General features: G+C 46.5%; 64 protein-coding genes and 1 pseudogene (1 of these 65 running past the window's edge). 55 read left to right on the top strand and 10 right to left on the bottom strand.

Annotation, left to right across the window (positions count from 1 at the left end; all coding sequences use genetic code 11):
* Positions 1–1,069, bottom strand: partial view of a Xaa-Pro peptidase family protein gene (locus tag DW720_RS04825; RefSeq protein ID WP_106999922.1) — the 5' portion only. It extends 11 nt beyond the left edge of the window; 1,069 of the gene's 1,080 nt are visible here — the first part of the coding sequence; its start codon is at positions 1,067–1,069; its stop codon lies beyond the left edge, outside the window.
* Positions 1,070–1,286: 217 nt separating this feature from the next.
* Between DW720_RS04825 and DW720_RS04820 the strand changes: the two genes are divergently transcribed.
* The 13 genes from DW720_RS04820 (at position 1,287) to pgeF (ending at position 10,816) form a co-directional block, all read left to right on the top strand.
* The gene (locus DW720_RS04820; protein WP_118742703.1) at positions 1,287–2,651 is read left to right on the top strand and encodes an MATE family efflux transporter; all 1,365 of its coding nucleotides are present in this window, start codon (positions 1,287–1,289) and stop codon (positions 2,649–2,651) included.
* Between the two features lie 160 nt (positions 2,652–2,811).
* Positions 2,812–3,153 carry a YlxM family DNA-binding protein gene (gene ylxM / locus DW720_RS04815; RefSeq protein WP_106999921.1) on the top strand — a complete coding sequence of 114 codons (342 nt, stop codon included), beginning with the start codon at positions 2,812–2,814 and terminating at the stop codon, positions 3,151–3,153.
* A gap of 15 nt (positions 3,154–3,168) precedes the next feature.
* Positions 3,169–4,536 carry a signal recognition particle protein gene (ffh, locus tag DW720_RS04810; RefSeq protein ID WP_106999920.1) on the top strand — a complete coding sequence of 456 codons (1,368 nt, stop codon included), beginning with the start codon at positions 3,169–3,171 and terminating at the stop codon, positions 4,534–4,536.
* Between the two features lie 81 nt (positions 4,537–4,617).
* On the top strand, positions 4,618–4,857 hold the full coding sequence (gene rpsP, locus DW720_RS04805) for a 30S ribosomal protein S16 (RefSeq protein ID WP_106999919.1): 240 nt from the start codon (positions 4,618–4,620) through the stop codon (positions 4,855–4,857).
* A 32-nt stretch (positions 4,858–4,889) separates the two neighbouring features.
* Positions 4,890–5,117 (top strand): KH domain-containing protein, encoded by a 228-nt coding sequence (locus DW720_RS04800; RefSeq protein ID WP_022360235.1) that lies wholly within the window; start codon positions 4,890–4,892, stop codon positions 5,115–5,117.
* 141 nt (positions 5,118–5,258) lie between these two features.
* The gene (gene rimM / locus DW720_RS04795) at positions 5,259–5,771 is read left to right on the top strand and encodes a ribosome maturation factor RimM (protein WP_106999918.1); all 513 of its coding nucleotides are present in this window, start codon (positions 5,259–5,261) and stop codon (positions 5,769–5,771) included.
* A 62-nt stretch (positions 5,772–5,833) separates the two neighbouring features.
* Positions 5,834–6,592 carry a tRNA (guanosine(37)-N1)-methyltransferase TrmD gene (gene trmD / locus DW720_RS04790; protein WP_118742556.1) on the top strand — a complete coding sequence of 253 codons (759 nt, stop codon included), beginning with the start codon at positions 5,834–5,836 and terminating at the stop codon, positions 6,590–6,592.
* Between the two features lie 154 nt (positions 6,593–6,746).
* The gene (gene rplS / locus DW720_RS04785) at positions 6,747–7,094 is read left to right on the top strand and encodes a 50S ribosomal protein L19 (RefSeq protein ID WP_022360232.1); all 348 of its coding nucleotides are present in this window, start codon (positions 6,747–6,749) and stop codon (positions 7,092–7,094) included.
* A gap of 235 nt (positions 7,095–7,329) precedes the next feature.
* Positions 7,330–7,875 (top strand): signal peptidase I, encoded by a 546-nt coding sequence (lepB, locus tag DW720_RS04780; RefSeq protein ID WP_106999916.1) that lies wholly within the window; start codon positions 7,330–7,332, stop codon positions 7,873–7,875.
* A gap of 24 nt (positions 7,876–7,899) precedes the next feature.
* Complete coding sequence (gene ylqF / locus DW720_RS04775) at positions 7,900–8,775, top strand: ribosome biogenesis GTPase YlqF (RefSeq protein ID WP_022358769.1); 876 nt, start codon at positions 7,900–7,902, stop codon at positions 8,773–8,775.
* Positions 8,776–8,781: 6 nt separating this feature from the next.
* Positions 8,782–9,453 carry a ribonuclease HII gene (locus tag DW720_RS04770; protein ID WP_117795445.1) on the top strand — a complete coding sequence of 224 codons (672 nt, stop codon included), beginning with the start codon at positions 8,782–8,784 and terminating at the stop codon, positions 9,451–9,453.
* 15 nt (positions 9,454–9,468) lie between these two features.
* Entirely contained in the window at positions 9,469–9,855 is a 387-nt protein-coding gene (locus DW720_RS04765; RefSeq protein WP_118742555.1) for a YraN family protein, read from the top strand.
* Positions 9,856–9,925: 70 nt separating this feature from the next.
* Entirely contained in the window at positions 9,926–10,816 is an 891-nt protein-coding gene (pgeF, locus tag DW720_RS04760) for a peptidoglycan editing factor PgeF (protein WP_118742554.1), read from the top strand.
* Positions 10,817–10,971: 155 nt separating this feature from the next.
* Here the strand turns inward: pgeF and DW720_RS04755 are convergent, their stop codons facing one another.
* The gene (locus DW720_RS04755; protein ID WP_022358773.1) at positions 10,972–11,181 is read right to left on the bottom strand and encodes an alpha/beta-type small acid-soluble spore protein; all 210 of its coding nucleotides are present in this window, start codon (positions 11,179–11,181) and stop codon (positions 10,972–10,974) included.
* A gap of 316 nt (positions 11,182–11,497) precedes the next feature.
* On the opposite strand from DW720_RS04755, the gene rsmD reads away from it, so the two are divergent.
* Genes rsmD through DW720_RS04740 form a run of 3 tightly spaced genes read left to right on the top strand, consistent with a single transcriptional unit; the run spans position 11,498 to position 13,205 of the window.
* The gene (gene rsmD, locus DW720_RS04750; RefSeq protein WP_022358774.1) at positions 11,498–12,052 is read left to right on the top strand and encodes a 16S rRNA (guanine(966)-N(2))-methyltransferase RsmD; all 555 of its coding nucleotides are present in this window, start codon (positions 11,498–11,500) and stop codon (positions 12,050–12,052) included.
* Between the two features lie 20 nt (positions 12,053–12,072).
* Positions 12,073–12,576 carry a pantetheine-phosphate adenylyltransferase gene (coaD, locus tag DW720_RS04745; protein WP_022358775.1) on the top strand — a complete coding sequence of 168 codons (504 nt, stop codon included), beginning with the start codon at positions 12,073–12,075 and terminating at the stop codon, positions 12,574–12,576.
* 11 nt (positions 12,577–12,587) lie between these two features.
* Positions 12,588–13,205, top strand: coding sequence for a hypothetical protein (locus DW720_RS04740; RefSeq protein ID WP_022358776.1), 618 nt, complete (start codon positions 12,588–12,590; stop codon positions 13,203–13,205).
* Here DW720_RS04740 and DW720_RS04735 read toward each other — a convergent pair.
* Complete coding sequence (locus tag DW720_RS04735; protein WP_243023712.1) at positions 13,171–14,169, bottom strand: nucleoside recognition protein; 999 nt, start codon at positions 14,167–14,169, stop codon at positions 13,171–13,173. The genes DW720_RS04740 and DW720_RS04735 overlap by 35 nt on opposite strands.
* 198 nt (positions 14,170–14,367) lie before the next feature.
* On the opposite strand from DW720_RS04735, the gene DW720_RS04730 reads away from it, so the two are divergent.
* The 32 genes from DW720_RS04730 (at position 14,368) to fliB (ending at position 44,689) form a co-directional block, all read left to right on the top strand.
* Complete coding sequence (locus DW720_RS04730; protein WP_118742553.1) at positions 14,368–15,894, top strand: RsmB/NOP family class I SAM-dependent RNA methyltransferase; 1,527 nt, start codon at positions 14,368–14,370, stop codon at positions 15,892–15,894.
* Positions 15,894–17,363, top strand: a complete 1,470-nt coding sequence (locus DW720_RS16180; protein ID WP_118482382.1) for a pseudouridine synthase — start codon at positions 15,894–15,896, stop codon at positions 17,361–17,363. The genes DW720_RS04730 and DW720_RS16180 overlap by 1 nt, the downstream gene beginning before the upstream one ends.
* A gap of 1 nt (position 17,364) precedes the next feature.
* The gene (locus tag DW720_RS04720; protein ID WP_118742552.1) at positions 17,365–19,407 is read left to right on the top strand and encodes a YgiQ family radical SAM protein; all 2,043 of its coding nucleotides are present in this window, start codon (positions 17,365–17,367) and stop codon (positions 19,405–19,407) included.
* 67 nt (positions 19,408–19,474) lie between these two features.
* The gene (locus tag DW720_RS04715) at positions 19,475–20,239 is read left to right on the top strand and encodes an SDR family NAD(P)-dependent oxidoreductase (protein WP_118293503.1); all 765 of its coding nucleotides are present in this window, start codon (positions 19,475–19,477) and stop codon (positions 20,237–20,239) included.
* Positions 20,240–20,296: 57 nt separating this feature from the next.
* Positions 20,297–20,866, top strand: coding sequence for a hypothetical protein (locus tag DW720_RS04710; protein WP_022358597.1), 570 nt, complete (start codon positions 20,297–20,299; stop codon positions 20,864–20,866).
* An 18-nt stretch (positions 20,867–20,884) separates the two neighbouring features.
* Positions 20,885–21,883 (top strand): RluA family pseudouridine synthase, encoded by a 999-nt coding sequence (locus tag DW720_RS04705; protein ID WP_118650813.1) that lies wholly within the window; start codon positions 20,885–20,887, stop codon positions 21,881–21,883.
* 47 nt (positions 21,884–21,930) lie between these two features.
* A complete protein-coding gene (locus tag DW720_RS04700) occupies positions 21,931–22,476 on the top strand; it encodes a Holliday junction resolvase RecU (protein WP_022358599.1) in 546 nt (181 codons plus the stop codon).
* On the top strand, positions 22,473–23,783 hold the full coding sequence (gene pepT / locus DW720_RS04695) for a peptidase T (protein WP_118742551.1): 1,311 nt from the start codon (positions 22,473–22,475) through the stop codon (positions 23,781–23,783). Before DW720_RS04700 ends, pepT begins: the two co-directional genes overlap by 4 nt.
* Before the next feature lie 312 nt (positions 23,784–24,095).
* Positions 24,096–24,404: a 50S ribosomal protein L21 gene (rplU, locus tag DW720_RS04690; protein ID WP_106999905.1), complete on the top strand. Its 309-nt coding sequence runs from the start codon at positions 24,096–24,098 to the stop codon at positions 24,402–24,404.
* 5 nt (positions 24,405–24,409) lie between these two features.
* Positions 24,410–24,739: a ribosomal-processing cysteine protease Prp gene (locus DW720_RS04685; RefSeq protein ID WP_022359434.1), complete on the top strand. Its 330-nt coding sequence runs from the start codon at positions 24,410–24,412 to the stop codon at positions 24,737–24,739.
* Positions 24,740–24,742: 3 nt separating this feature from the next.
* Complete coding sequence (gene rpmA / locus DW720_RS04680; RefSeq protein WP_022359433.1) at positions 24,743–25,033, top strand: 50S ribosomal protein L27; 291 nt, start codon at positions 24,743–24,745, stop codon at positions 25,031–25,033.
* A gap of 59 nt (positions 25,034–25,092) precedes the next feature.
* On the top strand, positions 25,093–26,385 hold the full coding sequence (gene obgE, locus DW720_RS04675; RefSeq protein WP_106999904.1) for a GTPase ObgE: 1,293 nt from the start codon (positions 25,093–25,095) through the stop codon (positions 26,383–26,385).
* Between the two features lie 215 nt (positions 26,386–26,600).
* Positions 26,601–26,897: a ribosome assembly RNA-binding protein YhbY gene (gene yhbY, locus DW720_RS04670; RefSeq protein WP_022359431.1), complete on the top strand. Its 297-nt coding sequence runs from the start codon at positions 26,601–26,603 to the stop codon at positions 26,895–26,897.
* A gap of 50 nt (positions 26,898–26,947) precedes the next feature.
* Positions 26,948–27,574: a nicotinate-nucleotide adenylyltransferase gene (gene nadD / locus DW720_RS04665; protein ID WP_118749359.1), complete on the top strand. Its 627-nt coding sequence runs from the start codon at positions 26,948–26,950 to the stop codon at positions 27,572–27,574.
* Positions 27,574–28,155, top strand: coding sequence for a bis(5'-nucleosyl)-tetraphosphatase (symmetrical) YqeK (gene yqeK, locus DW720_RS04660; protein WP_022359429.1), 582 nt, complete (start codon positions 27,574–27,576; stop codon positions 28,153–28,155). Before nadD ends, yqeK begins: the two co-directional genes overlap by 1 nt.
* A 27-nt stretch (positions 28,156–28,182) precedes the next feature.
* Positions 28,183–28,551 (top strand): ribosome silencing factor, encoded by a 369-nt coding sequence (gene rsfS, locus DW720_RS04655; RefSeq protein ID WP_106999903.1) that lies wholly within the window; start codon positions 28,183–28,185, stop codon positions 28,549–28,551.
* 448 nt (positions 28,552–28,999) lie between these two features.
* Positions 29,000–29,317, top strand: a complete 318-nt coding sequence (locus DW720_RS04645; RefSeq protein WP_106999901.1) for a helix-turn-helix transcriptional regulator — start codon at positions 29,000–29,002, stop codon at positions 29,315–29,317.
* Between the two features lie 21 nt (positions 29,318–29,338).
* The gene (locus DW720_RS04640; protein ID WP_118742549.1) at positions 29,339–29,992 is read left to right on the top strand and encodes a hypothetical protein; all 654 of its coding nucleotides are present in this window, start codon (positions 29,339–29,341) and stop codon (positions 29,990–29,992) included.
* A 47-nt stretch (positions 29,993–30,039) separates the two neighbouring features.
* Positions 30,040–30,555, top strand: coding sequence for a hypothetical protein (locus DW720_RS04635; protein ID WP_118742548.1), 516 nt, complete (start codon positions 30,040–30,042; stop codon positions 30,553–30,555).
* A 531-nt stretch (positions 30,556–31,086) separates the two neighbouring features.
* A complete protein-coding gene (locus tag DW720_RS15695; RefSeq protein ID WP_181357143.1) occupies positions 31,087–31,263 on the top strand; it encodes a hypothetical protein in 177 nt (58 codons plus the stop codon).
* Positions 31,264–31,721: 458 nt separating this feature from the next.
* On the top strand, positions 31,722–33,035 hold the full coding sequence (locus DW720_RS04630; RefSeq protein WP_118742547.1) for a hypothetical protein: 1,314 nt from the start codon (positions 31,722–31,724) through the stop codon (positions 33,033–33,035).
* A gap of 1 nt (position 33,036) precedes the next feature.
* On the top strand, positions 33,037–33,849 hold the full coding sequence (locus tag DW720_RS04625) for a DeoR/GlpR family DNA-binding transcription regulator (RefSeq protein WP_106999897.1): 813 nt from the start codon (positions 33,037–33,039) through the stop codon (positions 33,847–33,849).
* A 4-nt stretch (positions 33,850–33,853) separates the two neighbouring features.
* Positions 33,854–34,465 (top strand): class II aldolase/adducin family protein, encoded by a 612-nt coding sequence (locus DW720_RS04620; RefSeq protein ID WP_118742546.1) that lies wholly within the window; start codon positions 33,854–33,856, stop codon positions 34,463–34,465.
* Position 34,466: 1 nt separating this feature from the next.
* Positions 34,467–35,300, top strand: coding sequence for a purine-nucleoside phosphorylase (locus DW720_RS04615; protein ID WP_106999896.1), 834 nt, complete (start codon positions 34,467–34,469; stop codon positions 35,298–35,300).
* 31 nt (positions 35,301–35,331) lie between these two features.
* On the top strand, positions 35,332–36,405 hold the full coding sequence (gene mtnA, locus DW720_RS04610; RefSeq protein WP_233430147.1) for an S-methyl-5-thioribose-1-phosphate isomerase: 1,074 nt from the start codon (positions 35,332–35,334) through the stop codon (positions 36,403–36,405).
* Positions 36,406–36,418: 13 nt separating this feature from the next.
* A complete protein-coding gene (locus DW720_RS04605) occupies positions 36,419–37,591 on the top strand; it encodes a BMP family ABC transporter substrate-binding protein (protein WP_106999895.1) in 1,173 nt (390 codons plus the stop codon).
* 32 nt (positions 37,592–37,623) lie between these two features.
* Positions 37,624–39,165, top strand: a complete 1,542-nt coding sequence (locus DW720_RS04600; protein WP_106999894.1) for an ABC transporter ATP-binding protein — start codon at positions 37,624–37,626, stop codon at positions 39,163–39,165.
* A complete protein-coding gene (locus DW720_RS04595) occupies positions 39,152–40,300 on the top strand; it encodes an ABC transporter permease (RefSeq protein ID WP_106999893.1) in 1,149 nt (382 codons plus the stop codon). The genes DW720_RS04600 and DW720_RS04595 overlap by 14 nt, the downstream gene beginning before the upstream one ends.
* Complete coding sequence (locus DW720_RS04590) at positions 40,300–41,259, top strand: ABC transporter permease (RefSeq protein ID WP_106999892.1); 960 nt, start codon at positions 40,300–40,302, stop codon at positions 41,257–41,259. The genes DW720_RS04595 and DW720_RS04590 overlap by 1 nt, the downstream gene beginning before the upstream one ends.
* Positions 41,260–41,262: 3 nt before the next feature.
* Positions 41,263–42,537: an amidohydrolase gene (locus DW720_RS04585; protein ID WP_118472349.1), complete on the top strand. Its 1,275-nt coding sequence runs from the start codon at positions 41,263–41,265 to the stop codon at positions 42,535–42,537.
* 314 nt (positions 42,538–42,851) lie between these two features.
* A complete protein-coding gene (locus tag DW720_RS04580; protein ID WP_118742545.1) occupies positions 42,852–43,547 on the top strand; it encodes a TMEM165/GDT1 family protein in 696 nt (231 codons plus the stop codon).
* Positions 43,535–44,689, top strand: coding sequence for a flagellin lysine-N-methylase (fliB, locus tag DW720_RS04575; RefSeq protein WP_118742544.1), 1,155 nt, complete (start codon positions 43,535–43,537; stop codon positions 44,687–44,689). Before DW720_RS04580 ends, fliB begins: the two co-directional genes overlap by 13 nt.
* Before the next feature lie 185 nt (positions 44,690–44,874).
* On the opposite strand, the gene lexA is transcribed toward fliB, so the two are convergent.
* Both lexA and DW720_RS04565 read right to left on the bottom strand, forming a co-directional pair.
* Positions 44,875–45,492 (bottom strand): transcriptional repressor LexA, encoded by a 618-nt coding sequence (lexA, locus tag DW720_RS04570; protein WP_022359416.1) that lies wholly within the window; start codon positions 45,490–45,492, stop codon positions 44,875–44,877.
* Positions 45,493–45,674: 182 nt separating this feature from the next.
* Positions 45,675–46,589, bottom strand: a complete 915-nt coding sequence (locus DW720_RS04565; RefSeq protein ID WP_118742543.1) for a hypothetical protein — start codon at positions 46,587–46,589, stop codon at positions 45,675–45,677.
* Positions 46,590–47,567: 978 nt separating this feature from the next.
* Between DW720_RS04565 and DW720_RS04560 the strand changes: the two genes are divergently transcribed.
* Both DW720_RS04560 and DW720_RS04555 read left to right on the top strand, forming a co-directional pair.
* Positions 47,568–47,870: a LysM peptidoglycan-binding domain-containing protein gene (locus tag DW720_RS04560; protein WP_022359414.1), complete on the top strand. Its 303-nt coding sequence runs from the start codon at positions 47,568–47,570 to the stop codon at positions 47,868–47,870.
* A gap of 183 nt (positions 47,871–48,053) precedes the next feature.
* Positions 48,054–50,303 carry an alpha-galactosidase gene (locus tag DW720_RS04555; protein WP_118749302.1) on the top strand — a complete coding sequence of 750 codons (2,250 nt, stop codon included), beginning with the start codon at positions 48,054–48,056 and terminating at the stop codon, positions 50,301–50,303.
* Positions 50,304–50,440: 137 nt separating this feature from the next.
* Here DW720_RS04555 and DW720_RS04550 read toward each other — a convergent pair whose 3' ends face one another.
* Genes DW720_RS04550 through cobI form a run of 4 tightly spaced genes read right to left on the bottom strand, consistent with a single transcriptional unit; the run spans position 50,441 to position 53,282 of the window.
* Entirely contained in the window at positions 50,441–50,992 is a 552-nt protein-coding gene (locus tag DW720_RS04550) for a hypothetical protein (protein WP_118749301.1), read from the bottom strand.
* Positions 50,993–51,017: 25 nt separating this feature from the next.
* Positions 51,018–51,761, bottom strand: coding sequence for an ABC transporter permease (locus DW720_RS04545; protein WP_243099697.1), 744 nt, complete (start codon positions 51,759–51,761; stop codon positions 51,018–51,020).
* Positions 51,752–52,594: an ABC transporter ATP-binding protein gene (locus tag DW720_RS04540; RefSeq protein WP_118491399.1), complete on the bottom strand. Its 843-nt coding sequence runs from the start codon at positions 52,592–52,594 to the stop codon at positions 51,752–51,754. The genes DW720_RS04545 and DW720_RS04540 overlap by 10 nt, the downstream gene beginning before the upstream one ends.
* Entirely contained in the window at positions 52,587–53,282 is a 696-nt protein-coding gene (gene cobI, locus DW720_RS04535; RefSeq protein ID WP_265104113.1) for a precorrin-2 C(20)-methyltransferase, read from the bottom strand. The genes DW720_RS04540 and cobI overlap by 8 nt, the downstream gene beginning before the upstream one ends.
* Positions 53,283–53,737: 455 nt before the next feature.
* On the opposite strand from cobI, the gene DW720_RS04530 reads away from it, so the two are divergent.
* Genes DW720_RS04530 through DW720_RS04515 form a run of 4 tightly spaced genes read left to right on the top strand, consistent with a single transcriptional unit; the run spans position 53,738 to position 56,075 of the window.
* Positions 53,738–53,926 carry a hypothetical protein gene (locus tag DW720_RS04530; RefSeq protein WP_347560701.1) on the top strand — a complete coding sequence of 63 codons (189 nt, stop codon included), beginning with the start codon at positions 53,738–53,740 and terminating at the stop codon, positions 53,924–53,926.
* 27 nt (positions 53,927–53,953) lie between these two features.
* Positions 53,954–54,754, top strand: coding sequence for a PfkB family carbohydrate kinase (locus DW720_RS04525; RefSeq protein ID WP_118491397.1), 801 nt, complete (start codon positions 53,954–53,956; stop codon positions 54,752–54,754).
* Between the two features lie 33 nt (positions 54,755–54,787).
* The gene (locus tag DW720_RS04520; protein ID WP_106999877.1) at positions 54,788–55,654 is read left to right on the top strand and encodes an amidohydrolase family protein; all 867 of its coding nucleotides are present in this window, start codon (positions 54,788–54,790) and stop codon (positions 55,652–55,654) included.
* Entirely contained in the window at positions 55,644–56,075 is a 432-nt protein-coding gene (locus tag DW720_RS04515) for a secondary thiamine-phosphate synthase enzyme YjbQ (RefSeq protein ID WP_106999876.1), read from the top strand. Before DW720_RS04520 ends, DW720_RS04515 begins: the two co-directional genes overlap by 11 nt.
* 366 nt (positions 56,076–56,441) lie before the next feature.
* On the opposite strand, the gene DW720_RS04510 is transcribed toward DW720_RS04515, so the two are convergent.
* On the bottom strand, positions 56,442–56,600 hold the full coding sequence (locus DW720_RS04510; protein WP_333489807.1) for a helix-turn-helix domain-containing protein: 159 nt from the start codon (positions 56,598–56,600) through the stop codon (positions 56,442–56,444).
* Positions 56,601–56,611: 11 nt separating this feature from the next.
* On the opposite strand from DW720_RS04510, the pseudogene DW720_RS04505 reads away from it, so the two are divergent.
* A pseudogene (locus DW720_RS04505) lies at positions 56,612–56,722 on the top strand (AraC family transcriptional regulator); the annotation flags it as partial.
* Positions 56,723–57,071: the final 349 nt, after the last annotated feature.

Genomic DNA, 57,071 nt, shown 5'->3' with positions numbered 1-57,071 from the left:
TATCCAGCTCCTTGCTGAAGGAGTTCAGAATCTCGCATCCATCCTCAGTAATCAGCACCAGATCCTCGATTCTCACGCCAACTTCGCCTTCTACATAAATACCTGGTTCGATGGAGAAGATATTGCCAACCTCAGCGACCTTGGTGTTCGCAGAAGAAACATCGCCGTACTCATGTACTTCCAGACCGATGAAATGTCCCAGCCGATGGGTAAAGTTCGGACCATATCCGGCATCCTCGATGATCTGGCGGGCAGCTTTATCGACTTCGCAGAGCGGAACGCCCGGTTTCAGAATTGCTTCTGCGGCAGCATTTGCGCGGCGGACGGTCTCATAAATAGCGCGGTGCTTCTCAGACGGTACTTTTTTATAGAAGAAAGTACGTGTCATATCGGCACAATAGCCATCCTTCCTGCATCCAACATCAAACAGGACGGTGTCGCCCTCTTTCAGAACCGTGTTGTCCGGACCGTGGTGTCCAAGCGCGCAGTTTGCACCGAAGCCAACCAGTGGTTCAAAGGAATATCCGTCTGCACCGAGACTCTTATAAATATCTAACATCTTGGAAGCGATCTCTTCCTCAGTCACGCCCTCATGGATCAGACCTCGGAACTGTGCCATCGCCTTATCATTGATTGCGGAAACCGCACGCATTTTTTCACGTTCTTCGTCATCCTTGCACGCACGGACCTCATCGATGCAGATGGAGCTGACCTTGTAGGAGGAAGCGCCCGAATGATCGATGACCGGAATCAGGAAACGGGCAGCAAATGTTTTATCAATACCGAGCGGTTTGCCTGCCTCAACACAGTCGCACAGAGGAGTCAGGTAATCGTCTGTATCCGAGAAGCGGAATTTCTCTACGCCCAGATCTTCCGGAACGGTAAAGAGGTTATTGATAAAGATCTTATTCTTGCCGGACTGGTTAATGTAAAGTGCCAGCAGACGTTCACCCGGATCAATAAAACGACCCGTCAGATAATAGATCGCATATGGATCGGAAATAATCATCTGCTCGAGACCCTCTGTTTCCATTTTCTTCAAAACTTTCTCAAGTCGCTGTGTGTTCATCATGATGTCCTCCTTATAAGTAAAGTGGCTGTAACTGGAAGATGCCAGACAGTTTACGCCGTAAATTATCTACCCTTATTATAAAACGCGCCGGGAAAAAGTCAACGATTAAAAGAACGCTTGAAAAGCGCATGGAAAGGGGGTAGAATAGTATCAACTGACCAGCCTTCGAAAAATGAAAGGACTTTTATTTTTAAGATACGAAAGGATGAAAAACATGGCGAAATCCTATGAAATGGATATGTGCAATGGTCCGATTCTCGGAAAGGTACTTACATACTCCATTCCGCTGATGCTTTCCGGTGTGCTTCAGCTTCTTTTCAATGCGGCAGATGTGATCGTGGTGGGGCGTTTTGCAGGCAGCCAGTCTCTGGCTGCAGTCGGCTCGACCAGTTCCCTTATTAATCTTCTCATTAACGTCTTTATCGGTCTGTCGATTGGTGCGAACGTTCTGGTGGCACGCTATTATGGCGCGAAGAATGACCGCGACATGAGCGAGACAATCCATACGGCGATCACGGTCAGCCTGATGAGCGGGCTGTTTCTAGTCTTTTTGGGTTTGTTTACCTCACGTTTCTGGCTGGAACTGATGGGGACGCCGGACGATGTCATCGATAAATCGACGATCTACATGCGGATTTATTTTGCCGGTATGCCGGCAACGATGGTGTATAACTTCGGAAGTGCGATCCTGCGCGCGATCGGCGATACGAAACGCCCGCTGTATTTCCTGACCGTGGCAGGTGTTATCAATGCAGCACTGAACATATTCTTTGTTACCAAGCTCCAGATGGACGTAGCGGGTGTCGCGCTGGCAACCGTGATTTCCCAGTGTATTTCCGCATTTCTGGTTATCCGCTGCCTGATGCGTTCAGATGGCGCGATGAAGCTGTCGCTTTCCAAGCTGGGAGTCAACCGGAGAAAACTTCTTCTTATTATAAAGGTAGGTCTTCCGGCTGGTATTCAGGGGGCGATTTTTGCGATCTCCAACGTACTGATTCAGTCGTCTGTCAATTCCTTCGGTTCGATCGCGATGGCAGGCAACACGGCATCGCAGAATATCGAGGGATTTGTGTATACCTCGATGAATGCGCTGTACCAGACCAATTTAAGCTTTACGAGCCAGAATATCGGAGCGGAGAAATATACGCGGATCAAAAAGATCCTTGCCACCTGCCAGGGCGTCGTTGTGACAGTAGGACTGGTGCTGGGATTTGCAGCATACCTCGGCGGTCCGTGGCTGTTGCAGATATATTCAGAAGACGCCGACGTTATTTCCTATGGACTGCTCCGGATGTCGATCATCTGTACGACGTATTTCCTGTGCGGCGTGATGGATACGATGGTCGGAAGCATCCGCGGACTTGGGTATTCGATCCTGCCGACGCTTGTCTCTCTGACCGGCGCCTGCGGACTGCGAGTGATTTGGATCTTTACCATATTTGCAGCGCAGCGGTCGCTGGCGATCCTGTATCTGTCGTACCCAATCTCCTGGGCGGTCACAGCGACGGCACATATGATCTGTTTCTGGCGGGCGGCGAAGAAGATGCCGAAGGAAGATGGCCATCCGGTGCGGGGATAGAATTTGAAACGATGTAATGCGATCATTAAGCTGCTTGTTTTTGAAAGAAAACACAGACAGAGCAGCAAAAAAAATAATTCGTTTGATAATCTGATTGGTGTAAAGAAAAAATACTTGACACCAATTAGATTATCGTGTATGATAACACAGGTGATGAGGAATGGAAAAAATTGTTGAACAGGGTCTTTTGTATGATTTTTACGGAGAACTCCTGACAAAGCATCAGCAAAGTGTATATAAGGATGTGGTATTTAACGATCTGTCCCTCAGCGAGATTGCAGACGAACAGGGCATTACCCGTCAGGGTGTGCATGATCTGATCCGGCGCTGTGACCGTACACTTCTTGGTTATGAGGAAAAGCTTGGACTGATTGCCAAATTCCAGAAAACCAAGGAAAAAGTAACTGAGATTCATCGGTTGACGGAAGAATTCAGCCAGACACAGAATCAGGCGCTGATTGAGGCAATCGGGCGAATCTCAAACGAGATATTGGATTTATAATGCAGGAGGTTTTTGATGGCATTTGAAAGCTTGGCAGACAAACTGCAGAATGTGTTTAAAAACCTGACAGGCAAGGGACGACTCAGCGAGAGCGACGTAAAAGCCGGACTCAAAGAAGTCAAGATGGCCCTTCTGGAAGCGGATGTAAGCTTCAAGGTAGTAAAACAGTTTATCAATTCTGTACAGGAGCGGGCGATTGGAACCGATGTTTTAAATGGTCTGAATCCAGGACAGATGGTAATAAAGATTGTCAACGACGAGCTGGTCAAGCTGATGGGCTCCGAGATGACAGAGATTGCGTTAAAACCGGGCAATGAGATTACCGTCATCATGATGGCAGGTCTCCAGGGTGCTGGTAAGACGACCACGACGGCAAAGATTGCCGGAAAGCTCAAGGCAAAGGGAAAAAATCCATTGCTGGTAGCATGTGATGTCTACCGACCGGCGGCAATCGAACAGCTGCAGAAAAATGGTGAAAAACAGGGTGTTCCCGTATTTGCGATGGGAACGAACCACAAACCGGTCAATATCGCAAAGGCAGCGCTTGAGCACGCGGCGAAAAATGGCAACAATGTGGTTATCATCGATACAGCCGGTCGTCTCCACATCGATGAAGCGATGATGGATGAGCTGGTTGAGATCAAAGAGAATGTGGATGTTTATCAGACACTTCTCGTTGTAGATGCCATGACTGGTCAGGATGCAGTCAATGTAGCGAGCATGTTTAACGACAAAATCGGCATTGACGGTGTGGTTCTGACAAAGATGGATGGCGATACGCGAGGCGGTGCGGCCCTTTCTATCAAGGCGGTAACCGGAAAACCGATTCTCTATGTCGGTATGGGCGAGAAACTTTCCGATTTGGAACAGTTTTACCCGGACCGTATGGCTTCCCGGATCTTGGGCATGGGCGATGTTCTTTCCATTATCGACAAAGCATCTGCTGTGATCGACGAGGAGAAGGCAAAAGAACTCGGCCGCAAGATTAAGAAGGCAGAATTTGATTACAATGACTTCCTCGATCAGATGAACCAGATCAAGAAGATGGGCGGCATGGCGAGCATCATGAGTATGATGCCAGGCATGGGACAGCTTAAAGGTCTGGATTTAGATGAGAATGAGAAGACGATGGGACGCGTGGAGGCGATCATCCTCTCGATGACAGCCGAAGAGCGGCGCAACCCGGATCTGATGAATCCGTCCCGCAAGAAACGAATCGCACAGGGCGCAGGCGTGGATATCGCAGAAGTCAACCGCCTGGTAAAACAGTTCGGAGATATGAAAAAGCTGATGAAACAGCTTCCGGGCATGGCAGGCGGCGGAAAACGCAAGGGTCTTGGCGGACTCGGCGGTATGCTTGGCAAGATGAAGCTGCCGTTTTAAACAAGTGTTAGTAGATGCAGTGTGCATTAGCTATATTTTATAATTCAAGGAAATAAGGAAAATTTCAGGAGGTAATTTAAAATGGTAAAGATGAGATTAAGAAGAATGGGTCAGAAGAAAGCTCCTTTCTATAGAATCGTTGTTGCAGATTCCAGATCCCCGAGAGATGGCAGATTCATCGAGGAGATCGGTATCTACGATCCGAACACAGAGCCGAGCACTCTGAAATTCGATGAGGAAGCTGCTAAGAAATGGTTAGCAACAGGCGCTCAGCCGACAGAGACTGTTGGTAAACTCTTAAAGATCGCTGGTATCCAGTAAATCAAGCATACTGACCTGTGAGGTGCAAAGGTATGAAAGAATTAGTAGAAGTTATCGCGAAAGCACTGGTTGAGAACCCGGACGAGGTAGTGGTTACAGAATCGGTCAAAGACGACGAGACTGTAATCGAGCTTTCCGTTGCACCGGCCGATATGGGTAAGGTAATTGGAAAACAGGGTCGTATCGCGAAAGCGATTCGCTCGGTTGTCAAGGCGGCTTCATCCAAGGAAGACAAGAAAGTTATTGTAGAGATTCAGTAATACAGACGAAGCTGAAAAGCCGGCTGCCTGAAAGGGTGTCCGGCTTTTTTATATCACAGGAAATTCAAGAGGATGCCAACGCAACCGCACCCCGGCGCGGGAATGCAAGGCACGTTCTATTTCATACAGGAGGATTATAGAATGGTTGATTATCTGAGAGTTGGTGTAATTACATCCCCGCATGGTCTGCGCGGAGATGTGAAAGTATTTCCTACCACCGATGATGTGAATCGTTTTAAAAAATTAAAAAAAGCGTATATCGACACTGGAAAAGAAAAAATGCCGGTGACCGTGGAACAGGTGCGTTTTTTCAAAAATATGGTCATTCTTAAATTTAAAGAGATGAATCGGATTGAGGACTGCGAGCCGTTCCGTAATAAGGATATTCTGATCACCCGCGATCAGGCGGTGAAACTGAATCCAGATGAGAATTTCATTGCCGATCTGATTGGTCTGAAAGTGCTGACGGACGAGGGTGAGGAGTTCGGTACGGTGAAAGATATCCTTCAGACAGCGGCTAACGACGTGTATGTGATCGAAGGACCTGAGGGCAAAGAATACCTATTCCCGTCCATCAAGGAATGCATCCTGAATGTCGATCTGGAGGCTGGCACCGTAACGGTTCATATCATGGACGGTCTGCTGGATCTGTAAATGGAATGAAAATCCTAAAATGAAAGTACCGTTGTGAAAGTGTATATATATAGGAGAAACGGATGAATTTTCATATTCTGACCCTGTTTCCGGAGATGGTAATGGGGGGACTGAACACAAGTATTACGGGGCGTGCGATTGACAAAGGGCTGATCTCGGTTGAGGCGGTCAATATCCGCGATTACTCGAAGGACAAACACCATCATGTAGACGATGCGCCCTATGGCGGCGGCGCCGGTATGGTGATGCAGCCGGAACCAATTTACGATGCATATGAAGATCTGGCGGCGCGCACCGGAAAACGTCCGCGCGTGATCTATCTGACTCCGCAGGGGCAGGTTTTCAACCAGAAAATCGCGGAAGAACTGGCGAAAGAAGAGGATCTGGTGTTCCTCTGCGGGCATTATGAGGGGATCGATGAGCGCGCATTAGAGCTGGTTGTGACCGACTATCTCTCCATCGGCGATTATGTCCTGACGGGCGGTGAGCTTCCGGCGATGGTTATGATCGACTGCATTTCCCGTCTGGTGCCTGGTGTGTTAAATAATGACGTATCCGCGGAATTTGAGTCATTTCACGACAATCTGCTGGAATATCCACAGTACACCCGCCCGGTTGTATTCATGGATAAGGCGGTCCCGGACATACTTCTGACCGGGCATCACAAAAATATCGAGACCTGGCGCCGTCAGAAATCGATCGAACGGACGCTGGAACGCCGCCCGGATCTTTTAAAAGATGCGGTTCTGGATAAGAAAGAGAAGAAATATCTGGAAGAGCTAATTCGTCAGAAAGAGGAAAAAGAAACAAAAAAACTCTAAAAAAGAGAGCAGAAAGTCCTTGCAAATCAAGGATTTCTATGATAAAATCATATTCTGTGAAATAAAGAGATGTTCCGCTGTTACAGGAAGCACGTTTTTACGGGATAAAAGATCGTATTAAGAACATCAAAGATTTTAAAGGAGGTTCACAAAGATGAACGAGATTATTAAGAACATTGAAGCAGCTCAGTTAAAGGAAACCGTTCCGAGTTTCAACGTAGGCGATACAGTACGTGTATCTGCTAAGATCAAAGAGGGAAACCGCGAGAGAATTCAGGTTTTCGAGGGAACTGTTATTAAGAGACAGAACGGCGGCGTTCGCGAGACTTTCACTGTTAGAAAGAGCTCCAACGGTGTTGGTGTAGAGAAGACCTGGCCGTTACATTCTCCGTCTGTAGAGAACGTTGAAGTAGTAAGAAGAGGTAAAGTAAGAAGAGCAAAACTGAACTACCTGAGATCCAGAATCGGCAAGGCAGCGAAGGTAAAAGAGTTAGTAAAATAATTTCTGAAGCGGATGGGGCTGCTGTACAGGTCAGCCCGCTGTGCATCCGGATATGCGGTTATGTGTGTCCGGCGCGGCGGGAGGAACTGTGCAGCAGCTTTTTTTCGTGTAATAGGAAATTCCTTGTGATTCCCTATTATAAAAAAGAATGTGCCCTGGCACATTCTCGCGCCGAGCGCGGTCGCTTGCGACATGAGCGATGATTCATGGGGAATGGATAGAGAGGGAGTGACATATGGAGCTGAAAGAGGATAAAAACCGCATCCGTCTGGTGGTTGGATGGATCGTGGATATCGCGGTGGTAATTTCGATCGCGTGGTTCGCCGTGTTTGCGATGGGGACACAGATACGGGTGAGCGGTCAATCAATGGAACCGGTGTTGTCGCAGAACGAAAAGGTTCTGATGAACCGCCTGAGTTACCGCGTGATGCGCCCAAAGCGCTATGACATTATTGTATTTGAAAAAGAAACGGGAAATTACAATATAAAACGCGTCATTGGACTGCCAGGTGAGACGGTGCAGATCAAGGACGGTTATATTTACATTAATAATGAAAAATTAGACGCCCCGAACGACTTGGGTAAGGCGGCTCTGGCTGGACTGGCGGAATATCCGATTAGTCTGGATAAAAACGAATATTTTCTGCTGGGTGACAACCGCTCCGGCAGTGAGGACAGCCGCTTTTCCAATGTGGGAAATGTGAAGTTCCGGCAGATCAAAGGAAAGGTCTGGCTGCGGATCCAGCCGGTTAGCCGGTTTGGGTTGATTTCGTCGAGATAGGTTCTAAGAAAGGAAGAAAATTTCATGCAGATACAATGGTACCCTGGACATATGACAAAGGCAAAAAGAGCCATGAAGGAAGATATCAAGCTGATCGATCTGGTGATTGAGCTGGTGGATGCGCGCGTGCCGCTCGGCAGCCGCAACCCGGATATTGATGAGCTTGCGAAGGGAAAGGGACGGATTGTCCTTTTAAATAAGGCGGATCTGGCGGACGACGGCTGTACAGAGCGCTGGATCGCATGGTTTAAGGAGCAGGGCATCCATGCACTCCGCATCAACGCGCGCAGCGGCATGGGAATGAAGCAGATCCAGCCGCTGGTGCAGGAGGCATGCAAGGAGAAAATTGAGCGTGACCGCCGCCGCGGTATCAAAAACCGCCCGGTGCGGACGATGGTAGTCGGCATTCCGAATGTCGGAAAATCGACCTTTATCAATTCCTTTGCCGGAAAAGCCTGCGCCAAGACTGGAAATAAACCGGGTGTTACCAAGGGAAACCAGTGGATCCGCTTAAATAAGACACTGGAACTTCTCGATACGCCGGGAATCCTCTGGCCGAAATTTGAAGATCCGAATGTGGGACTGTGCCTTGCATTTATCGGCTCGATCAACGATGAGATTCTGGATAAGGAAGAGCTGGCAGCCGAGCTGATCAAAAATATGTCCGGACGTTACGGAAAGCGCCTGGAAGAGCGGTATGGTGTGACGCTGGTTGAGAATACGGCTGGGGACGGCGAAGATACAAAAAAAGCCTGGGAAATTCTGCGTGAAATCGCAAGGGCACGTTCCTGTCTTTTAAAGGGCAGCGAGCTGGATACGAAAAAAGCGGCTGGCTTCCTATTAGATGACTTCCGCAGCGGCAAACTGGGGCGCGTGACGCTGGAAGTGCCGGAGGTATAGGAAAACATGAGAAAACTAACAGGAGAAAAACTGGAAGCAGAACTGGCGCGTCTCGAAGGAATGCGCGCCTATGAACATCAGTACGAAAGTGCAGGGATCGTCTGCGGCATTGATGAGGCGGGCAGAGGTCCATTAGCCGGTCCGGTGGTGGCGGCGGTCGCGGTACTTCCGAAAGACTGTACGATTCTGCGGCTGAACGATTCCAAAAAATTGTCGGAAAAATGCCGGGAAGAATTATTTCTGGAAATCAAAGAAAAGGCAGCTGCCTACGGAATTGGAATTGTAAGCCCGGAGGTGATCGATTCCATCAATATTTTGCAGGCGACCTATGAAGCAATGCGTCAGGCAGTCGCACAGCTTCCGCAGGAGCCGGATATCTTTTTAAATGACGCGGTCATCATTCCGGGGATTTCGGAGGAAAAGCAGATTAAGATTATCAAGGGCGATGCAAAAAGTGTCTCGATCGCGGCAGCCAGTATCCTGGCAAAAGTGACGAGGGATCATATGATGATGGAGTACGATAAAATCTATCCGGAATACGGGTTTGCGAAGCATAAAGGATACGGAACTAAGATGCATAACGAGGCAATTTTAACCTATGGTCCATGCCCGATCCATCGGAGAACCTTTTTGAAGAAGCTGCTGGGCGAGGAAGCCGCGATGCAGGGAATGAAATAACAGAAAGGGAGCTGAATGGGAGAAAGAAACTTTCATCTTCATGGAAATTCATTCAACCGCCGTGCCATCGGAACTGAATATGAAACTCTGGCGTGTGAATATCTCATCCGGCACGGTTATCAGATTCTCTGCCGGAATTTCCGCTGTCGCCAGGGTGAAATTGATATTATCGCAAGAGATAGAGACTACCTGGTTTTTATCGAGGTCAAATACCGCCGCGATGAACACGAAGGCGATCCGGCGGAGGCAGTGGATGCCCGCAAGCAGGCGCGGATTCTTCGTACCGCCCGGTATTATATGACGCATTATCATATTTCCGAGGACACGCCATGCCGGTTTGATGTGGTGGCGGTGCTTGGCAGTAACGTGAGATTAATTCGGGACGCGTTCTGGTGCGGATAATTACAAATGAGAGAATTCAAAAACTGCACAATCAGATTTGAGCAAGAGACAGAAAAAGGATGTGACAATCATGGCGCTTACCTATATACAAAAAACAGTTCATCCGGCACCAATTACCCTTCGTGAGTCAAACGGAGTGGCTTATTTTACCTTTCCGCTCTTAGAGCAGACCAGGATGGTGCGCCACGCATTTTCTACCCGGCTTGGCGGAGCGAGCAAGGGATATTTCAGTACGATGAACTTTTCGCTGACGCGCGGCGACAACCGGGACGATGTGCTTGAAAATTACCGGAAAATGGCGCGGATTCTGGGAGCGGATGTGTCAAAGATGGTGCTCAGCCATCAGACGCACACGACGAATATCCGTCTTGTTACGGAAGCGGACGCTGGAAAAGGAATCTGGCGGGAGCGCGATTATGAAAACATCGACGGACTTATCACAAACGTGCCGGGGCTGACGCTGGTTACATTTTTTGCGGACTGTGTACCATTATATTTTGTAGATCCGGTGCATCGTGCCATCGGACTGTCGCATTCCGGCTGGAAGGGAACCGTTCACCGGATGGGACAGAAAACGATCGAGGCGATGGGAGAGGCGTTCGGCACGAAGCCGGAGGATCTGTGCGTCTGCATCGGACCGAGCATCTGCCGGGACTGTTATGAGGTCAGTGAGGATGTGGCAGACGCATTTAAAGAAGAATTTGGAGCAGAAATCAGTCAGGATGATTCAACATCCTGTTATTCCTGGAATGGGAAATCGATTCTCATGAATAAGGGGAATGGCAAGTACCAGCTTGACCTCTGGGGCGCGAACCGCCGGGTGCTCCTGGATGCCGGAATTTTGCCGGAGCATCTGGCTGTGACGAATGTATGTACGAAATGCAATCCGGATCTTTTATATTCACACCGCGTGATGGGAGATAAGAGGGGGAATCTGGCGGCATTTTTATCGCTAAAGTAAGTATACAATCTGTCTGTCAAACAAGTGAATGAATGTTTTGCAGAAAAGAACAGCAGCATGATTGAAAATCGGTCGTTCAAGTCCGGTTTTGTCAATCATGCTGCTGCCGTTTTTTTCGCCGTTTCAGCGAAGATTCAGAAGAGCCCTACGATGCCTTATTTACCAGCCATCTTTTTTTCCTGTTCCTCAATCATCTTTTTGACCATATAGCCGCCGACGGAACCAGCCTGTGCGGAGGTCAGGTTACCATTGTAGCCCTCGCTTAACGGAACGCCAATCTCATTGGCAACCTCCATCTTAAAGCGGTTCATCGCTTCCTTGGCTTCCGGTACATTGGTTTTGTTAGTGTTGTTGGAACTAGACATAACAGACGCCTCCTTTTTTTTGCGTGTGCCCCTTCAAACTTTCGTTTGTCCGGGTGTCTCTTTTTGTTACATTCTCAGTATGCGGATCTTAAAAGTGAAATACACTAGAAGGTTTTGTGCAAATTGACATTTTGGGGCAAAACACCCACAATGTAGGGAAAAAAGTTAGTATTGATCCGATTTTATGCTTGTATATCAGTAAAACTCATACTATAATAGAACAGATGTAGTGTTAAAAAATACGCAAACTGTTTGGTGAATTTTACGGTTGCAGTTCAAAATACATTAATATTTCTAGTAAGATGGAGAAAAATCCATGCGGGTAATAGCAGGAAGTGCCAGAAGGCTTACTTTAAAGACGATCGAGGGAATGGATACGAGACCGACGACGGACCGTATCAAAGAAACTCTTTTTAATATGATTCAGAATGATATCTATGGATGCACATTTCTCGATTTATTCAGCGGAAGCGGGGCGATCGGGATCGAAGCTTTAAGCCGCGGGGCAAAAGAAGCTGTTTTTGTGGAGAAGAATCCGAAAGCGGCGGACTGCATCCGTGACAATCTGAAAGCGGCCCGCCTGGCTGATAAGGCGACGCTGTTAAACTGTGATATTTCGGATGCATTGAAACGGATAGAAAACCGGAAGAGTGCGTTTGATTTCATTTTTATGGATCCTCCGTACAACCATCTCTGGGAGAAAGAAGTGCTTACTTATCTGGCGCATTCGTCCCTGGCAGATGAACATACGATGATCATCACAGAGGCATCGAAAGAGACCGGGTGTAGCTACCTTTCAGAACTGGGATACCATCTCGAAAAAGAGAAGATATATAAGACGAATAAACATCTGTTTATCCGAAAAGCTTGAATACCAAAGGAGAAAAAAAGATGAAAACAGCCATTTATCCGGGCAGCTTTGATCCGGTGACGCTCGGACATTTTGATATTATAAAGCGATCCTCCGAAATTTTTGATCAGGTCATCGTGGGAGTTTTGTGTAATAACGCAAAATCTCCGTTGTTTTCTGTCGAAGAACGTGTTAAGATGTTAGAGGAAGTGACAAAAGACATTCCTAACGTGGAGGTGCAGTCGTTTGACGGACTTCTGGTCGATTTCATGCGCCAGAATCACGCAAAGGTCATCGTGCGTGGTCTGCGTGCGATCACGGATTTCGAATATGAGCTGCAGCTCGCGCAGATGAACCGGGTGATTGCACCCGAAATAGATACCCTGTTTCTGACAACGAACCTTAAATACGCGTATTTAAGTTCCAGTATGGCAAAAGAGGTTGCGATGTACGGCGGAGACATTTCCGAATTTCTCGATCCGGTCATTGCAAAACAAGTACAGGAGAAATACCAGGCGCTTCAGGAAGACAGGGAATGTAAGTAAGGAGAAAAGCTATGAGCAGAATTGAACAGATCATCACAGAAATTGAAGATTATATCGACAGCTGCAAGTTTCAGCCGCTGTCCAACACGAAGATTTTAGTAAATAAAGAAGAGATTGAAGAACTGCTCGTGGAACTGCGTCTTCGCATTCCGGAGGAGATCAAGAAATATCAGAAGATCATCAGCAACCAGGATGCGATTCTGCAGGAGGCACGTTCCCAGGCAGACGCGATGGTAGCCGAGGCGACCGCCCAGACCAATGAGCTGGTTAATGAGCATGAGATCATGCAGCGTGCATATGCAGAAGCAAACAGCATTATTGAGCAGGCAAATGCACAGGCACAGCAGATCGTGGACAACGCTGTCACAGAGGCAAACAATATCCGCCAGGGTTCCGTTCAGTACACGGACGACATGCTCCGCAGCCTGCAGACCATCATCAAGCATTCGATGGAGGGCGCGCAGAGCCGTTTCGAGTCTTACATGAGTTCGATGCAGTCCAGCTACGATGTCGTATCTTCCAACCGTAATGAGCTGGCTGGCAGTGTCGTGACCGAGCCGGAGGAGAACACAGGCGCCGAGGCAGCAGCGGCCGCTACACAGGCGGCATCCGGCGAAGCAGCAGAATAAAGAGAACGAACGAGAGACTGGCGTGAACCAGTTTCCACAGTACATAATGCCGGATGGAAAGTCCGGCATTTTTTTCTCTGTCTTTTCGGCTGTCCCGTATGACTGAATTTGTCTGGGCGATCCCGGATAACCCGCCAAACGCGGCACACGCCGCTATCGCACCGGATTGAACCGGGATACTGAATATAGCACCAGAACGGGCGATCGCATCGATGCCGGTTGTCATTTCAGCCGTCCCGATCAGAAACAGACGCAGCGTGCCGGAACAGAAGGCGTCGGCAAAGGCAGCGAGGATCGAATACAGCATGATCAAACCGCCGATGCGGACCTGCAGTTCGATGCAGTCCATCAGGATGGTGTCGAAGGAAGCGGGAACGGAGACGGATGTGGATTTTGTGCGGGCGGGCTTGACAGAGCCGGTTTGTTTCGAAAAAGATCGGTTTTGAAGGCTAAAAGAAGTTACTTTATTATAAATGCATAGGAGACTTCCAACCAATAAAAGCGGCGTATATAGTGCCAGAACCAGATAGTTTGACGGAACTGCCGGGTTCAGCCTAGGTGCAGCATATCCGGCGATAAACATGGGGCTTGGCGAAGCGCTGATGGCGGTCAGAAGCCGTTTTTCATGTGCCGAAAGCAGCGATTTCCGGTTAAAATCGGCGGCAGTTTTCATTCCCATCGGGTAACCGCAGAGCATCCCGGCAAGCAGGGCATAGCCGCTGTAGACAGACATACCAAGATGTTTCAAAACTGGGTGAAATGGCGCTAGAAGCAGCCGGACGCCGCCGTGTTCAGCTAAAAGCTTTGAGAAGAGCATAAAGGGAAATAACGTCGGAAAGACCGTATTGAACCATAAAAGAAGTCCTTTCTGTGCCCCATCCGCAGAGAGACGCGGATGCGAGAGCAGAAGCGCCAGGATAAGTGCTGGGAACAGGGCGGATACTATTTTTTTTATATATGGCATGGGAGCGCCTTTCTATCATTAAAAAGTAATATAAAGATAGATTATATATATGTAGACAGAAAATGGCTCATTCCTTTTGGAAGCCTGAAAACCGGCATACCGAACAAAGAAAGAACGAATGAGCGCGAAGAAAAAGTCTTTAGAATCACGATTATAAATGGATATACAGAGCAATAGACAAAAACAGGAGGAAAACGATTGGATTACCGAGAACTGCCGGAAGAATTTCTTGAAAAAATGAAACAATTTCTGGGGGAGGAATACCCGGAGTATCTGGCTTCGTATGAGGAAGAGCCGCGTTCAGGGCTGCGCGTCAACACGGGCAGGCTGACACCGGAACAGTTTTTAGAGATGGCACAGACGGCGGACTGGAATTTGAAACCAGTGCCGTGGACGAAGAACGGTTTTTATTATCAGGGCGAACGCCCATCCAGGCATCCGTGGTACTACGCGGGACTCTACTATTTGCAGGAACCGAGTGCGATGTCACCGGCGGCATGGCTGCCGATCAAGCCGGGCGACCGGGTTCTGGATTTGTGCGCGGCACCGGGCGGTAAAAGTACGGAACTGGCGGCGAAATTAGCCGGTACAGGTGTCCTGTTTTCCAATGATATCAGCAATTCGCGCGCAAAAGCGCTTCTTAAAAATCTGGAAATGTTCGGAGCGGGAAATATCTGTGTAACGAGCGAGGCACCGGAAAAAATGGCTGGCATCCTGCCGGAGTTTTTTGATAAGATTCTGGTCGATGCGCCGTGCTCCGGCGAAGGTATGTTCCGCCGCGATCCGTCGATGGTAAAGAGCTGGAACGAAAAAGGTCCCGATTATTATGCGCCGCTACAGCGCCAGATTCTCGACTGTGCCGTGCAGATGCTTGCGCCGGGCGGGAAACTGGTTTATTCGACCTGTACCTTTGACAGGGACGAGGACGAGGGAACGATCGAGTATATTCTGGAGAAATATCCGCAGATGGCGGTCGTGCCGCAGAAACCGGAATATGGCTTTGAGGGAAGCCGTGGCATTGAGGGCTGTCTGAGATTGTTTCCGCACCGTCTGGAGGGCGAAGGACATTTTGTTGCGCTGTTGGAGAAGCGGACGGAGAAACCGGACGCAAATGTCAGGGATTTGGAAAATGCTGGTGAGAAAGCATTGAGCGCTCCACTTTCGGTAGAGAAAATAGAAGCGCGGTTGTGCCGTGTGGCGCAAGATGGTAAGTCCAGACAGATGGCTTCTGGAAAAACGGAAGGGAAAACATTTAGAAAAGGAAAAAACGGGATGCAAAACCAGACAGACGAGGACTTTTCCCCCCTGTTCGATCTTCTGCGCCAGCTTCCGGTAAGAACCTGGAATCCCGATCAATTCTACCGTGACAGCGAGCGCATCTATTATCTCCCGGCAGCGCTGGCAGGCGAAAATACGCGCTATTTTAAGCCGCTCCGCTGTCTGCGTACCGGGCTTCTGCTCGGAGAACTGAAAAAAGGGCGGTTTGAACCATCTCAGGCGTTAGCGATGAACCTGCGGATGCAGGAATTTGCAAATTATTTAAACTTCAAAGCCTCGGATGAGCGCACGATCCGCTATTTAAAGGGCGAGACATTGACAGCTGCAGAGGAAGAGGCGGCAGATGGTCTTGTACTAATCTGTGTGGATGGATTTCCGCTTGGCTGGGCGCAGAAACGGGGCGGTCAGCTTAAAAATAAATACAATCCCGGATGGAGGTGGCAGTGATGGGACAAGGTAAAAGTATACGTTTAGACCGTTTCCTGGCAGAGATGAAGCAGGGAACGCGCAGTCAGGTAAAAGAGATGATCCGCAAAGGGCGGGTTCTGGTCGATGGAACCGTCTGCCGCGAGTCTGACCGGAAAATATTCCCGGACGAAACCCGGGTTACACTGGATGGACAGCCGGTTGGCTGGGCAGACACGGAATATTATATGTTAAATAAACCGCAGGGCGTCGTTTCCGCAACGGAAGACGGGCGCTATCAGACTGTCATTGACCTTATTGATGAAGCAAAGCGAAAAGACCTCTTCCCGGTCGGACGCCTCGATATTGATACGGAAGGACTGCTTCTCATCACGAACGACGGTGCGCTGGCGCATGAGCTTCTGGCACCGAAAAAACACGTGGATAAGGTCTATTTTGCACGCGTAAAGGGAACACTGAAAGAAGGAATCGAAGCGCGCTTTCAGGCGGGACTGACGCTGACGGATGGCACACCGGTACGGCCGGCAGAGCTTGTGATCGAGAAAAAATGGAACGACGCAGGAGAAGACCTCTGCGAGGCGCGCCTGACCATCCATGAAGGAAAATTTCATCAGGTAAAGCGGATGTTTGAGGCAGAGGGCGGCGAAGTTATTTACCTGAAACGCCTTTCGATGGGACCGCTTGCCCTGGATGAGGCACTGGCGACGGGAGAGTACCGGGCGCTGAGGGAAGATGAAATTAGAGCATTAAAAGAAAGAACGCTAACCTCACAAAATTGTGTATCAAATGACGAAAATTTGTCAGACACCCCAAATAACACACCTCCTGAAATCAACTGGAACACAGTAGACGCCGTCCTCTTCGATCTCGACGGCACCCTGGTCGATTCCATGTGGATGTGGAAAGCGATCGATGTGGAATTTTTAAAGCGTTACGGCTATGACTGTCCGGAAGATCTTGAGAAGGTGATCGAGGGCATGAGCTTTTCCGAGACAGCAATCTATTTTAAAGATCGCTTCCAGCTGCCGATGACCCTGGATGAGATAAAGGCCATCTGGATTGAAATGTCGATCGATAAATACCGCCATGAGGTACCGCTGAAATCGGGTGTTGCGGAATTTCTTTCATTTTTAAAGAAAAAAGGAATCCGCATGGGAATTGCAACGAGCAACGCACAGGATATGGTAGCAGCCGTGCTGGATTCTCTGGATATCCGTTCCTATTTCGGTGTGGTGGCAACTGCCTGTGAGGTGGCAGCAGGAAAACCGGCGCCGGATATCTATCTGAAAGTAGCGGCGGATCTGGGCGTACAGCCGGAAAAATGTCTGGTATTTGAGGACGTCCCGGCGGGGATTCTGGCTGGAAAACGGGCTGGTATGCGCGTTGGCGCGGTCGAGGACGTATTTTCACTTTCCATGACCGAAGAAAAGAAAGAATTAGCTGATTTTTATATCCGGGACTACCGGGAACTGATACAGGGGGCAAGATAAAATGATACATGATTTTTTACCGATCTGCAGGGCGGATATGGACAAGCGCGGCTGGGAGAGCTGCGATTTTGTCTACGTGTGCGGGGATGCGTATGTCGATCATCCGTCGTTCGGACACGCGATCATCAGCCGTATGCTTGAAGCGCACGGCTATAAAGTAGGCATCATCGCCCAGCCGGACTGGAAGAATCAGGAATCCATTCAGATTCTGGGCGAACCGCGTCTCGGATGGCTTGTGAGCGCCGGAAATATGGACTCTATGGTAAACCATTATTCGGTTTCGAAAAAGCGCCGCGCAAAGGATTCCTACACACCGGGCGGCGAGATGGGAAAACGTCCGGATTATGCGACGATCGTCTATTCCAACCTGATCCGCACCTGGTCGAAAAAGCCAATCATTCTCGGCGGTATCGAAGCCAGCCTGCGGCGTCTGGCACATTATGATTACTGGTCCGGAAAAATGAAACGCTCCATTCTGCTGGATTCCCAGGCAGATCTGATTTCCTACGGAATGGGCGAGCGCTCGATCGTGGAGATCGCGGATGCACTGGCGAGCGGCATCGAGGCAAAGGATATCACCTTCATCGAGGGAACTGTTTATAAGGCGGAAAACCTGGATTCCGTTTACGACGAAATCCGTCTGCCGTCTTACCGCGAGGTTTCCTCCGATAAAAAGACGTATGCGGAGAGCTTTTACACCCAGTACAGCAACACCGATCCATTTTCGGGAAAACGCCTCGTTGAGCCGTACAGCGACCGCCTTTATGTGGTCCAGAATCCGGCGGCGAAACCACTGACCCAGGAAGAGATGGACGATGTCTACGCACTTCCATACATGAGAACCTGGCATCCGTGTTACGATGCAGCGGGTGGTATTCCAGCGATCACGGAAGTAAAATTCAGCCTGATCAGCAACCGCGGATGCTTCGGCGGATGCAGCTTCTGTGCGCTGACCTTCCATCAGGGACGCATCGTGCAGACCCGCAGCCATGAATCAATTATTCAGGAAGCAGAACTTTTGACCCAGGAACCGGATTTCAAGGGCTACATCCACGATGTCGGCGGTCCGACCGCAAACTTCCGTCACCCGGCATGCGAAAAACAGATGACCTATGGTGCCTGTCCGCACAAACAGTGCCTGTTCCCGCAGCCGTGCAAAAACATGAATGCCGATCACAGCGACTATATTTCCCTGTTAAAGAAACTGCGGGCGATTCCGAAGGTGAAGAAAGTTTTTATCCGTTCGGGCATCCGTTTCGATTATCTGCTGGCGGAGAAAAACCGGGCATTTTTGCGGGAACTTTGTCAGTACCATGTCAGTGGACAGCTCAAGGTAGCGCCGGAACATATATCGGATAATGTATTAAAACGGATGGGAAAACCGGAGAATAAGGTCTACCGCCAGTTCATGAAGGAATATGCTGCAATGAATGACTCGCTGGGAATGAAGCAGTACCTTGTTCCGTACCTGATGTCCTCCCATCCGGGTTCCACGCTCAAGGAGGCGATCGAACTGGCAGAATATCTGCGGGACCTCGGCTACATGCCGGAGCAGGTGCAGGATTTCTATCCGACACCATCCACACTGTCTACGTGTATGTATTACACGGGATATGATCCGCGCACGATGGAAAAGGTGTACGTGCCGACCAACCCGCATGAGAAAGCGATGCAGCGTGCGCTGATCCAGTACCGCAACCCGAAAAACTATGATCTGGTGCTGGAAGCACTCCGTCTGGCAGGCAGAACGGATCTGATCGGTTTTGATAAGAAATGCCTGATCCGTCCGCGGCAGATCAAAGGCCGCGATTTCGCGGCTGGCGGATATAAAGGGGCGCATCATGGCACCCAGACGGCAAAACCGGCTGCTGCCAATCGTGCAAAAGACACCAAACGACCGGCTGTGGGCAGTATGGCCGGGCACAAACAGACCGGCATAAATGGAAATGGACGAAATGCGGGGGGATTTGGCGGCGCTGTAGGTGGAAAGAGCAGCGGAAGCGGAAAGAAAAAAACCATCCGGAACGTGCACAAGAAGAAATAAAACGTATGTACGCTCGGAATGAAGGAACGACTCCGAGCGTACATGCTTGAGACGGGAGGAATTTCTCATGAAAATTGCGATAATTACAGGTGCCTCTTCCGGTATGGGGCGCGAGGCAGCCAGACAGCTGGCGGATCGCTTTTCGGGACTTCAGGAAGTCTGGCTGATTGCCCGCCGGATGGACCGGATGCAGGAGCTGGAACGGACGCTGCCGATCCCGGCGCGGTGTTTCGCCATCGATCTGACGGATGCATCCCAGCGGGAGACGCTGGAAAACGAGCTGGCGGCACGCAAGCCCAACGTAAAGCTTTTGGTAAATGCTTCCGGCTTTGGTAAAATCGGAACGGTCGGGAACCTGCCGCTTGACGATGAAACGGGAATGGTAGAGCTCAACTGCGAGGCGCTGTGCGCGGTCACGCATATGGTGCTTCCCTATATGAGCGAAAACAGCCGGATTCTCCAGTTCGCGTCAGCAGCCTCCTTTCTGCCGCAGCCGGGATTTGCCATCTATGCGGCAACCAAGGCATTTGTCTTAAGCTACAGCCGCGCCCTGCGGGAAGAACTCCGCCCGCGCAGAATCGGCGTGACGGCGGTCTGCCCCGGACCGGTCAAAACCGAGTTTTTCGACATTGCCGAGACAACCGGGGAGATTCCTCTTTATAAGCGTCTGGTGATGGCAGATCCGCACAAAGTTGTAAAACTTGCCATCCGCGACTGTATGGCGGGAAAAAGCGTGTCGATTTACGGCGTATGGATGAAGGCATTCTTTGTGCTCTGCAAGATAGTTCCGCATGAGTGGATTCTGCGCGCGATGCAGGCGTTAAACCATTAAATCAGACAAAAAGCTAGTATCATTCAATAAAAACATGATAGAAAGGATTTTTACACCGTGAAAAAGATAAAAAAAGGCGATTACGGCTACCGCAATCATTTCAAGCGGAAACAGCTTTTTATCATCGCACTTCTGGCATTATTTATCATCGCACAGCTGGTTGGACGGTCTTTTACAGACAATGATTCCGTCAAAAAAATTCTGACGGTCATGGCGATCGTCACGGTACTTCCGGCGGCGAATCTCGCTTCCCCGTTGATTGCCATTTTCAAATACCATACACCGGAGCAGGCGTTTCATGAGGCATATATGCCGTATGAGGAAAAATTTGAAGTTCTCTATGATCTGGTTCTGACGACACCGGAAGATGTGATTCCGTCCGATGTGACCGTCGTTCACCCGACCGGCATCTATGTGTACTGCATTAATCCAAAGCTGAATGTAAAGCGCGCGGAGGCAGGTTTAAATGAACTGTTAAAGGCTAACAAACTGGATCCGAACCTGAAAATCGTGACCTCACGCAGCACCTTTGACAAGCGGATTCACAGCCTGAAACCGGCGTCAGAGTATGAGGACGATGGAACTGTAGAGTACGGTGTGCGCGTAATAAAAGGATTATCGATGTAAAAAAGGGAGGCGGCAGCCATGCGGATGCTGACAGTATCTAAAAATGAGGCGGGGCAGCGCCTGGACAAGCTGCTGGCAAAATATCTGAATCTGGCGGGAAAAAGCTTCATTTATAAAATGATGCGGAAGAAAAATATTACCCTGAACGGAAAAAAATGCGACGGTTCCGAACATCTGACCGAGGGCGATGAGATCAAGCTGTTTCTGGCAGAAGAGACGATTGAGAAGTTTTCGGAAGTGAAGATTCAGAAAGTACAAAAGAAAAAACTCGATATTGTCTACGAGGACGAACATATTTTACTGATCAATAAGCCATCTGGAATGCTGTCCCAGAAAGCGAAAGAGACGGATGAATCGTTGGTTGAATACCTGATTGACTATCTGCTGGATTCCGGCAAATTAAAGAAAGAGGACCTGGCGTGCTTCCGTCCGTCCGTCTGCAACCGCCTCGACCGCAACACAAGCGGCATCGTGGCAGCTGGACGTTCCCTGCCGGGACTGCAGATCATGTCCGAGGTCATCAAGGACCGGAGTCTGGGAAAATATTATGTCTGCGTCGTGCGGGGAATCGTAAAAGGCGAAGCCCGCATCGAGGGATGGCTGACGAAAAATGAAAAGACGAATCAGGTGTCGATCCGAAAAGAGGAGACCCCTGGAAGTCTGCCGATCCGGACTGCATACAGACCGCTGGTATCTGGAAATGGATATACCCTTCTGGAGGTTCATCTGATCACCGGACGATCCCACCAGATCCGCGCCCACCTGGCTTCCATCGGGCACCCGATCGCCGGGGATCCGAAGTACGGTGATCCCCGGGTCAATGAGGAAGTGAAGAAACGCTTCGGCGTCCGTTCACAGATGCTTCATGCGTGGCGGCTGGTAATGCCGGAAACGATCTCCGAGCCGCTTTCATATCTGGCGGGCAAAGAATTTACCGCGCCTATGCCAGCGGAGATGAAGCGGATGGAAGAGATGATGAAATCAGCTCCAAAACGCCCAGCCAATCATCGCCCGTAAATTTTAAATTGTGGGAAAAACTAAAAAATGAGTGGAGGAGCAACAACATGGGGACATGGAACAGCCGGGGACTTCGTGGTTCAACCCTGGAGGATATGATAAACCACACAAACGATCTTTACCGTGAGAAAAAGCTGGCATTGATCCAGAAAATCCCGACGCCGATCACGCCCGTCTCGATCGATAAAACCAGCCGCCATATCACGCTGGCGTATTTCGACCAGAAGAGTACCGTCGATTACATCGGCGCGATTCAGGGCGTCCCGGTCTGCTTTGATGCGAAAGAATGCGCGGCAGATACATTTCCACTGCAGAACGTCCATCCGCATCAGGTCGCATTTATGCGGGAATTTGAAGAGCAGGGCGGGATTGCTTTCTTAATTATATATTTTTCACAGAGGGATGAACTTTACTACCTGCCATTTTTCCATCTGGACGCATACTGGGAGCGGATGCAGCAGGGCGGACGGAAGAGTTTTACATATGAGGAAATGGATAAAACGTGGCGCATCAAAAGCCACCGGGATATATTAGTCCATTATCTGGAACCGCTGAGCCGGGATTTAGGAGAAAGAGAGGATGATTTTTCATGACAACAGCCGTAGAACGTTTTTTGAAATATGTATCATATGATACGCAGTCAGACGAGGCATATGACACCTGCCCGAGCACGGAAAAACAGCTTCTGTTAGCCAATGAGCTGAAACGCGAGCTGGAAGAAATGGGTGCATCCGATGTGCGGATGAGCGAGTACGGATACTTGTTTGCATGCATTCCGGATAATACTGACAGTACCTCTGCACCGCAAGAAGCGGAAGCTTCTTTTAGCACTGCGTCTGCTCACGGTGCATCCGACGTTGGGCAGAAAGCTACCATCCCGGCACTTGGCTTCATTTCCCACATAGACACCGCGCCGTCCTTAACCGGAACAAACGTAAAGCCGCGCATCGTCCAGGCATATGACGGCAAAGATATCGTATTAAATGCAGAAAAACAAATTGTCATGAAAGTTTCAGAATTTCCGTTTTTAGCCGACTTAAAAGGTCAGGATCTGATCGTAACTGACGGAACCACGCTTCTGGGCGCCGACGACAAGGCAGGCGTGGCGGAGATCATGACGATGGCAGAATATTTCCTGAGCCACCCGGAGATCCCGCACGGCGAGATCTGCATTGGATTTACGCCGGACGAGGAGATCGGACGCGGCGCGGATCGTTTCGATGTGAAAGACTTCGGTGCAGCGGTTGCTTATACGGTAGACGGCGGTCCGATCGGCGAGATCGAATATGAAAATTTCAATGCCGCTTCCGGCAAAGTCCGGATTCAGGGAGCCAGCATCCATCCGGGAGATGCGAAGCTCAAGATGAAAAATGCCATTCTCATCGGCATGGAATTTCAGAGCCTGCTGCCGGTCTTTGAAAATCCGATGTACACAGAAGATTATGAGGGATTCTATCACCTGGATGAAATGAGCGGAAATGTAGAAGAGGCGCAGTTAAATTATATCATCCGCGATCACGACCATGAAAAATTTGAACAGAAAAAGAAATTTTTCGCCGAAGCCGCCGATTTCCTGAACCGCAAATACGGTAAGGGCACCGTGATCGCCGAAGTAACGGACAGCTACTACAACATGAAAGAAAAAATTGAGCCGTGCATGTACCTGATCGATACCGCCAAAGAGGCGATGACAGCCTGCGGCATCGAGCCGGAGGTCGTTCCGATCCGCGGCGGCACCGACGGCGCCCGCCTCTCCTACATGGGGCTCCCGTGCCCGAACCTCTGCACCGGCGGGTATAACTATCATGGAAAATATGAATTTATTCCGGTGGATTCGCTTCAGAAGACGGCGGAGATACTGGTGGAGATTGGAAAGCAGTTTGCAGCTCTGGCTGAGTGAAATAAATAGTAAAAGGAGATCCTCACCATTCTTTCTGGTAAATACTGAAAAATGAAGTTGATCAGGACTTCCAGCTTTTTTTCTGCTTATTTTACAGAGGCAAAAGGGTTGAACAGTTTGGTGGTACTTATGAGGACTTGGAAAAAGCAGCTTTATCCGTAACACTGGTTTGAAATTTTCTCCCAAATTCAAGAAAAAACCATTGACAGATCCATATTCCGATGCTAGAATATCTAAGTGTGCCGCACAGCGAGGCTAAAAGTGCGCAAGCCGCCATAGCTGGCGAGTAATGATAATAGGAGGTGCCATCAGATGTACGCGATTATTGCAACAGGTGGTAAGCAGTATAAGGTTGCCGAGGGCGATGTAATCAAAGTTGAGAGACTCGGTGCTGCTGCAGGTGAAGCTGTTACTTTCGATCAGGTTCTGGCTGTTAACAACGGTGAGATGAAGATCGGATGCCCGACTGTAGAGGGTGCTACTGTATCCGCAACAGTTGTTAAAGAAGGCAAAGGCAAAAAAGTTATCGTTTACAAGTATAAGAGAAAAACTGGCTACCATAAGAAAAATGGTCACAGACAGCTCTTTACAGAAGTTAAGATCGAAAAGATCAACGCTTAATTGAAATGATTCAAGTAGACGTATACTCCGATTCCAAAGGATGTACCACGGGAGTGGAAGTAAAGGGACATGCTGGATATGATGAGTACGGCAAAGATATTGTCTGTGCGGCTGTATCCGTTCTGACTGTCAATATGGCTAATTCGGTGGAAAAATTTACCGATGACGGTTTTAAGGGCAGTGTGGATGAAAAGACAGGTCAGTTTATTTTTCATTTTACCGGTACTGTAAGTGCGGAATCAAAACTCCTGATGGATTCGCTGATACTTGGACTTACCGATATCGCGGAGAGTTATGGAGATAAATACATTAAAATTCGATTCAGGGAGGTGTAACGCATGTTTAAAATGAACCTTCAGTTATTCGCTCATAAAAAAGGTGTTGGTTCCACAAAGAACGGTCGTGATTCTGAGTCTAAGAGACTTGGTGCGAAGAGAGCAGACGGACAGTTCGTATTAGCTGGCAACATTCTTTACAGACAGCGCGGAACCAAGATTCATCCAGGTGTGAACGTAGGACGCGGTGGAGATGATACATTATTCGCTATGGTTGACGGCGTCGTAAAGTTTGAAAGAAAGGGCAGAGACAAAAAGCAGGTTTCTGTTTACCCGAGAACAATTAACGAATAATTATAAAGAAGCTCCATACGGATTGTATGGAGCTTTTTTCAGATCAGAAGGAGGTATTTATGTTTGCCGACAGTGCAAAAATTTATATCAGATCCGGAAAAGGCGGCGACGGTCATGTCAGCTTCCGCCGGGAACTTTTCGTAGCTGCTGGCGGTCCGGACGGCGGCGATGGCGGTCGCGGCGGCGATGTCATTTTTGAAGTGGACGACGGACTGAATACCCTGACCGATTTCCGTCATGTCCGCAAATATGTGGCTGGCGACGGAGAGCAGGGCGGAAAGCGCCGCTGTCACGGAGCAGACGGCGAGGATCTGATTGTCAAGGTTCCGGAAGGAACCGTTATCAAGGATTTTGAATCCGGTAAGGTAATCGCGGATATGTCCGGCGAGAACCGCCGAGAAGTGATTTTAAAAGGTGGCAAGGGCGGTCTTGGAAATATGCACTTTGCGACCTCGACGATGCAGGTTCCGAAGTATGCACAGCCGGGACAGCCGGCACAGGAACTCTGGGTACAGCTGGAATTAAAGGTAATCGCAGATGTTGGTCTGGTTGGTTTCCCGAACGTCGGTAAATCGACCTTGCTTTCACGCGTTTCTAATGCACGTCCGAAGATTGCCAATTACCATTTCACGACGCTGAACCCGCATCTTGGCGTGGTTGATCTGCAGGATGGACAAGGCTTTGTCATGGCAGATATTCCGGGGCTCATCGAGGGTGCTTCCCAGGGAATCGGTCTGGGACATGATTTCCTGCGCCATATCGAGAGAACCAAGGTTCTCGTTCATGTTGTGGATGCGGCATCCGTCGAGGGACGTGATCCGGTTGAAGATATCCGTACCATCAATGCGGAGTTAAAAGCATATAATCCGTCGCTTTTAGAGCGTCCGCAGGTGATTGCTGCCAACAAGGTAGATTCGATTTACAATACTGGCGAAGAGGACTGGGAAGACCCGGTAGAGCGCTTAAAACGCGAATTTGAGCCGGAAGGCATCCAGGTATTTGCCATTTCTGCAGTTACCGGGCAGGGTGTAAAAGAGCTCCTTTACCATGTAAATGATCTGCTGAAAACGGTTGACCGCAAGCCAGTTATTTTCGAAAAAGAATTTGAATACCAGTATCAGGGCGAGAATCTTCCGTATACCGTGGAACGCAATGAAGATGGTATTTATGTGGTAGAAGGACCGAAGATCGAGAAGATGCTCGGTTACACAAACCTTGATTCTGAGAAGGGCTTCCAGTTCTTCCAGAAATTCTTAAAGGACAGCGGTATTCTGGCTGAGCTGGAAGAAGCTGGCATCGAAGAGGGCGATACAGTTCGTATGTATGGTCTTGAATTTGATTACTATAAATAATTGACATTTACGTAACTGTTCAGTACCTTCACAGTCACGCGCAAAAATCCATTAAAAATTGCCTACGGCAATGGGATTTTTGCCTGCTGGTCCATGTTTTCGTACGGTCAGCGCAGTAAATGCGCAGACCTACTGAATAGTTACACATTTACAATATTTCAAACTCAGAAATCCACACTGGATCTGAGTTTGAATTTTAACAGGAGATAGATTTTATGACAAGCAAACAGAGAGCTTATTTAAAAGGTCTCGCGATGACCATGGATCCGATCTTCCAGATCGGCAAATCCAGCCTGACGCCAGAACTGACCGCTGCTGTGGCAGAGGCGCTGGAGGCCCGCGAGTTAATTAAACTGAATATTCTGAAGAACTGCGTCGATGACGGCAATGAGCTGGCAGCCGTTCTGGCTGAGCGTACCCACGCACAGGTAGTACAGGTAATCGGCAAGAAAATTGTTCTTTATAAAGAGGCAAAGGACGAGAAGAAACGTAAGATCGTTCTGCCAAAATAAAGGGGCTGCATTCTGCGAATGAATCTCTGACAGAAAGGATACGGATGACGATGAAAAAGATCGGTATTATGGGGGGAACATTTGACCCGATCCATAATGGACATATCATGTTGGGAAGACAGGCGTATGAAGAATATGATCTTGACTGCATCTGGTATATGCCCTCCAGGATCCCGCCGCATAAAAAGGATCATACGATCACAGCGGCAAAGGACCGTTTGGCAATGACTGCAGCTGCGATCGCGCCGTATCCTTATTTTAAGCTGTCTGATTTTGAACTTCGCAGAATCGGCGGAAATACCTACACAGCAGACACGCTTCGCTTATTGAAAGAAGAATATTCGGATGTGGAATTTTTCTTTATCGCAGGCGCAGACTCAATTATGGACATTGAAAAATGGTATCATCCCGAATATGTTCTTCCAGCCGTCACATTTTTGGCGGCAGCAAGAGAGCATGAGGAGGCGGATCGTTCGCTGGATGAGCAGATTTCCTATTTAAACCAGAAATATCAGGCGCATATTCTGCGTCTTCACTGCCGTGAAATGGATGTCGCTTCGGCGGAGATCCGCGCGGCTTTCCGGGCAGGACACGCAGCAGACGTTCGTTCCCTGGTGCCGAAGGAAGTCTGTCAATATATCGAACAGCACGGCTTGTATCAGGAGGTAAATGTGTAATGGACGAAAGAATTACAGAGATACGGAAGCATTTGAAAAAGAAATTGAACCCGATGCGCTATGAACATACGCTGGGTGTTTCATACACATGTATGGCTCTGGCAATGCGTTACAGTGCCAATCTGGATCAGGCGGAGATGGCTGGACTTCTCCACGACTGTGCAAAGCGCTATGATGATGCGACTATCATCTGCAAATGCCAGGAGCATGGCATTGAACTGACTGAAGGTGAACTGCGGGCTCCGGCTGTGATTCATGCAAAATTAGGCGCATGGATGGCAGAACACAAGTATGGTATTACCGATCCAGAGGTCTTATCTGCAATCGCCTGCCATACGACCGGAAAACCGGCGATGTCCCTGTTAGACAAGATCCTGTACGTAGCCGATTACATCGAACCGCGCCGTGATAAGGCGCCAAATCTGCCGAAGCTCCGCCGTCTTGCATTTGAAGATCTGGACGAAGCGCTGTATCAGATTCTGGACAGCACCCGCAATTATTTAAAGGAAACGGGCACGGCAGAGGATGATACAACCGAACAGACCTGGGAATACTATCATGAACGTCATGTTCATCAATAGACACATTAACAGGATTTAAATAAAATAATGAGGAGGATAATCCCCGTGGAAGCAAAAGAGCTGACCAAACTTGCCGTAAAGGCGCTGGAAGATAAAAAAGGCGAAGATATTCGCGTCATTGATATTCATGGAGTATCTGTACTGGCTGATTACTTTGTCATCGCAGACGGAAGCAACGCCAGCCAGGTAAAGGCAATGGCAGATAATGTAGAGGAAGAACTCGGCAAAGCCGGTCATGAGTGCCGTCAGATCGAGGGCTATCAGACTGCCGGATGGATCCTGATGGATTACGGCGATCTGATCGTACACATTTTCTCCCGCGATGACAGACTGTTTTATGATCTGGAGCGCATCTGGAGAGACGGAAAAGTAGTTGAGAATGTGGAGGAATTGTAATAGATTTTTGTTTCATTCCTTTTATATCACGAACAGAAAGGGAAAAACCTGCAAATGGTTTTTCCCTTTTATCGCGAATAAGAGAGAAAAACTTGAAATCTGTATTTTCCCATCTATCGCGAACAAGGCTGATAAAGTGTTTTCCTTTCAACTCAAAACTTACTTTTTAAAAGCGCTCCATTTTGTAAATTTCAAAAATAGTGAAATAAAACGAGTTACAAGGTTGGAATACGCTAATTGCAACGAACGCAATTTGTTTATTGAGAAGTGTTGTATCAAAGCAATAAGTATATATATTGATATTTTTTAAAAGATCATATAATAGTGGTAGGAAAAACCCTACATTTCCTACTGCTATAGTATGATTGATACTGGTGGGTCTGTCCTTTCCGTGGTAGAATATTTACGTTATCAAGAAACACGGTCCTGAATCATGGAGGTGCAAAGTATGGAACCAATGTATTTGTCAATCCAGCCGGAAGAGACAGGGGAACGCATAAGAAGACTGCTTTTGGAACAAGGGTATACGATTCGGGAAATCCAGGGAGCTTTCGGGTTTGAAAATCCGCAGGCCATTTACAAATGGCTGTCCGGTAAATCGTTACCCAGCATCGACAACTTCATTATTTTAAGTAGATTATTGCATACTACGATTGAAGATATCCTCGTCATTGACGGGGATATTCCTCGTTTATGGGGAATTTTAAACCGATGGTTGAATGACATCCGTTGCCGTATGATTTACAATCGGATCAGAAACAAATGATAGAGGAGAGGACGGTGAAACATGGAATCGGAACATAAATTTATGTTAAATGATATTCTGCGAAAGAAACGGAAAAGTAAGATGCGCAAACCGGAATATCCTGTTTTTCTTACTTACGGACCGATTCACGTTTCCCCCTTGGGATGGATAAAACGTTGGAAAGAAGATATCATCTGCATCTGTCAGAGATTGCGTTACGGATACTGCTACCGTGATGCCTGGGCGATTGACCAGTGGTTTCTTGTTATCATCCCCAATATGCTCAACGATCTACGTATCAACGGTCATGGATATCCGGGATCTTTCACAGGAACCGAAGAAGAGAATGTGCGGAAATGGAACCGGATCCTAGAACATATGGAATTTCTATTTCGGGAGGCAAACGAGGAAACCTGTCACCGGAAAAATCCATATGAAGAAGCATATGATCAGGCAAGAGAGGCTTTCACCCGGAAATACGGGATGTTTGGTGAAAAGCTGAAAACCGAAGAAGAAAAAGAGCAGGAAAAAGATAAAGGTTATTACTGTGTGCATACCATGTCCGATGTGCCGGAATACAAGGAAATATTGGACCAATGGTTTGCAGCGGAGAAGGAACTGGCAGCATACCGAGATCGGTGTATGAAAGAAGGAATGAAGCTTTTTACCAGATATCTCTGGGAGCTGTGGGACTGAGATCATTTTTATTTATATTGATAAGAACATTGTGGGAGGCGAAAATCATGCAGAAAATTACATCGGCTTATGCAAATAAGATGCTGAGAAGCCTAGAAGAAGACAAGGCATTCTGGGTAAACAAGGAATCGACATCCAGTACTTACGTGGCTGCGGTCAACGAGGAACCAGTCGTTCCGGAATATGATTACATGACTGTTGCGAATACGATTGATGAGATTGACAGGAAGATCCTTACTATCAAGCACACATTGAATCTGACCAATGCCACCGCAAAAGTGCAGGTCGGCGCTCAGGAAATGAGCATTGACGGCATCCTAATCCGGATGGCGCAGCTCAACAAGAGAAAGACGGTGCTTGACGATATGCGCAAGAGACTTCCAAAAACGCGAGTCTATGGCAACTCCTTCGGTTCTTCTGGTTCGGCACCGGAGTATAAGTATGTCAACTACGATCCGGAACTGATCCGGCAGGAATATGACCGCATCTCCAATACGATCATGGAAATGCAGATTGCACTGGATCGTTATAATCAGACGGTGCTGTTTGAGGTGGATATCTAAGTAGAATTTCCGTACAGGGCATACTTCTAACAAAAAATTACGAGTGGTTACGGTTCATTGTCATCGCTTATCGGTTATTTGTTATCGGGTTATGTGTTCCGGTTCATGGAGACGGCTTTGGAAAAGCATATCATGCAGATTTTCAAATCACCCTGTAAAAAACCTGTGAGGGATCACGGTGCCAAGGTACGGTTTTCAGGCACAACGGCTGCGGAAGCAATTCCGTAGCCATTTTTCATGGTAAGAAGGATTTCGGTCTGAAAGAGTTCAAAACCTAACTCAAAACTTACTTTTTAAAATCGCTCCATTTTGGAAATTTCAAAAATAGTGTACTGAAGTGGGTTACAAACACGGAATGGATTGGGTCACAAGAATTCCAAAACCGGAATTATGATAAAGCGCTTTATGATTTCAGGCAGGAACGTCTGAGCGAAAATTTGACTCAAAACGTTATCCGCAGAAACCGCTAATTGGAAATTCGAATTCGATGATGATATAGTTGGGCAGAAAAAATCGAAAGGAGATCAGACTATGGGAAGACTTTACAAAATCAACCAGCCGTGTCCCAAGTGCCATGAGGAACATAATTGGTGGCATATTCAGCTGACGGATGAGGAACAGGCGAAGATGGATGCGTATGTGGCAGCCAGTGAGGGAAAATCATCCTTGGAGTTACTTCTGGGCGAGCCGGGAATTGTTGTTACGTGAAAGCTTAAGTGTTGTTGCTGCGGTCACGTATTTGAAGTGAAACAGTACATTATTCAAGGGTATATCAGCATATGAAGCATAAAACAACTTGTTTCTAATAGTAAATTCCAGTTTTGAAGAACTTTGCAAAACTAACGTCCATAAAAATCATGATATTTTGATTTGCCAGAATTTACTTTTGCAAGTGATTAGCTAAATCAGAACTTAAACTTGCAAACTGGAAGCTCGGATTCCAATTCAGCTCTCCTAGAAAGATCCCTTCGATTTTTCGGGGGATCTTTTTGTGACATAGAAAACCTCATCCTATGGTGAAAAAAAACAAAACAAAAAACAGAAAAACAAAGAAAAAGAAAGATTAGTACTTGCTTTTCCTATAAAAGGTGCTTATAATGTATGTAAATAAATCAGCTGCTAGTTAGTAGCAAAACTAATAAATACATATAAGAGGAGAAGAAGAGATGAGAAAAAAACTTGCAGTAATGATGGCTGCTATGGCCGCAACCGCGATGGTAGGGGGCTGTGGTGCAAAGGATGCAGCACCGACCGGCGCAGAGACCAAACCGGCTGAGACTTCTGCTACTCAGGAGACAGAAGCAGCTCAGGAAGAAACCAAAGAGGCTGATGCCCATGAGGCAGAATACCTGGCAGAGTTTTTCGATGTACAGATCAAAGAAGATCCGGACAGTGCTGCTTTTTCCGCTGACCTGAAAAAGGTAGCAGGAGATGAGGCACCGGCTGTCGAGGGGGACATGACCTGGTTTTCTGCTGTGAAAGCTGCTGTGGCTGCTGCTGATTATGAAGAGCTTGCTCTTAGCTATCCGGAAGATAAGATTAAAGATCGTCTTGAACAATATGGGGTAAAGATGGATGAGACGAATGAATATGCCAGATACGTTGCTGCTGCTCTGGATACCAGCCTCATCACTTCCGAAACTGCGAAAAAAGTCGTTGCAGAAGATGCCTTTACAGCTGAGGATGAAATCAGTCTTCTGATGGCAATTGCCAATGCAAATGGAGACGCAAGAAACTACCTTGGCATGTCAAATGATCCAGACATTTACGCGAAACTGGACCAGGCATGGAATTCCTTTATCTTATTTGATGACAGCAAACTGGCAGAGATCGGAAAAGAAGCTGTACAGAACAAGGTAACCACCGGATATGGATTAAAATCTGCTGCATACAGTGCCCGCTTTTTACCGGAACTGACCTTACAGTACGGTCATTCTGATATCAAACATGTACATCAGCTGATGGGGCTTCTGAACAGCGAGAATATCACAGCAAAGGTTCAGCTTGAGCCGAAGATTAGTATTTACCAATATCTGCCGGAGTGGGGTCCGATCCCGGAGGCTACTCCAACCTACGAAGTAAAAGAATATGAAGATCTTGCACTGGTATATGCAGTAGAATATGACCTTGAGCTTGAGTTCGACAATCTTGAGGATATGAATCGTTTTGACGAAGTAATCAAGACGTACGCAAAGAAAAATGAAGGAAATGAAGAAGCAAAGGGCCTGATCTATGCATCCTGGTGGCAGCCGCTTTATTCTTCAACCAGAACAGATATGCCGGAGACTGATTATCATCAGATCTATGATTGCGTAATCACGAACGATACATATTCCATTCATCCATTTACCTTACCGGAAGATAAAGATGAGGTTGTTGAAAAACTGACGGAAATCTCCGACGGCCTGGAAGTTGTACCGGTTGAACGCTTCTGCAATACCGCTTTCTATAATTACCTGGAAGGTGAGGACTATCAGTAGTATGCATGCAATCGAACGTGCAGAATACATCTTGTCCATGCTGGAGAAGAATAAAGTAGTCATGGTGACGGATCTGAGCCGTGAAATGGGAGTTACGGAAGAAACGGTTCGAAAGGATCTGGAAAAACTGGAAAAACAGGAGAAATTAAACCGTGTTCACGGAGGTGCCTACTTAAACGAAGGTTTTGGCAATGAAACTCCCATCTCGGTTCGCAGCAAGGTGATGCAGGAAGAGAAAAAGCTTCTTGCATCTCTCTGCATGCAATGGATCCACGAAAAGAGTTCCATTTTTCTGGATTGCAGTACCACGGCTCTTCATATTGCAAAGCAATTAGCGGATTTTCCCGGCAAGCTGACCGTCATGACCAATTCTCTGGCAGTGGCAAAGGAGATTGATGCGAATCCGCAGATTCGTCTTATTTTATTTGGCGGTGAGCTGAATCGCGATCGGGAAGCGTTTGAAGGACAGACCGTACTGGAACAGATGAAAACCTGCTTTATCAATTATGCATTTGTCAGCAGTGCCGGCTGCAGTCTGGAGGCAGGTATTACAGATTCCACCCGTGAAGAAGCAGATATCCGTCGTCAGGTATTAAAGCAGGCGAAACATAAGATCCTGGTGGTGGACAATACGAAGATCGGACGCAACGAGGTGTATGTGATCGGAGAGTTGGAGCAGCTCAGTCAGGTGGTTGTGGATCATTCCATCCGAAAAACCAATCCGGACCTATGGGAATGGTTCCAGGCACATCAGATCCCTGTCCTGGAAGGGAAAGCGGAAAGAAAATCAAAAACCAAAGGAGATGAGCGATAAGATTATGACAGATTTGAGGGAACTGAAACAAAATGTGCTGATGACAGCGAAAAAGGCCTATGATGAAAAGCTGATGGCCGGAACAAGCGGCAATATCAGTGCTTACTTTCGTGAGAAGCAGTGGATCGTAATTACTCCCAGCTCCTATGATTACAGTTTGATGGCGGAAGAGGATATCGTAGTGATTGATCTGGATGGCAATCTGGTCGAAGGAAGACACAAGCCATCTTCCGAGTGGAAAATGCATGCTGAGATTTACCGTCACCTGTCCCATGCTAATGCGGTGGTGCATACACATTCTCCTTATGCAAGCAGTTTTGCGGTAAACCATCAGGAAATTCCAGTTGTACTGATTGAAATGATTCCTTTCTTAAAAGGGAAACTGGAGGTAAGTCCTTATGCACAGCAGGGAAGCGCAGAGGTTGGTCTGAATGCAGTTCCAATCCTGGAACGGAAAAATGCCTGTCTGATGGCCAATCACGGTGTCGTGGCTATCGGCGGAACATTACCGGAAGCATATACAAACAGTGTTTATGTGGAGGATGCTGCAAAGATCTATCATCTTGCACTCTGTTCAGGACATCCGGTTGTGATCAAAGAATACGAGGAGGTCTGATATGACAAAGGCGTATGAACGATTATTAAAATGCTATCAGTGCTTTAAAGACAAAATTAATTTTAAGCCGGAGGTGGCACTGGTGCTGGGATCCGGACTCGGTGATTATGCAGATACCATTCGGGTAGAAGCTGTTTTGGATTATCATGATATTGAGGGTTTTCCTGTGTCCACAGTCAGCGGACATAAGGGCAGATTTGTCTTTGGATACGTAGGAGATGTCCCGGTCGTAATCATGCAGGGACGTGTCCACTACTATGAAGGATATTCCATGGAGGATGTAGTTCTTCCCACCCGTCTCATGAAGATGATGGGGGCCCGGGTCTTGTTTCTGACCAATGCTTCCGGCAGTGTGAATTATGATTACAAAGCCGGTGATTTTATGATGATCACCGACCAGATCAGTAATTTTGTACCGTCTCCTCTCATCGGACCCAATGAGGAGATGCTGGGAGAGCGTTTCAGCGATATGTCTGAGATTTACCGTAAGGACCTTTGTGAGATCATCCGGGGTGCTGCTGCAGACCTTCAGATTCCGCTTCAGGAGGGAACCTATATCCAGCTGTCCGGTCCGAATTTTGAAACTCCCCATGAAGTAAAAATGTGCCGGATACTTGGAGGAGATGCAGTAGGAATGAGCACCGCATGCGAGGCCATAGCTGCCAATCATATGGGCATGAAGGTCTGCGGTATTTCCTGCATTTCCAATCTGGGATGCGGAATGACTGATCAGCCTTTGAGTGCGGAGGAAGTGAAGGAAACAGCTGACCGTGTTGCACCGTTATTTAAACAGCTGATTACGGAATCCATAGTTCGAATCGGTAAAATGATCTGAGTGATGAATAAAAAACAAAGGAGATGATAAAGTGGACAATCAGTCAGAAGCAATCAAAAATGTGTACTTGCATGAAGACGGCAAAGCTGTGACCATCATTGATCAGACTAAGCTTCCAACGGTTACCGAATACCTGACCCTTGGAACGGCGAAGGATCTGTATGATGCCATTTTTGAATTGAAAGTCCGGGGAGCACCGGCAATCGGAATTTGTGCGGCATTTGGAATGTATGTTCTGGCCGGAACGATTGAAACCGGGGATTACGATGAGTTTTTAAAGAAATTCAGAGAGTATAAGGATTATCTGAACTCTTCCCGTCCAACGGCAGTGAACCTGAGCTGGGCATTAAACCGCATGGAGCAGGTAGTGACAAGCCACAGCGATGCTTCTGTACCAGAGATTCTTGGATATCTGAAGAAAGAGTGCATGGATATTCAGGAAGAGGACAGCCAGATGTGCAGAGCGATTTCTGAATATGGTTTAAGCCTTATTAAGGACGGAGACGGAATTCTGACACATTGCAATGCCGGACCCTTAGCCACCTCCCGCTATGGAACTGCCTTAGGACCTCTCTTCCTTGGAAAAGAGCAGGGCATGAATTTCCATGTATTTGCAGATGAGACAAGGCCGCTTCTTCAGGGAGCAAGACTTACCTCATATGAGTTAGATCAGGCAGGAATCGATGTAACATTGATTTGTGATAACATGGCCAGCATTGTAATGAAAAACGGCTGGATCCAGGCCTGCTTCGTAGGCTGTGATCGTATCGCTGCCAACGGTGATGCGGCCAATAAGATTGGAACCAGTGGTGTTGCAATCCTTGCAAAACATTACGGAATTCCGTTCTATGTATTAGGACCGAGTTCAACCATCGATCTTGACTGTGCAACTGGCGATGATATCCAGATCGAACTTCGAAGTCCGGAAGAGATCAAAAGCAAATTTTATGAAAAACCGATGGCACCGGAGGGTGTCAAATGTTATAATCCGGCATTTGATGTAACCGATCACACGCTGATCGCCGGAATTGTAACGGAAAAAGGAATCTGCAGACCACCGTATACGGAGAGTCTTGCAAATATGTTTGGCAAAAACAAAAAATAGGAGGAAAAGATTGATGAAAAAATTATTTGGTATTGTAGCAGGTGTAGCAGTATCCGTAGCGTTAATGACAGGATGCGGTGGAAACAATAATACAGCCGAGACAAAGGAAAATACGGCTGAAACAGCAGCAGCTTCTGCTGAGAACGCTGATGGAGATTTAAAGATCGCCATCGTGACCAGTCCATCCGGTGTAGATGACGGCTCCTTTAACCAGGATAACTACAACGGTATCCTGAAATTTATCGAGTCTCATCCGGGAGCAACCGTAACTCCGGTTCGCGAGGAAACCGGTGATCCGGCTGCAGTTATTCAGGCAGTTGCTGATATCGTTGCAGACTACAATGTGATCGTATGCCCGGGCTTCCAATTCTCCGGAATCGGAACCATCGCAACCGATAACCCAGATGTAGATTTTATCCTTGTAGATACGAATCCGACCGATTCTGAGGGTAATGACATCGAATGTGATAATATTTATGCAATGACTTTCAAGGAGCAGGAAGGAGGTTTCTTCGCGGGAATGGCAGCTGCACTGGAGTCTGAAAGCAAAAAGGTAGCTGTAGTAACCGGTATTGCATACCCAAGCAATGTAAACTATCAGTACGGTTTTGAGAGTGGTGTCAATTACGCAAATGAGAAATATGATACCGGTGTTGAGATCGTAGAGATCCCATCTTACGCAGGCGTTGACGTTACCAATAAAAATGTAGGTGGAAACTATGTGGGAAGCTTTGCAGATGAAGCAACCGGTAAAGTTGTTGGAAAAGCTCTCATCGATGAGGGCTGTGATATTCTGTTCGTAGCTGCAGGCGGTTCTGGAAACGGTGTATTTACTGCTGCTAAAGAAGCTGGCAATGTAAAGGTAGTAGGCTGTGACGTAGACCAGTATGATGATGGTGCTAACGGTTCTGATAACATTATTCTGACTTCTGTACTGAAAGTTATGAGCATGAACGTAGAGAAACAATTAAATGCTATCGCAGACGGAAGTTTCCAGGGAGCAAACGCTCTGTTAGGTGCAGATTCTGATTCTGTTGGTTATGTAACAGAGGAAGGACGTCAGAGCATGTCTGAGGATACCGTGAAGAAGATGGACGAAGCATATGAACTTGTAAAAGATGGAACTATCGTTCCGGCAGCAAACTTTAACGGAATTGAGCCGGAAGATTTCCCGGGATTGAAATAATACGTTCTGTACCAGAAAATGAGGAGGCTTAAATGTCGGAATATATCATTGAAATGAAGCACATCACAAAACGTTTCCCAGGTATCGTGGCAAACGATGATGTGACGCTTCAAATTAAAAAAGGTGAGATCTTCGCACTGCTTGGCGAAAACGGTGCCGGAAAATCAACTTTGATGAGCATGATATTTGGTATGTATGAACCGGATGAAGGTGAGATCTTCATCCGGGGTAAGAAAGAACAGATTCATTCGCCAAGCTACGCAACAAAACTCAATATTGGTATGGTCCATCAGCATTTTAAGCTGGTACAGAATTACACGATTACAGAAAACATTATTCTGGGTTTAAAGAAGAAAGACAAACTGTTTGGAATCCTTCCCTATGTTGATTTAAAAAAAGCAGATCAGGAGATCGAGGCGCTTTCTAAGAAGTACGGCCTGGAAGTCAATCCGACCGATGTGATCGAAAATACAAGTGTATCGACACAGCAGCGTGTCGAGATCCTGAAAATGCTGTACCGGGAAGCTGAAATTCTGATCTTTGATGAGCCGACAGCAGTGCTGACGCCTCAGGAGATTGAATCCTTGCTGACGATCATCCGCAACCTCAGAGATGATGGAAAAACCATCATCCTGATCACCCATAAGCTGGAGGAAATCAAAAAAATTGCAGATAGATGTGCGATTTTAAACAGAGGAAAGCTCATCGATGTTCTGGATGTCGCCACGACCTCTACAAAGCAGATGGCCAATTTGATGGTTGGACGGGAAGTTTCTTTTGAAGTAGAGAAATCAGAGCCTCATTACCGGGAGACTGTGTTAGAGGTAAAGAATCTCACTGTAAAAAATCAGGATCATTTTGAAGTAGTAAAAAATGTATCCTTTTCTGTCCACGGCGGAGAAGTATTTGCCATTGCCGGAGTATCCGGCAATGGTCAAATTGAGATTGCAGATGCGATTGCAGGAGTTGAGAAGGCAGCTTCAGGTAGTATTCTTCTGAATGGAGTCGATATCACCAATTACTCCATCCGCAAACGAACCCTGGAAGGAATCTCTTATATTCCGGAGGATCGGCAGAGCTGCGGCCTGGTCATGGATTTTACCCTGGAGGAAAATCTGGGACTGAAAAACTACTTCCGAGAACCATTTTCCCATAAAGGTGTACTGGATAAAGCAGAATTTTCCCAGTACGGAAATGAACTGATTGACCGGTATGACATCCGGAGCAGTCAGGGAAACAAGACCATTGTCCGCTCCATGAGCGGCGGTAATCAGCAGAAGGCCATCATCGGAAGAGAGATTGAACTTCAGTCTCCTCTGATGATCTTTGTGCAGCCAACCAGAGGTCTGGATATCGGAGCCATCGAAAATATCCATAAGCAGATTATCCGACAGAGAGATGCAGGAAAGGCAATCCTGCTGATTTCGTTAGAGCTGGATGAGATCATGAATTGTGCAGATACCATCGGAGTAATATATAATGGAGAAATCCAGAAAATAGCAGCTGCAAAAACGCTTACATCAAATGAAGTGGGAGAATTTATGATGGGGGTGCACCAAAATGCTGAAAATTAAACACAGATTGAAAAAGATGCTTGTCAGACTCCTGGGAAATGAAAAATACCAGGGTATCACCATTCCCATGTCGGCCATTTTCTTAAGCCTTCTGGCTGGAGCTGTGATCATTCTTTTGCTTGGCAAGAATCCTCTGTCGGCCTATGGTAACCTTCTTCAGGGGGCTGGATTCCTCCCGAAACCGAGTTATGCCGGATATAAGAATATGCTGACCGACTTCACCAGTTATATGAATGCCTGGACTCCGATGCTTTTTGCGTCTCTGGCAGTAGCAGTCGGTATGTGTGCCGGACTCTTTAATATCGGTGTCTCCGGTCAGATGCTTACCTCTGGTTTTATCACAACTCTGGTGATCGGATATAGTTCCCTTCCGGCAGCGGTGGCTAAGCCATGCGTACTGATTGTCGGAGCAGTCGTTGGTGCACTCATCGGTGCACTTATTGGCTGGTTAAAATACAAATTTAATATCAATGAAGTCGTATCTTCGATCATGATAAACTATACGGCCCAGTATGTGATCAGCTTTTTCATCAACACGTACTATATCAATCCGGTTTCCAGGCAGTCCCAGGCCGTCTCGAAAGCATCCCGCCTGACTCTGATGGACACACCCGTCGGAAACTTGAAAATGGATATTCCCTTAGGAATCCTTCTTGCAGTTCTGACTGCAGTCCTGGTGAAGTTCGTGTTAGATCGCACCGTATTTGGCTATGAACTCAAATGCGTGGGACTTGGAAGAAAAGCGGCCATGTATGCAGGTGTCAATGTTGGCAAAAGCATGATCATGGCGATGATGTTCTCCGGTGCATTAGGAGGCCTGGCAGGAGTGACGTACTACCTGGGGTATTTTGGTTCGATTCAGCCCCGCGTCCTTCCAAGCACCGGTTTTGATGCCATCGCAGTGGCACTTCTTGCAGGAAACCATCCCATCGGCATCATATTTTCATCTCTTCTGATCACAGTGATCAGCAAGGGCAGTACCTACATGAATTCAGCATCCGGTCTGGAATCAGAGATCGCATCCGTTATCACCGGATTGATCCTGCTGTTTTCCGCCTGCGGTGTATATATCCGTTACAAAGTGAATCGAATGAAACAAGAGTTAAATGAAGAGACAGAAAGGGGGATCAGCTGATGGAACGAATCCTGATTGATGGTTTATCCTTTGCGATCCCGCTGTTCGTAATGGCAATCGGAGGGATCTACAGCGAAAAGAGCGGCGTGACGAATCTGGCTTTGGAGGGATTGCAGGGAATGGGGGCATTTATAGGCGCCTTTGTGGCCGTTCTGGCTGCAGGCTATTTTGGAAGCAATTCCCAGGTTCCTTATTATCTCGCAATTGTATGTGCCATGGCAGGTGGAATGCTGTATTCGCTCTTATATGGACTGTTATGTATCCGTCTGAAGGCAAATCAGATCATTGGCGGAGTCGTGATCAATATCCTGGCTATGTCACTGACTGCATTTTTTACAAAACTTTTAAACCGCCTTGTGTTCGGTGCAGCTTCGGAAAAATTTGTTCTGGGTGTGTCTGCACGGTTTACAATTCCGCTGCTCTCCGGCATCCCAGTAATTGGAGCCGCATTTAAAGATGTCTATCCATTTGAGATCCTGATCCTTCTGATCGCAGTTGTTGCCTGGTATGTGCTGTATAAAACGCGTTATGGCATGAATCTTCGTGCCTGTGGAGATAATCCTCACGCAGTAGACGCAGCAGGAGAGAATGTTACCCGGATCCGTCTGATTGCAGTCCTTGTATCCGGTGCTCTGTCCGGTCTGGCTGGAATCAGCTTTGCTTATTCCATTTCAGCGAACTTTTCTTCCAACATCTATGTGGGATACGGATATCTGGCGATTGCAGCCATGATATTCGGAAACTGGAAGATCCTTCCTACACTTGGATCCTGCCTGCTGTTTGGTTTTGCCCGATCCGGAGGCTATTATCTTGTCCAGAAGATGCAGATGCCCAGCAGTTACTCGGATCTTGCCATGACGCTGCCTTATATCGTTACAATGCTGCTTTTGATTTTCTTCTCAAAATACAATCGTGCTCCTCGTGCACTTGGAGAGATTTACGACAAAGGAAAGAGGTAGAACATGAATATTCGTTTTTATAATGCCCAGATTCTTCCGATGAATGGAAATATGGATATCATCCACGGAGAGGTATGGGTCGAAGGGAACACTATTACATATGTAGGTCCTCATAAGGAATGCGGCAATGTGTGGGACCGTGAGATCGATGCAGAAAAAAATCTCATCATGCCGGGCTTTAAAAATGCACATACGCACACAGCCATGACGTTTCTTCGATCCTATGCGGATGATATGCCGCTGCAGGACTGGCTGACAAAGCAGATCTTCCCGATGGAAGCAAAATTACAGCCGGATGATATCTACTGGCTCTCCAAACTGGGAATCATGGAATACCTGACCAGCGGTATTACCTCCTGCTTTGATATGTATCTGAATACAGAAATGATGGCTAAAGCATCGGTAGAATGTGGATTCCGGAGTGTACTCGTCAGCGGAATCAATGATTTTTCCTCTTCATTGGAGGAAGTGGAGGCAGATTTTAATACCTACAACCAATATGATGAGCTGATCAGGTATTGTCTGGGATTTCATGCAGAATACACTTGTTCCGAAGAACTCTTAAAAAAGATTGCCGAGCTGTCACAGCGTTACAAGGCTCCTGTATTTGCTCATATGTCAGAAACAGAACGGGAAGTGGCAGAGTGTGTACAGCGCCATGGAACTACACCTGCAGCTTATCTGGATTCCCTGGGCTTATTTGAACATGGGGGCGGTGGATATCATTGCATTTGGTTTACCGATGAGGAAATAGAACTCTTCCGCAGGAAAGGACTGACAGCGGTAACCAATCCTGGATCCAACACAAAACTTGCAAGCGGCATCGCCAACACTACGGCATTTTTGAAACACGGAGTCAATATGGCCATCGGCACAGATGGACCAGCCAGCAACAACTGCCTGGATATGTTCCGGGAAATGTTTTTAGTGACGGGACTGGGAAAACTTCATGATCGGGATGCATCTGCAGTACCAGCAGAAGAAGTTCTGAAAATGGCAGTAACCGGCGGTGCAAAAGCAATGGGACTGACAGACTGCGACTGCCTTGCAGAAGGCAAAAAGGCTGATCTGATTATGATCGATCTGAACCAGCCGAATATGCAACCTATCAACAACCCGATGAAAAACCTGGTATACAGCGGAAGCAAACAGAATGTGAAGATGACCATGATCAACGGCAAGATCCTCTATGAAGACCAGAAATTCTTCATTGGGGTGGAGCCAAAGGAAGTTTACAAAAAGGCAAATGAGATCATAACCCGAATGAGACAATCGTAGGTAAAAGCGTTAAATTCCGTTGACAACACATTCTTTATTTGATACTATTTATCAAGTAAATTCAATATTCCATGAGGGAGTAGTTAGCGCGAAAGTGTGGTTTGTCAACATTCTGATTATAGCAACTGTATAATCTGGCAAATCTTAAATAATGAGACTCATGTATATCGATGGACGACAGTTTTTGTATCATGCATAGCTGTCAGTTGATATACATGAGTTTTTCTTTTGTGCATTGATGCAAAAAAGGGAGGACATCGTAATCGACAGTGAGCGGTGAGGGAACATGCATTACATCCAGGAGGAAATGAAAAATGATGCTGTTTTTTAAAGTGTTTTTTACAGAATTTATCGCAGAGATGGGCGATAAAACCCAGCTTATGCTGATTGCTCTCACTTCAAAATATAAGTTGAGAGATATTATACTAGGAACTGCGGCGGCGATTCTTGTTCTGAATGGTCTTGCGGTTCTGGCGGGCGGACTTGTCAGTGAATTTATTCCTGACTGGCTTATTAAGATGATTGCAGCACTTGCATTTTTGTATTTCGCCGCATCGACTCTTGCCGGTGATGATGACGAAGAAGAGGATGAGGACGGTAAATCAAAGATTCAGTTCGCACCCTTAGCTGTTTTTTGTACATTTTTTGTGGCAGAACTGGGAGATAAGACTCAGCTTACAGCCATCACGTTCGGAGCCAATGAAGGCATGAAATCAGCCTTTGTTGTATGGATTGGATGCTCTCTGGGACTTTTTGCAGCGGATATTCTCGGAATGCTGGTTGGATATCTTTTAAAGAGCAAAACTCCCGATGGGCTGCTGAATACACTGGCATTTGTTATTTTTTCCATATTTGGTGCTTTCACACTTCATCAGGGACTGAACATGATGAACGCAAGAGTCTGTCCGATTCCGGTATGGTCGGTATGGATTGCTGCGGCTGTTATTTTTACTGCCTTATGTGCCTGGATCTATATAAAAAGAAAGAAGGAAAATAAATGCGATATTTAAAACCACATTATTATGATAAATTTGTCTGTACAGCAGGAGATTGTCCGGATAGCTGCTGTGCCGGATGGCAGATCGTGATTGATGAAGCCTCTCTGGAGCGATATGGAAATGAAAAGAGCGAGTTCGGAACGCGATTACGCAATTCTATTGACTGGGATGAAGAATGTTTTTACCAGAACAATCGGCGCTGTGCATTTTTAAATGAAGAAAATCTCTGCGATCTTTATAAAGCACTGGGACCAGATTCTCTTTGTGATACCTGCCGGATGTACCCGAGACATACGGAAGAATACGAGGGACTTCGGGAATTATCTCTTTCCCTGTCCTGTCCGGAGGCGGCTAGAATCATTCTTTCCTGTAAAGAACCGGTCCGTTTTCTGGAAGAAGAGGACGATTTGGAGGACGATTTTGAAGAATTCGATTTTATGATGTTTTCCCAGTTGGAAGATACAAGAGATGTTCTGTTTTCGATTTTACAGGATCGATCCCTTCCTCTGACTCTCCGAATGTCGGCATCCGAACAGCTGACAGAACAATATCAGATCCGGGTGGAAGAGCAGAAGGAATATGAAATTGATGAACTTCTGCGAAACTGTGAAGCTCATCATCAGAGAAAAAAACTCCAGGAATTTGTATCAGAAAGTCTTGCTGAAAAAGGCATTGATGCAGCATCTCTCCATCGGTGGGCACGCCAGATAGAAGAATTGCAGGTACTACGCGGTCTGGAACGCCTGCGTCCGGAATGGGATGATGTGCTGGATGGTGCTGAAAAGTGGCTGTATCAGGGAAGTGAGGAAACCTATCATAAAATTTGCGAAGAATTTCATAAGGCATATGGAAGCTTAGGAAGTCACAAAGAAGAATGGGAAAATCTGGGCGAGCAGCTTTTAATGTTTTTTGTCTATACCTATTTTTGCGGGGCTGTCTACGACGATATGGTCTGTTCCAAGATAGAACTGGCATTGTTCTCTGTTCGCTGGATACAGGAATTTCTGATGGTCAGATGGCTGGAAAATGGAAAGAAACTTTCCATGAAGGATGTGGAAGAAATCTCCTGGAGATATGCCCGGGAAGTAGAACATTCCGATGATAACTTAAATGCACTGGAAGACTGGCTTTTTGAGCGGTATGCACCGGTTTAATCACCGAAAGAAGCATATTGCAAAAATGAATCATACGAACAAAAAAGCTCTATTCTATAAAATTGAGCGTACCGTATCTCCGGACGTCAACGAATAGCATAGAGCTTTTGAGTTAAATTTTGCCACATAATGCTTCTGTCATTTTCAGATAATAAGCGAAAGGTAAGCGGCAGCAAACCAAGGTGTTACCGCATAAGGCGCAACAGACCGATTACTTTGCCAAGAATCTGTACTTTATCCACAATAATCGGATCCATGGTTGCATTCTCTGGCTGGAGACGATAGTGACCGTTCTCCTTGAAGAAACGCTTAACGGTAGCTGAATCATCAATGAGTGCAACCACGATCTCGCCATTCTCTGCGACACTGGTCTGTTCCACGATAACACGATCTCCGTCATAGATGCCCACATCGATCATACTATTGCCGCGGACCTTCAGCATAAAAGTTTCGCTGTTCGGAAGCAGTTCTGCCGGAATCGGGAAATAGTTCTCCACATTCTCATCAGCCAGAATCGGCGCACCGGCTGCTACAGTACCGATAAGGGGTACATTCACCAGTTCGCGGCGGGACAGGTTAAAGGTGTCATCAACGATCTCGATGGCTCTCGGTTTCGTCGGATCCCGGTGAATATATCCGTTCTTCTCAAGCTGTTCCAGATGAGAGTGGACAGAAGAGGTAGATTTAAGCTGTACCTTTTCACAAATTTCACGTACCGTCGGCGGATAACCTTTCTTTAAAATGCATGCTTTAATAAATTCCAAGATCTCTTTCTGTTTATCTGTAATACGTCCCTGTGCCATATAGATTCCTCCTGTCGATGAAGTATATAAAATGTTTTTAATATCGGATATACAGTGATTCTGGCAGGATACAAGTCGAACGCCCACCTGATGGGACCAGCAGCTGAATCACTGAAAGGTTTGGCCTATAGTAAGCCCTTATTATATTATATATAGTAACATATGTTCGGGCAAAATGCAAACTATTGTTCGTCTTTATCAATGTTTTCTTTTTTAAGCTGTTCTCTTGCCTGCTCAAGCAGCACTTCCAGACGGGCATTTTCTTTGTCTGCCTGACGAAGGAGTTCCTGCATTTCCCGTTCTTTTTTGAATAGTGCACGCTCCATCGTAAGCTCCGCCTGGGCTTTGCATTGCTGAAGACCCACATCAGCATCCGCTTTTTGTTTTGATAATTCCTGGGTAAGTTCTGTGAGTTTCTGCTGTAATTCTTTATTTTCAGTTTCAAGTGCCAGAATCCGATCGGATGCATGCTGATAGGACTCTGACTTTACCTCCTGTTCCTTCTGAGAGTGAGAGAGAGCAAGTACCGTATCATGAAGCTCCTGTTTGCATTGTAAAAGCTCATTCTTAAGCATTTCTTCTGATTCTTTTGAATGTTCATTTTTCTTCAGCTGATTTTGTGCCTCTTCTAGTTTCTCCTTCAGCATCTGGTTGATCTGCTCCTGGTCAGCAGCACCTTTTCTGAGCGATTCTAGCTGTTCGGTGAGTGTCTGTTCCTGCTTGGTCAGCAAAGCGAACTCCGCATCCATTTTTTTCTTTTCTGCTTGAAGTTGTTCTACTTTTTTCTGTAACTCTGTGAGGCGCAGTTCTTTTCTCTGGAGTTCAGAAGAGAACTCCTCCCGTGCTCTGGCTTCTGCATTCTGGTTCAATTCCAAGCTATACAGATATGCGGAGGTGATGGACTTAACCATGGTTTCAAACTCCTCAATCTCGACACTTCTCCCCGGAATTGAGGATTTGGCTTGATTTAACTCAAACACCTGCATCACATGATCAAAGCCCTGGGCCTGGTTCATTCCTTTTTGTTCGCAAAATGCACGGAAAGCATCCGCTGTATCGGAATCGATTCGAAAGTTTGCCTGTTTAATTTCTCCCATATTCTATATTCTCCAATCTATTTTTTTGTAACTGTTTATGCAACTATTCAGTAGGTCTGCGCATTTACTGCGCTGACCGTACGAAAACATGGGTCAGCAGGCAAAAATCCCATTGCCGTAGGTAATTTTTAATGGATTTTTGCGTGTGACTGTGAAGGTACTGAACAGTTACCTGTTTGTTTAATACCCTGACATTCTTGCTGCGAGATGGTAACGGTTCATACTCATGTAGACAGTTACGCGATATAATACGCTGCTTATCAAACTGATTTCAAAGAAGTGTTTTGCAAAGATCATGCGCCAAGTCTTATAACGTTCGATTTAAACTGAAATTTCAAATTGCGTCATACTTTATTTTATGTATATAGATTATCATGAAACCACAAGGGCGTCAATCTGATTCTGTGATATGTTATATATATGTTATACATAATTATTGTTATACATAGATTATGATTTCGATAGTAAAAATAGGAATGAAACTATCAACTATTCGTGAAAGGATGCTTTCGCGAATAGTTTCATCGACTTTTATGGCCATATTTGCCAGAAATAGCAGCGCAGTTTTGTGCAATATGTATGATTCCTTATAAAAATCTATATACCTAAAGTATTTAGATTTTTATGGGGAGCAGGTGTCTGCTGCTTACGAGCAAAGCCGCGTTTTCTTACGGCGCTTTTGAAACCGAAAGTACCGTAAGAAAAGGTGGTGGCAACAGAAATTTGCCGTATTTAAATGCGAAGCCACAGAAAATTTCGTTACTGGGCACGTATGCGTGAACAGTAGCAAGCCGCGAACAAATGTTTGCGTTTTTCTTTCAAAACCATTGACAAACATTTGTTCGCATCGTATAATGTAGCCATATAGAACAAATGTTCCTGACGTTTTTATAATATTCAAATCTCTTCTCATTCTTTAAGAACAGATTTGAATACCAAAAGACGATTCCAACAAAACACGAGAGGAGAAGATTGAAAATGTATACGTTGAAAAAAGGTGTTATGGTTTTAGCTGTTGTTTTCATCATGCTGCTTTCGGGCTTTTTTGGACGGAGTCTGATGTATGTGATGGCTGAGGAAGAAGCAGATACTAGACCGGAAAAGTACTATACCAGTATTCATCTGAAAGATGGAGATACGCTCTGGAGCATTGCTCAGACATATTGTGCAGATTCGGAGGAGTCAGTTGAGGAGTATGTACGGGAGCTGCGCCAGATGAACAGTCTTTCGGATGACCATATTGACGCAGGGCATTACCTGACCATTCGTTATTATAAATAAATCGTTACCGTTCACATACACGTACACACAACCGATAACAGAGACAGAATCAAATTTATAGAATTTTCCATATTCCTGTCCGTAGTCTGTTCATTTAATCTATTTTCTGGTAGAATAAAGTTTAGCAAGCAGTCTATATCTGATTAAATGACAAGCGACAGATGAACAGGAGGAAATAAGGATATGAGTATTGTATATCACGAATCATCGAAGATATTTCATTTATATAACCAGACCATCAGCTATATCATGATGGTTCTTCCAAACGGACATATGGGACAGCTGTATTATGGGAAAAAGATTCGTGACAAGGAAGATTTCTCATACCTTCTTGAATTAGCTCCCAGAGACATGGCATCTTATCTCTATGAAAACGATCGCACCTTTTCACTTGGACATATTAAGCTGGAGTACGGTACTTACGGAAGCGGTGATTACCGGCATCCGGCAGTAGAGATTCTCCAGAATGATGGAAGTACCTATTCAGATTTTCAATTTACTGGATATCAGGTTACATCCGGAAAGCCAAAACTGCCGGGACTTCCCGCTACTTATACTGAACAGGACGGGGAAGCTGAAACTCTTATTATTACGTTAAAAGATACCCATACTAATCTGGAGCTGCATCTTTTATATACAATATTTGTCGAGGGCGGTGTCATTGCCCGAAGTGCTTCTATTTCCAATCAGGGAGACATTTCTGTACAGGTTCAGACCGCGATGAGTCTTTGCCTGGATCTTCCTGACCACGATTATGAGTGGATGCAGTTTTCTGGGGCATGGGCGAGAGAGCGCGCACTCCACACACGCAGGCTTGAGTATGGCATTCAGGCGATTGACAGCACCCGGGGACATTCTTCCCATGAGCAGAATCCGTTCATTATTTTAAAACGCCCTTCGGCTGATGAATTTCAGGGAGAAGCCATTGGCTGCAGCTTGATTTACAGCGGTAATTTTCTGGCTCAGGCAGAAGTGGAGTCACATGGAACCACCCGTCTTATGATAGGAATTAATCCGTTTGGCTTTAGCTGGGAGCTGAACCCTGGTGAAAGCTTCCAGACTCCAGAGGCAGTGCTTGTTTACTCCTCTCAGGGACTTAACGACATGAGCCAGACTTTTCACCGGCTGTACCGGCGCCGACTGGCAAGGGGGTACTGGCGTGATCGCGAGCGCCCAATTCTGATCAATAACTGGGAGGCAACTTACTTCAATTTTACCGAAGAGAAACTTCTACAGCTGGCTTCCAGAGCGCAGAAATGCGGCATAGAGCTGTTTGTTTTAGATGACGGCTGGTTTGGTGCCAGAAGCAGTTCAAAAGCCGGACTGGGCGACTGGGAGGCAAACCGCGACCGTCTGCCAAACGGTCTTTCCGGACTGGCACAGAAGATAGAAGCGCTCGGCATGAAGTTTGGTCTCTGGATCGAACCGGAGATGGTAAATGCCGATTCCGATTTATTCCGCACGCATCCTGATTGGATCCTCCAGGTTCCAGGGCGAACGCCTTGTCACGGACGTTACCAGTATGTATTGGATTTTTCCCGGCAGGAGATCCTTGATTACATCTATGAAAAGATTGCATCGATTCTGGAAGGTGCCTCCATTTCCTATATCAAGTGGGATATGAACCGAAGTCTCAGTGATGTATGGAGCAGAGGAGTTTCCGCCAGACAGCAGGGAGAAGTATTTCACCGCTACATTCTGGGGGTTTATCAGATGTATGAGCGGCTGACCACACGCTTTCCAGACATTCTGTTCGAATCGTGCGCCAGCGGCGGAGCGCGTTTTGATGCAGGTATGCTGTATTACGCACCGCAGGGATGGATCAGTGATGATACAGATGCGATTGAACGCCTGCGGATTCAATACGGTACTTCTTATGGTTACCCGATCAGCTCGATGGGATCCCATGTATCTGCTTCTCCGAATCATCAGCTTCATCGTCAGACACCGCTTTGGACACGTGCCAATACCGCGTTCTTCGGAACTTTCGGCTATGAACTGGATCTGGCACAGCTCGGAGAAGATGAGCTATCTGAATTAAAAATTCAGACCGCCTTTATGAAACAGCACCGGTCCCTGATTCAGTATGGTACTTTTTACAGACTTTCCAGTCCGTTTGAAAACAATATCACTGCCTGGATGGCAGTCAGTGAAGACCGCACAGAAGCCCTGGTCGGCTGGTACCGGACACTAAATGTAGCCAATGGTCCGTTTACGCGGCTGTATTTACAGGGACTGGAAGAATCCGATCTTTACAATGTCACGGAATATACAGAAGGACATGAAAGTGCCGTAAGCACCCACTATGGTGACGAACTGATGAATTTAGGATTGATTACCAGTGACGCCTCTTCCGGACAGTATATGGATGGTAGAAGAGAGAGCTGCGACTTTGATTCTCGCCTGTTTTATGTACAAAAGCAGGCTGAATAATAAATAAGATAAAAGCATTGAAAGGGGATGCTCCCGAATCTAGTTTTTAAAGAAGAATCCCTGTAACTGTTCAGTAGGTCTGCGCATTTACTGCGCGTGACTGTGAAGGTACTGAACAGTTACGAATCCCTTTTAATTTAAATCCGGCGTTTCCCCGTATAATCCCGCTTCCGGCGTTCATTTACGATATGATTCAGAATCCCGCCACCGATAATAATAACGGCTGCCATCATCAGCACACGTTTCGCCCCTTCCTGCGGAAGTGTGCTCTTAGACGCAATCGACGCGGTATTGAATTGAAGGGTATATTCGATTTCATGAGGCGTTCCCATCGCCAGTGTATCCGCCCTGACTGTAAGTTCTTTTGTCAGATCCAAAACAGGGATCGTAAAATGAGAATTTGCGTCCTTGGCACTTTCATTCTCGTATTTTCTATTATCTACCACCATGTAATCATAATTGGAACTGCTCCATGTGATGGATATGTATGCCGTTCCATCTGTCACCGTCAGAAGAGCAGGACTTTGGATCGAAGCCTTTCCGCTTCCTCCGGTCATCGTTACCTCGATGGCATATTCACCATCCTCCAGGGAAAGTAGCGTTCCAGCCCCTGCCTGTGCCGTCAACGTCCACCGGCTGCTAAATAAGATACAAATGATTCCCAGAAGAATGAAACCTATTTTTTTCATAGACAGAAAACTCCTTCCCCTGTGTTTATAAATTCTTTTTCTTATACAGAAACCAGAACGCAGCAACCGAAAAACACGCCAGATACAGAAGCAGGATCCCAATCGTTGTATAAGAAAATGCCTCATGATTGGCGATGCTGCGAAGCGCCGCACTGGTCTGCGATAACGGCAGATATTCAATCACCTGGCGCAGACCATCCGGCATACTCCGGGCTGAAAAGAATGTATTGCACAGATATGCCATCGGCATAATCACGTAATTCGAAAAGCGCGGCACATCGGCATGGTTTTTGGCATAAAAAGATACCACAACTCCAATTGTGGAAAACACAGATCCGTTTAAAAACATTAGAAGGAACGACCAGCCGTTAAAACAGAGCCCCGTTCCGATCGGCAAAATCAGAAGAATAATCACGGCTCCCGCATATAATCCCCGGAGACTTCCGCCGATGATCTGTCCCGCGATGAACTGCCACAGCGGGGTAGGAGAGATGATGACCTGGTCAAATGCTTTTTCGTACAATCTCTGGACGTTTAAATTCTGGGCGATAGCATTGAAACTGCCGTTCATGGTCGTCAGGGCAACCACTCCCGGAATCAGAAAGTTCAGATACGATTGTCCGTGCGACATGGTCTGGATTCCAAGACCAAACACCAGAATATATAAAAGAGGGGCAATCATGGCAGCCAGCGTGATTTTATAAAAATCCCGCCGGAATTCTACCCATTTTTCCCATAACACAGTAAGAATACCCATTTTTACCGGCATTCCAGCTGCTGCCCGATTGTCTCCAGAAATACATCTTCCAATGTCGTACTGCGAAGCGCTGTTTCCTGTTCTGACGCGGACAAATACTGAATTGCCTCCTCCTTTCCATGAAAATAGTGTGATTTCAGCCCATCTGGTGAAGTCTCATCAACCGCATACCGCCCCAGCGTCTCTATCATATGCCCCGGAGCATCTGTTTCCTCCAGACGTCCACCGCACATAAAGCCGACACGGTCACAAAGCGTTTCTGCTTCCTCCATATAATGCGTTGTCAGAAGAATGGTAAGCTTTTGCTGATTCAGCTTTTTCAGAAGATTCCACATCTGACGGCGGGCAAATGCATCCATCCCTGCAGTCGGTTCATCCAGAAGAAGGATTTCCGGTTCCGTTAAAAGTGCCCGGCAGACCATCAGCTTCCGCTTCATGCCTCCGGAAAGCTTTCGGACGGTTCTCTTCCGATAATCGATCAACCCGCAGAATTCCAGCAATTCCTCTGACCGCTCCCGAATCTTTTTGATCGGCATATAATAAAGACGTCCCTGATATTCCATAATCTCGTTCATCGTCATATCCTGACGCATCGAGTATTCCTGCGTAACGACACTGAGTTTTTGTTTCAGCTGATTTTTCTGACGGGTCAGCAGCTCTCCGTTGATCCAGATTTCACCCGAAGTCGGAAGCAGGAGAGTGGAGAGCATTCCGATGGTGGTCGTTTTTCCGGCACCATTCGGTCCCAAAAGCCCAAAGAACTCGCCTGTCTCAATTTTCAGGTTCAGATCCTCGACCGCCAGAAAATGATCGTATTTTTTTGTCAGATGCTTTAATTCAATCATGGTTCCCTTCCTTCACGACAATAATCGAATAATAACTTGCCCGATCTGGAATTTCATCGATTTTATGATAAATATGCTCCTCTGGCATACCGCAATTTTCGATCATGGTACCTGTCATATGCTTTTCTTTCAGGGTCGCCTTGACAAGCGGCATCTTGGAAGCTGCTTTCATCAGAACCTTGGTACCTGGAAGCTCCAGCGCCGCCTCAATATCATAAGTGGACGGAATAATATGAAGCTGTTCTGAGCGGTCAACAAGACTGTCCTGAAGCTTGGCGCTGACCGCGCAGAAGGACGGAATGCCATTAATGATTTCAGTTGCATAACCATGTGCTTTTACAATCCGATGGATATAAATATAGGTACTGTAAATCGTCGGATCTCCGAGCGTGAGGCAGGCAACATCCTTCCCCTGTTCCAGCTGCTCTATAATCTGATTCGAGGCAGCCTGGTATGCTGCATTTAAAACAGCTTTATCTTTTGTCATCGGAGTAGTGAGGTTTAAGCATTCCTTTTCATCCAGATTTTCCACAATCCCACTGGCAATTTTATAGGAAACTGCATTTTCCTTTCCATCCGCCGGTACCGCAATCACCGGGCACTTCTGAATCGTGTCAACTGCCAGATACGTCATGAGCCGCGGATCGCCTGGACCTACTCCTACACCATATAAGGTTCCTTTTATCATAAACATTTCCTTTCTGTGAAAACTGTGAGAAATTCAAGTGTTCAACTTTTAAAATTTTTGTACGATGCCTTTTTTGCTTTTTTTAATAAAGTACGAAATTAGCCTTTTTCATCGAAAAATTTAAAAGTAAAAAATTTTGTACTTTATAGTTAGTGGTTAATAAATGGCTTAGATACAAGGATTATAGCATAAAGTACAAAAATTTCAAAATGCACTTTATTTCAGAATGTACTTTATTTCGAAACAGAATAAAGTACATTTTCAAATCGCTTCATTTGAAAAAGGAATGATGCAGACATGTTGAGCGCAGGCTCAATGTGGCCGCATTTTTTTTTTGTTTTCTTATAAAATCCTATTGACAAAATGATCCAGAAGCACTAATATGATATCATAACATTATATAATGATATATAATCAATCGATTGAAGAGGAATTCGACTAAAGAAGCTGAGGAAATGAAGGTAATAGGGATTGGGGACAATGTATGTGATAAGTACATCCATTTAAAAACCATGTTTCCTGGGGGGCAGGCGCTGAATTTTGCAGCGTATGCCGGAATGCTTGGAGCAGATGCCGCATATTATTTTAATCCGTTTGAACATGATAAGAAAAATGTACGGAATTTAAAAATGTATATGCAGTGACGAAGATAAACAGAGGGAGGAACAGCTATGCGGTTTGCAGCGGTAGGATTCACCTGCATTGATGTATACAAAAACTTAAATATCAGTTACCCGACAGGCAATGGAATCGATCTGATGTTTAATCTGATGGATTTGGTTCCCGAGCTTGTACCGTCCGTGGTGACGGCGATTGGAGATGATGCCTATGGACAGTCTATGCTGGAAGCGTGTCAGAAAAGGAAGGTAGATACCGGACATGTTACCATTGTTCCCGGGGGACAGACGGCAGTGATAGAGATGCTGTTAAATGGCAGAGACCGGGTGCATCACAGGGCGGAAAAAGGAGTCATGATTCCATATCAGCCAACGGGAGAGGATATGGATTTTATCCGGACACAGGATTACATTCATACCGATCTTTCGTGGAATGTGACAGGATTGCTGAAGGACATGAGAAGCAAGGGAACGAAGATCTATTTTGATTTTTCTAAGCGGTATCGGCATGAGGATGTTCCGACCATTCTAAAAAATATCAATTATGGTATTTTTTCATTTGAAGAGGAGACCGAGGAGGTAAGAGAGCTTTTGCGGATGGGCTGTTCCATGGGAGCCGAGGTGCTGCTTGCCACGTTTGGGGAAGGAGGCTCTCTGGCTTTTGACGGAACAGAGTTTTATCGACAGCCGTGCATACCGGCACCGAAGCTGGTGAATACCGTAGGCGCGGGAGATTCCTATGGCGCCGGCTTTATGAGCGGAGTTCTTCGGGGCAGGAGCATACCGGAATGTATGCTTTCCGGCGCGAAAAAGGCTGCTGAGATTGTCAGTATATTTGAACCTTATCATGTGTAAAGGAAGCTTTGGAGAGAAAGGAGTTGTCGTTTCGTGATTATTGATGTACATGTACACCCGGTGTTATTTGGTCCGATCTGTACAGATTCGGACAGGGTGAATTTCAGAAAGAAGGCGTTTGGCCTGTACAAATCATCTCCTGTGCCCATGGAGCAGGTCATGGCTGTGATGGATCATGCCGGAGTGGATCGGGCGGTAATTCTTGCGGAAGATTATTCTGCATCGATGGGACAGCCGATTGTGTCAAACGAAGAAGTAAAGAGGATCGTAGAATTGTTTCCGGAACGCTTTATCGGCTTTGCCAGTGTCGATCCGCGAGAGGAATGTGCGGCAGAAAAACTGAAGGACGCGTTTGAAAAGCTGAATTTGATGGGTCTGAAGCTGAATTTATCCCATTTAAATATGTATCCGGATGACAGACGGTTAAAACCGTTATTAGATCTGTGCACAAAGTATGACAAGTCGGTACTGTTTCACAGCGGCTTCAGCTGGGAACCGGATTCCCCGTCAAAATATACACGTCCGATTTTGTTTGAAGATATCGCCGTGGAATATCCGACGCTTCGGTTCTGCCTGTCGCATCTGGGATGGCCCTGGGTGGATGAGCTGTGCATGCTGTTGTTAAAGTATCCCAATGTTTATACAGATACGGCGACGGTATTTATGGACAGCCCCAAAAACTATTATGAACAGATTTTCTTGAAAAATATGGCTCCGGGATGGCTGCAGAATAATCTGATGGATAAGGTGATGTATGGATCCAACCTCCCCAGATTTCGCCAGGTCAGAACAAAGGACGGTCTGGAAAAACTAAATCTTCGTCCAGATGTGCTGAAAAAAATCCTGGGAGAGAATGCGGAAGTGTTTCTGGGAATGAAAGGAAGAGGCTATGATTATTAAATCTTATACGCATGAAATTGCCAGCAGACAGGAATTTGAAATGGTAAAAATCACAGATCAGGTGCAAAAGGACGTGGCTGCCAGCGGAATCACAGCGGGAGTTGTTTTTGTCATATCCATGCACACGACTACGGCGATTATGATAAATGAAAGCCTTCCCTGTGTGGAAAAGGACATTGAACTGACGCTGGAACGGTTGATACCAACAGACGGAGATTACGTGCATACCCATATGCTTCCAAGCTATGGAACCTGCAGCGGAAATGCCCCGGGACATTTGAAGTCAATGCTTTGCGGAAATCATTGTGTGCTTCCGGTAATAGATGGAAAAACAGCGGGCGGAAGTGCCCAGGATATTTATTTTGTGGAGTTCGATGGACTGAAGATAAGAAAATATACGGTTCAGATCATGGGAGAATAACCTAATTTTTCCTGTAACAGAGAATAGCGCCCTGCTTTGCCAAAGTGAGGCGCTATTCTTCTGCATCGAATTCGATGCCAGTGTGTACACACGATTATAAGTGCTCACCAAAGCAACGGATTCTTTATCAAAAACGAAACATGGATGCTTGTACTTTCTGTAAAGGTTTGCGAAGAAAGGAACGGCATTATATTTGACTAAGAGAAGGTCACTTTACATCCCTCAAAATGGGTAAAGTGACCTTTTTATATTATCTTTTATTTAAGGGGAATCATGTATTAGAAGCAACTTGTGATAAGAAAACTAGGAATGTAACATTTTTAATCCTCTTTTTAAATAAATTGGATTTTTATAATATTATGGTTTTCAGAACTTATTTCTTATCTTTTGGTATTCTCTAGGTGAATATCCTTTTAGCTTGTGGAAGAGTCGGCTGAAATAAAGCTGGTTATCATACCCGACAATCTTAGAAATCTCATTGATGGAATAAGTTGTTGTTTCAAGTAAAATCTGAGCATTGGTGATTCGGATTCCTACTGGATAGTGGATTTGAAAGTCAAAGAACGTTTAACCGAACATTTAAAGAAAGATACAAAATATCGCCGAGTGACTATCGGAGTAAATGCGTGAAAGATATGTTGTTATAAACGGTTCTATTAATGGAAAAGAGCTTTCTGTATCCACAAAGAAAAATCCGGAACGGAAGTTTCAGACGGAAACCCATACCGTTATAGGAAAAGCAGCCGGAGACTTCCAGAACCAACAGAAGATCCAGAAAAATGATCGTGAACAGAGGCTGGCAGGAATCTACTACAACCGAGGAAGAAATGCAGGAGAAGATTAAACGGATGCCGGTTACAGAAGCAAGCCGAATGGCAGTGTACTAAAATTTGGTGGATGTAACTGAAGAAAAAATATGATATAATGTGAGTAACAAGTCGGGATTTATAAAGGAGAATATTGATGAAACTATTTTTATGTTCGCACTTTTCAAGT

This window comes from Clostridium sp. AM27-28 (assembly GCF_003480955.1).
Taxonomy (GTDB): domain Bacteria; phylum Bacillota; class Clostridia; order Lachnospirales; family Lachnospiraceae; genus Otoolea; species Otoolea fessa.
The sequence above is the reverse complement of the archived record's forward strand: the minus strand, read 5'-3'. Positions and strand labels throughout refer to the sequence as shown.

Coding starts and splice junctions, on each gene's coding strand:
- DW720_RS04820 (WP_118742703.1), top strand. CDS start 1,287: ATGGCGAAATCCTATGAAATGGATATGTGCAATGGTCCGATTCTCGGA.
- ylxM (WP_106999921.1), top strand. CDS start 2,812: ATGGAAAAAATTGTTGAACAGGGTCTTTTGTATGATTTTTACGGAGAA.
- ffh (WP_106999920.1), top strand. CDS start 3,169: ATGGCATTTGAAAGCTTGGCAGACAAACTGCAGAATGTGTTTAAAAAC.
- rpsP (WP_106999919.1), top strand. CDS start 4,618: ATGGTAAAGATGAGATTAAGAAGAATGGGTCAGAAGAAAGCTCCTTTC.
- DW720_RS04800 (WP_022360235.1), top strand. CDS start 4,890: ATGAAAGAATTAGTAGAAGTTATCGCGAAAGCACTGGTTGAGAACCCG.
- rimM (WP_106999918.1), top strand. CDS start 5,259: ATGGTTGATTATCTGAGAGTTGGTGTAATTACATCCCCGCATGGTCTG.
- trmD (WP_118742556.1), top strand. CDS start 5,834: ATGAATTTTCATATTCTGACCCTGTTTCCGGAGATGGTAATGGGGGGA.
- rplS (WP_022360232.1), top strand. CDS start 6,747: ATGAACGAGATTATTAAGAACATTGAAGCAGCTCAGTTAAAGGAAACC.
- lepB (WP_106999916.1), top strand. CDS start 7,330: ATGGAGCTGAAAGAGGATAAAAACCGCATCCGTCTGGTGGTTGGATGG.
- ylqF (WP_022358769.1), top strand. CDS start 7,900: ATGCAGATACAATGGTACCCTGGACATATGACAAAGGCAAAAAGAGCC.
- DW720_RS04770 (WP_117795445.1), top strand. CDS start 8,782: ATGAGAAAACTAACAGGAGAAAAACTGGAAGCAGAACTGGCGCGTCTC.
- DW720_RS04765 (WP_118742555.1), top strand. CDS start 9,469: ATGGGAGAAAGAAACTTTCATCTTCATGGAAATTCATTCAACCGCCGT.
- pgeF (WP_118742554.1), top strand. CDS start 9,926: ATGGCGCTTACCTATATACAAAAAACAGTTCATCCGGCACCAATTACC.
- DW720_RS04755 (WP_022358773.1), bottom strand. CDS start 11,181: ATGTCTAGTTCCAACAACACTAACAAAACCAATGTACCGGAAGCCAAG.
- rsmD (WP_022358774.1), top strand. CDS start 11,498: ATGCGGGTAATAGCAGGAAGTGCCAGAAGGCTTACTTTAAAGACGATC.
- coaD (WP_022358775.1), top strand. CDS start 12,073: ATGAAAACAGCCATTTATCCGGGCAGCTTTGATCCGGTGACGCTCGGA.
- DW720_RS04740 (WP_022358776.1), top strand. CDS start 12,588: ATGAGCAGAATTGAACAGATCATCACAGAAATTGAAGATTATATCGAC.
- DW720_RS04735 (WP_243023712.1), bottom strand. CDS start 14,169: ATGCCATATATAAAAAAAATAGTATCCGCCCTGTTCCCAGCACTTATC.
- DW720_RS16180 (WP_118482382.1), top strand. CDS start 15,894: ATGGGACAAGGTAAAAGTATACGTTTAGACCGTTTCCTGGCAGAGATG.
- DW720_RS04720 (WP_118742552.1), top strand. CDS start 17,365: ATGATACATGATTTTTTACCGATCTGCAGGGCGGATATGGACAAGCGC.
- DW720_RS04715 (WP_118293503.1), top strand. CDS start 19,475: ATGAAAATTGCGATAATTACAGGTGCCTCTTCCGGTATGGGGCGCGAG.
- DW720_RS04705 (WP_118650813.1), top strand. CDS start 20,885: ATGCGGATGCTGACAGTATCTAAAAATGAGGCGGGGCAGCGCCTGGAC.
- DW720_RS04700 (WP_022358599.1), top strand. CDS start 21,931: ATGGGGACATGGAACAGCCGGGGACTTCGTGGTTCAACCCTGGAGGAT.
- pepT (WP_118742551.1), top strand. CDS start 22,473: ATGACAACAGCCGTAGAACGTTTTTTGAAATATGTATCATATGATACG.
- rplU (WP_106999905.1), top strand. CDS start 24,096: ATGTACGCGATTATTGCAACAGGTGGTAAGCAGTATAAGGTTGCCGAG.
- DW720_RS04685 (WP_022359434.1), top strand. CDS start 24,410: ATGATTCAAGTAGACGTATACTCCGATTCCAAAGGATGTACCACGGGA.
- rpmA (WP_022359433.1), top strand. CDS start 24,743: ATGTTTAAAATGAACCTTCAGTTATTCGCTCATAAAAAAGGTGTTGGT.
- obgE (WP_106999904.1), top strand. CDS start 25,093: ATGTTTGCCGACAGTGCAAAAATTTATATCAGATCCGGAAAAGGCGGC.
- yhbY (WP_022359431.1), top strand. CDS start 26,601: ATGACAAGCAAACAGAGAGCTTATTTAAAAGGTCTCGCGATGACCATG.
- nadD (WP_118749359.1), top strand. CDS start 26,948: ATGAAAAAGATCGGTATTATGGGGGGAACATTTGACCCGATCCATAAT.
- yqeK (WP_022359429.1), top strand. CDS start 27,574: ATGGACGAAAGAATTACAGAGATACGGAAGCATTTGAAAAAGAAATTG.
- rsfS (WP_106999903.1), top strand. CDS start 28,183: ATGAGGAGGATAATCCCCGTGGAAGCAAAAGAGCTGACCAAACTTGCC.
- DW720_RS04645 (WP_106999901.1), top strand. CDS start 29,000: ATGGAACCAATGTATTTGTCAATCCAGCCGGAAGAGACAGGGGAACGC.
- DW720_RS04640 (WP_118742549.1), top strand. CDS start 29,339: ATGGAATCGGAACATAAATTTATGTTAAATGATATTCTGCGAAAGAAA.
- DW720_RS04635 (WP_118742548.1), top strand. CDS start 30,040: ATGCAGAAAATTACATCGGCTTATGCAAATAAGATGCTGAGAAGCCTA.
- DW720_RS15695 (WP_181357143.1), top strand. CDS start 31,087: ATGGGAAGACTTTACAAAATCAACCAGCCGTGTCCCAAGTGCCATGAG.
- DW720_RS04630 (WP_118742547.1), top strand. CDS start 31,722: ATGAGAAAAAAACTTGCAGTAATGATGGCTGCTATGGCCGCAACCGCG.
- DW720_RS04625 (WP_106999897.1), top strand. CDS start 33,037: ATGCATGCAATCGAACGTGCAGAATACATCTTGTCCATGCTGGAGAAG.
- DW720_RS04620 (WP_118742546.1), top strand. CDS start 33,854: ATGACAGATTTGAGGGAACTGAAACAAAATGTGCTGATGACAGCGAAA.
- DW720_RS04615 (WP_106999896.1), top strand. CDS start 34,467: ATGACAAAGGCGTATGAACGATTATTAAAATGCTATCAGTGCTTTAAA.
- DW720_RS04605 (WP_106999895.1), top strand. CDS start 36,419: ATGAAAAAATTATTTGGTATTGTAGCAGGTGTAGCAGTATCCGTAGCG.
- DW720_RS04600 (WP_106999894.1), top strand. CDS start 37,624: ATGTCGGAATATATCATTGAAATGAAGCACATCACAAAACGTTTCCCA.
- DW720_RS04595 (WP_106999893.1), top strand. CDS start 39,152: ATGCTGAAAATTAAACACAGATTGAAAAAGATGCTTGTCAGACTCCTG.
- DW720_RS04590 (WP_106999892.1), top strand. CDS start 40,300: ATGGAACGAATCCTGATTGATGGTTTATCCTTTGCGATCCCGCTGTTC.
- DW720_RS04585 (WP_118472349.1), top strand. CDS start 41,263: ATGAATATTCGTTTTTATAATGCCCAGATTCTTCCGATGAATGGAAAT.
- DW720_RS04580 (WP_118742545.1), top strand. CDS start 42,852: ATGATGCTGTTTTTTAAAGTGTTTTTTACAGAATTTATCGCAGAGATG.
- fliB (WP_118742544.1), top strand. CDS start 43,535: ATGCGATATTTAAAACCACATTATTATGATAAATTTGTCTGTACAGCA.
- lexA (WP_022359416.1), bottom strand. CDS start 45,492: ATGGCACAGGGACGTATTACAGATAAACAGAAAGAGATCTTGGAATTT.
- DW720_RS04565 (WP_118742543.1), bottom strand. CDS start 46,589: ATGGGAGAAATTAAACAGGCAAACTTTCGAATCGATTCCGATACAGCG.
- DW720_RS04560 (WP_022359414.1), top strand. CDS start 47,568: ATGTATACGTTGAAAAAAGGTGTTATGGTTTTAGCTGTTGTTTTCATC.
- DW720_RS04555 (WP_118749302.1), top strand. CDS start 48,054: ATGAGTATTGTATATCACGAATCATCGAAGATATTTCATTTATATAAC.
- DW720_RS04550 (WP_118749301.1), bottom strand. CDS start 50,992: ATGAAAAAAATAGGTTTCATTCTTCTGGGAATCATTTGTATCTTATTT.
- DW720_RS04545 (WP_243099697.1), bottom strand. CDS start 51,761: ATGCCGGTAAAAATGGGTATTCTTACTGTGTTATGGGAAAAATGGGTA.
- DW720_RS04540 (WP_118491399.1), bottom strand. CDS start 52,594: ATGATTGAATTAAAGCATCTGACAAAAAAATACGATCATTTTCTGGCG.
- cobI (WP_265104113.1), bottom strand. CDS start 53,282: ATGATAAAAGGAACCTTATATGGTGTAGGAGTAGGTCCAGGCGATCCG.
- DW720_RS04530 (WP_347560701.1), top strand. CDS start 53,738: ATGAAGGTAATAGGGATTGGGGACAATGTATGTGATAAGTACATCCAT.
- DW720_RS04525 (WP_118491397.1), top strand. CDS start 53,954: ATGCGGTTTGCAGCGGTAGGATTCACCTGCATTGATGTATACAAAAAC.
- DW720_RS04515 (WP_106999876.1), top strand. CDS start 55,644: ATGATTATTAAATCTTATACGCATGAAATTGCCAGCAGACAGGAATTT.